The sequence below is a fragment of the Pseudomonas sp. QTF5 genome (assembly GCF_000512695.2).
Lineage (GTDB): Bacteria > Pseudomonadota > Gammaproteobacteria > Pseudomonadales > Pseudomonadaceae > Aquipseudomonas.
Window position 1 is genome coordinate 1 of sequence record NZ_AZRW02000036.1, and the last position, 57,671, is coordinate 57,671.

Annotated in this window: 49 protein-coding genes and 4 pseudogenes; 21 read left to right on the forward strand and 32 right to left on the reverse strand. The window is 56.4% G+C overall.

Annotated elements, in window-relative coordinates:
- Positions 1-267: 267 nt before the first annotated feature.
- Positions 268-561, reverse strand: coding sequence for a hypothetical protein (locus IC37_RS31035; RefSeq protein ID WP_030128534.1), 294 nt, complete (start codon positions 559-561; stop codon positions 268-270).
- Between IC37_RS31035 and IC37_RS31040 the strand changes: the two genes are divergently transcribed.
- Complete coding sequence (locus IC37_RS31040) at positions 529-1,404, forward strand: RHS repeat-associated core domain-containing protein (protein ID WP_371916346.1); 876 nt, start codon at positions 529-531, stop codon at positions 1,402-1,404. The two genes, IC37_RS31035 and IC37_RS31040, sit on opposite strands and share 33 nt — an antisense overlap.
- Before the next feature lie 136 nt (positions 1,405-1,540).
- Here IC37_RS31040 and fdhA read toward each other — a convergent pair whose 3' ends face one another.
- The 8 genes from fdhA to IC37_RS22585 form a co-directional block, all read right to left on the reverse strand.
- Complete coding sequence (gene fdhA, locus IC37_RS22540) at positions 1,541-2,740, reverse strand: formaldehyde dehydrogenase, glutathione-independent (RefSeq protein ID WP_030128535.1); 1,200 nt, start codon at positions 2,738-2,740, stop codon at positions 1,541-1,543.
- Between the two features lie 242 nt (positions 2,741-2,982).
- Positions 2,983-3,840, reverse strand: a complete 858-nt coding sequence (gene purU, locus IC37_RS22545; RefSeq protein WP_030128536.1) for a formyltetrahydrofolate deformylase — start codon at positions 3,838-3,840, stop codon at positions 2,983-2,985.
- 180 nt (positions 3,841-4,020) lie between these two features.
- On the reverse strand, positions 4,021-4,653 hold the full coding sequence (locus IC37_RS22555) for a sarcosine oxidase subunit gamma (protein WP_030128537.1): 633 nt from the start codon (positions 4,651-4,653) through the stop codon (positions 4,021-4,023).
- 165 nt (positions 4,654-4,818) lie between these two features.
- A complete protein-coding gene (locus IC37_RS22560; protein ID WP_030128538.1) occupies positions 4,819-7,836 on the reverse strand; it encodes a sarcosine oxidase subunit alpha in 3,018 nt (1,005 codons plus the stop codon).
- Positions 7,833-8,162: a sarcosine oxidase subunit delta gene (locus IC37_RS22565; protein WP_007907563.1), complete on the reverse strand. Its 330-nt coding sequence runs from the start codon at positions 8,160-8,162 to the stop codon at positions 7,833-7,835. Before IC37_RS22565 ends, IC37_RS22560 begins: the two co-directional genes overlap by 4 nt.
- Before the next feature lie 14 nt (positions 8,163-8,176).
- Positions 8,177-9,427: a sarcosine oxidase subunit beta gene (locus IC37_RS22570; protein WP_007947735.1), complete on the reverse strand. Its 1,251-nt coding sequence runs from the start codon at positions 9,425-9,427 to the stop codon at positions 8,177-8,179.
- 23 nt (positions 9,428-9,450) lie between these two features.
- On the reverse strand, positions 9,451-10,704 hold the full coding sequence (glyA, locus tag IC37_RS22575) for a serine hydroxymethyltransferase (RefSeq protein ID WP_030128539.1): 1,254 nt from the start codon (positions 10,702-10,704) through the stop codon (positions 9,451-9,453).
- Positions 10,705-11,004: 300 nt separating this feature from the next.
- Positions 11,005-11,721 carry a TraX family protein gene (locus tag IC37_RS22585; RefSeq protein WP_030128540.1) on the reverse strand — a complete coding sequence of 239 codons (717 nt, stop codon included), beginning with the start codon at positions 11,719-11,721 and terminating at the stop codon, positions 11,005-11,007.
- A gap of 127 nt (positions 11,722-11,848) precedes the next feature.
- Here IC37_RS22585 and IC37_RS22590 point away from each other — a divergent pair, with 127 nt between their 5' ends.
- The 6 genes and pseudogenes from IC37_RS22590 to IC37_RS22615 all read left to right on the forward strand — a co-directional run bounded on the left by IC37_RS22590 (position 11,849) and on the right by IC37_RS22615 (position 16,289).
- On the forward strand, positions 11,849-12,889 hold the full coding sequence (locus IC37_RS22590; protein ID WP_030128541.1) for a low specificity L-threonine aldolase: 1,041 nt from the start codon (positions 11,849-11,851) through the stop codon (positions 12,887-12,889).
- Positions 12,890-13,011: 122 nt separating this feature from the next.
- The gene (locus IC37_RS22595; RefSeq protein ID WP_030128542.1) at positions 13,012-13,836 is read left to right on the forward strand and encodes an NAD(P)-dependent oxidoreductase; all 825 of its coding nucleotides are present in this window, start codon (positions 13,012-13,014) and stop codon (positions 13,834-13,836) included.
- A 171-nt stretch (positions 13,837-14,007) separates the two neighbouring features.
- Positions 14,008-14,202: pseudogene (gene tssD / locus IC37_RS22600) on the forward strand (type VI secretion system tube protein TssD); the annotation flags it as partial.
- Positions 14,203-14,209: 7 nt separating this feature from the next.
- Positions 14,210-15,433 (forward strand): hypothetical protein, encoded by a 1,224-nt coding sequence (locus IC37_RS22605; RefSeq protein WP_051414792.1) that lies wholly within the window; start codon positions 14,210-14,212, stop codon positions 15,431-15,433.
- The gene (locus IC37_RS22610; protein ID WP_051414793.1) at positions 15,430-15,816 is read left to right on the forward strand and encodes a hypothetical protein; all 387 of its coding nucleotides are present in this window, start codon (positions 15,430-15,432) and stop codon (positions 15,814-15,816) included. The genes IC37_RS22605 and IC37_RS22610 overlap by 4 nt, the downstream gene beginning before the upstream one ends.
- Before the next feature lie 86 nt (positions 15,817-15,902).
- Positions 15,903-16,289 carry a hypothetical protein gene (locus IC37_RS22615; RefSeq protein ID WP_051414794.1) on the forward strand — a complete coding sequence of 129 codons (387 nt, stop codon included), beginning with the start codon at positions 15,903-15,905 and terminating at the stop codon, positions 16,287-16,289.
- Positions 16,290-16,355: 66 nt separating this feature from the next.
- Here IC37_RS22615 and gbcB read toward each other — a convergent pair whose 3' ends face one another.
- Positions 16,356-17,456: a glycine-betaine demethylase subunit GbcB gene (gbcB, locus tag IC37_RS22620; RefSeq protein WP_030128546.1), complete on the reverse strand. Its 1,101-nt coding sequence runs from the start codon at positions 17,454-17,456 to the stop codon at positions 16,356-16,358.
- A 282-nt stretch (positions 17,457-17,738) separates the two neighbouring features.
- Between gbcB and gbcA the strand changes: the two genes are divergently transcribed.
- Positions 17,739-19,034, forward strand: coding sequence for a glycine-betaine demethylase subunit GbcA (gene gbcA, locus IC37_RS22630; RefSeq protein ID WP_030128547.1), 1,296 nt, complete (start codon positions 17,739-17,741; stop codon positions 19,032-19,034).
- A gap of 127 nt (positions 19,035-19,161) precedes the next feature.
- Here gbcA and IC37_RS22635 read toward each other — a convergent pair whose 3' ends face one another.
- The 10 genes from IC37_RS22635 to IC37_RS22680 all read right to left on the reverse strand — a co-directional run bounded on the left by IC37_RS22635 (position 19,162) and on the right by IC37_RS22680 (position 35,460).
- On the reverse strand, positions 19,162-20,406 hold the full coding sequence (locus tag IC37_RS22635) for a metallophosphoesterase (RefSeq protein WP_030128548.1): 1,245 nt from the start codon (positions 20,404-20,406) through the stop codon (positions 19,162-19,164).
- Between the two features lie 26 nt (positions 20,407-20,432).
- Positions 20,433-22,301, reverse strand: coding sequence for a hypothetical protein (locus tag IC37_RS22640; RefSeq protein WP_030128549.1), 1,869 nt, complete (start codon positions 22,299-22,301; stop codon positions 20,433-20,435).
- 192 nt (positions 22,302-22,493) lie between these two features.
- The gene (locus IC37_RS22645; RefSeq protein ID WP_030128550.1) at positions 22,494-25,946 is read right to left on the reverse strand and encodes an alpha/beta fold hydrolase; all 3,453 of its coding nucleotides are present in this window, start codon (positions 25,944-25,946) and stop codon (positions 22,494-22,496) included.
- Positions 25,947-27,092: 1,146 nt separating this feature from the next.
- Positions 27,093-27,659, reverse strand: coding sequence for a GNAT family N-acetyltransferase (locus tag IC37_RS22650; protein ID WP_030128551.1), 567 nt, complete (start codon positions 27,657-27,659; stop codon positions 27,093-27,095).
- 21 nt (positions 27,660-27,680) lie between these two features.
- Positions 27,681-28,451 (reverse strand): electron transfer flavoprotein subunit beta, encoded by a 771-nt coding sequence (locus IC37_RS22655; RefSeq protein WP_030128552.1) that lies wholly within the window; start codon positions 28,449-28,451, stop codon positions 27,681-27,683.
- Between the two features lie 15 nt (positions 28,452-28,466).
- Positions 28,467-29,687 carry an electron transfer flavoprotein subunit alpha/FixB family protein gene (locus IC37_RS22660; RefSeq protein WP_030128553.1) on the reverse strand — a complete coding sequence of 407 codons (1,221 nt, stop codon included), beginning with the start codon at positions 29,685-29,687 and terminating at the stop codon, positions 28,467-28,469.
- Positions 29,687-31,636, reverse strand: coding sequence for a dimethylglycine demethylation protein DgcB (gene dgcB / locus IC37_RS22665; protein ID WP_030128554.1), 1,950 nt, complete (start codon positions 31,634-31,636; stop codon positions 29,687-29,689). The genes IC37_RS22660 and dgcB overlap by 1 nt, the downstream gene beginning before the upstream one ends.
- Before the next feature lie 161 nt (positions 31,637-31,797).
- Complete coding sequence (gene dgcA / locus IC37_RS22670; protein WP_007907545.1) at positions 31,798-33,858, reverse strand: dimethylglycine demethylation protein DgcA; 2,061 nt, start codon at positions 33,856-33,858, stop codon at positions 31,798-31,800.
- Between the two features lie 15 nt (positions 33,859-33,873).
- Positions 33,874-34,404: a DUF5943 domain-containing protein gene (locus IC37_RS22675; RefSeq protein ID WP_007907543.1), complete on the reverse strand. Its 531-nt coding sequence runs from the start codon at positions 34,402-34,404 to the stop codon at positions 33,874-33,876.
- Positions 34,405-34,482: 78 nt separating this feature from the next.
- Complete coding sequence (locus IC37_RS22680) at positions 34,483-35,460, reverse strand: dipeptidase (protein WP_007907542.1); 978 nt, start codon at positions 35,458-35,460, stop codon at positions 34,483-34,485.
- Between the two features lie 234 nt (positions 35,461-35,694).
- On the opposite strand from IC37_RS22680, the gene IC37_RS22690 reads away from it, so the two are divergent.
- From IC37_RS22690 to IC37_RS22705, 4 genes are all read left to right on the forward strand, one after another.
- A complete protein-coding gene (locus tag IC37_RS22690) occupies positions 35,695-36,102 on the forward strand; it encodes a lysozyme inhibitor LprI family protein (RefSeq protein WP_030128555.1) in 408 nt (135 codons plus the stop codon).
- Positions 36,103-36,313: 211 nt separating this feature from the next.
- On the forward strand, positions 36,314-36,568 hold the full coding sequence (locus IC37_RS22695; protein ID WP_030128556.1) for a type II toxin-antitoxin system RelE/ParE family toxin: 255 nt from the start codon (positions 36,314-36,316) through the stop codon (positions 36,566-36,568).
- Positions 36,552-36,875 (forward strand): helix-turn-helix domain-containing protein, encoded by a 324-nt coding sequence (locus IC37_RS22700; protein WP_030128557.1) that lies wholly within the window; start codon positions 36,552-36,554, stop codon positions 36,873-36,875. The genes IC37_RS22695 and IC37_RS22700 overlap by 17 nt, the downstream gene beginning before the upstream one ends.
- A gap of 32 nt (positions 36,876-36,907) precedes the next feature.
- Positions 36,908-37,324: a DUF3010 family protein gene (locus IC37_RS22705; protein ID WP_030128558.1), complete on the forward strand. Its 417-nt coding sequence runs from the start codon at positions 36,908-36,910 to the stop codon at positions 37,322-37,324.
- 190 nt (positions 37,325-37,514) lie between these two features.
- On the opposite strand, the pseudogene IC37_RS30135 reads toward IC37_RS22705, so the two are convergent.
- A pseudogene (locus IC37_RS30135) lies at positions 37,515-37,697 on the reverse strand (helix-turn-helix domain-containing protein); the annotation flags it as partial.
- A gap of 320 nt (positions 37,698-38,017) precedes the next feature.
- Between IC37_RS30135 and IC37_RS30690 the strand changes: the two are divergent.
- Positions 38,018-38,149 (forward strand): annotated as a pseudogene (locus IC37_RS30690) (deoxyribonuclease); the annotation flags it as partial.
- On the opposite strand, the gene IC37_RS22720 reads toward IC37_RS30690, so the two are convergent.
- From IC37_RS22720 to IC37_RS22760, 9 genes are all read right to left on the reverse strand, one after another.
- Positions 38,142-39,491, reverse strand: a complete 1,350-nt coding sequence (locus tag IC37_RS22720) for a KamA family radical SAM protein (RefSeq protein ID WP_030128559.1) — start codon at positions 39,489-39,491, stop codon at positions 38,142-38,144. The pseudogene IC37_RS30690 and the gene IC37_RS22720 overlap by 8 nt on opposite strands.
- Before the next feature lie 162 nt (positions 39,492-39,653).
- Positions 39,654-40,292 (reverse strand): pyridoxal phosphate-dependent aminotransferase, encoded by a 639-nt coding sequence (locus IC37_RS22725; RefSeq protein ID WP_218244353.1) that lies wholly within the window; start codon positions 40,290-40,292, stop codon positions 39,654-39,656.
- A 20-nt stretch (positions 40,293-40,312) separates the two neighbouring features.
- Positions 40,313-40,780, reverse strand: coding sequence for an aminotransferase class I/II-fold pyridoxal phosphate-dependent enzyme (locus IC37_RS22730; RefSeq protein WP_030128561.1), 468 nt, complete (start codon positions 40,778-40,780; stop codon positions 40,313-40,315).
- 18 nt (positions 40,781-40,798) lie between these two features.
- Complete coding sequence (locus tag IC37_RS30010) at positions 40,799-41,584, reverse strand: aspartyl/asparaginyl beta-hydroxylase domain-containing protein (protein WP_158225669.1); 786 nt, start codon at positions 41,582-41,584, stop codon at positions 40,799-40,801.
- A gap of 431 nt (positions 41,585-42,015) precedes the next feature.
- On the reverse strand, positions 42,016-43,356 hold the full coding sequence (locus tag IC37_RS22740; protein ID WP_081729269.1) for an MATE family efflux transporter: 1,341 nt from the start codon (positions 43,354-43,356) through the stop codon (positions 42,016-42,018).
- Positions 43,357-43,393: 37 nt separating this feature from the next.
- Entirely contained in the window at positions 43,394-44,233 is an 840-nt protein-coding gene (locus IC37_RS29675) for a hypothetical protein (protein ID WP_143519237.1), read from the reverse strand.
- Between the two features lie 75 nt (positions 44,234-44,308).
- A complete protein-coding gene (gene blsG / locus IC37_RS22750; protein WP_051414796.1) occupies positions 44,309-45,421 on the reverse strand; it encodes an arginine 2,3-aminomutase in 1,113 nt (370 codons plus the stop codon).
- A gap of 5 nt (positions 45,422-45,426) precedes the next feature.
- Entirely contained in the window at positions 45,427-46,989 is a 1,563-nt protein-coding gene (locus IC37_RS22755) for an asparagine synthetase B (RefSeq protein ID WP_051414797.1), read from the reverse strand.
- Positions 46,990-48,393, reverse strand: a complete 1,404-nt coding sequence (locus tag IC37_RS22760; RefSeq protein ID WP_030128567.1) for an acetyl-CoA carboxylase biotin carboxylase subunit family protein — start codon at positions 48,391-48,393, stop codon at positions 46,990-46,992.
- A 588-nt stretch (positions 48,394-48,981) separates the two neighbouring features.
- Here IC37_RS22760 and IC37_RS22765 point away from each other — a divergent pair.
- Both IC37_RS22765 and IC37_RS22770 read left to right on the forward strand, forming a co-directional pair.
- Positions 48,982-49,143 (forward strand): annotated as a pseudogene (locus IC37_RS22765) (helix-turn-helix domain-containing protein); the annotation flags it as partial.
- Between the two features lie 18 nt (positions 49,144-49,161).
- Entirely contained in the window at positions 49,162-49,578 is a 417-nt protein-coding gene (locus IC37_RS22770; RefSeq protein ID WP_030128568.1) for a DUF3010 family protein, read from the forward strand.
- A 100-nt stretch (positions 49,579-49,678) separates the two neighbouring features.
- Here the strand turns inward: IC37_RS22770 and IC37_RS22775 are convergent, their stop codons facing one another.
- The gene (locus IC37_RS22775; protein ID WP_030128569.1) at positions 49,679-50,623 is read right to left on the reverse strand and encodes a GlxA family transcriptional regulator; all 945 of its coding nucleotides are present in this window, start codon (positions 50,621-50,623) and stop codon (positions 49,679-49,681) included.
- A 208-nt stretch (positions 50,624-50,831) separates the two neighbouring features.
- Here IC37_RS22775 and IC37_RS22780 point away from each other — a divergent pair, with 208 nt between their 5' ends.
- From IC37_RS22780 to IC37_RS22805, 6 genes are all read left to right on the forward strand, one after another.
- Complete coding sequence (locus IC37_RS22780; protein ID WP_030128570.1) at positions 50,832-51,776, forward strand: choline ABC transporter substrate-binding protein; 945 nt, start codon at positions 50,832-50,834, stop codon at positions 51,774-51,776.
- 112 nt (positions 51,777-51,888) lie between these two features.
- On the forward strand, positions 51,889-52,776 hold the full coding sequence (locus IC37_RS22785) for a 3-keto-5-aminohexanoate cleavage protein (protein ID WP_030128571.1): 888 nt from the start codon (positions 51,889-51,891) through the stop codon (positions 52,774-52,776).
- Positions 52,777-52,916: 140 nt separating this feature from the next.
- Positions 52,917-53,882 carry an L-carnitine dehydrogenase gene (locus tag IC37_RS22790; protein WP_030128572.1) on the forward strand — a complete coding sequence of 322 codons (966 nt, stop codon included), beginning with the start codon at positions 52,917-52,919 and terminating at the stop codon, positions 53,880-53,882.
- A gap of 65 nt (positions 53,883-53,947) precedes the next feature.
- Positions 53,948-54,424 (forward strand): thioesterase family protein, encoded by a 477-nt coding sequence (locus IC37_RS22795; protein ID WP_030128573.1) that lies wholly within the window; start codon positions 53,948-53,950, stop codon positions 54,422-54,424.
- Between the two features lie 13 nt (positions 54,425-54,437).
- Positions 54,438-55,601, forward strand: a complete 1,164-nt coding sequence (locus tag IC37_RS22800; RefSeq protein ID WP_030128574.1) for a gamma-butyrobetaine dioxygenase — start codon at positions 54,438-54,440, stop codon at positions 55,599-55,601.
- 373 nt (positions 55,602-55,974) lie between these two features.
- Positions 55,975-56,238: a hypothetical protein gene (locus tag IC37_RS22805; protein ID WP_030128575.1), complete on the forward strand. Its 264-nt coding sequence runs from the start codon at positions 55,975-55,977 to the stop codon at positions 56,236-56,238.
- 105 nt (positions 56,239-56,343) lie between these two features.
- Here IC37_RS22805 and IC37_RS22810 read toward each other — a convergent pair whose 3' ends face one another.
- Complete coding sequence (locus tag IC37_RS22810; RefSeq protein ID WP_030128576.1) at positions 56,344-57,447, reverse strand: GlxA family transcriptional regulator; 1,104 nt, start codon at positions 57,445-57,447, stop codon at positions 56,344-56,346.
- Positions 57,448-57,671: the final 224 nt, after the last annotated feature.

Here is a 57,671-nt window from a genome sequence, read left to right on the forward strand (position 1 = left end):
CAGGACGAGAAAAGAGCGGCATAGCTGGACGGTTGACGCGACAACTACCTTGAAAAACGCCGATCCGGTGAAAGTCGAGGTGATCGTGGTCCCAGAAACGGGACCACAGAAGAAAACTTATTTATAGCACTCACATCAAAACTTGATATACCCGTGCCGATCGTCAAGGCTGATGGTTTCGGCTCAGCGGCACCCGCCCCTAGCAGTTCTGCCAGTACCCAACCCAGGTCAATTGCGCCACAGTTAAACCCTGAAACGTCCACCCTTTCAGGGAGCCCGCCCATGCAGCCCAACCGCGAAACCCTGCTTTGCCGCTACCACTACGATCCATTGGATCGACTGGCCGCGAGCACGCCCGCAACGCAAGGAAATTCCCAGCGCTTCTACCAGAAAGAACGACTGGCCACTGAAATTCAGGGTGTGGTGCAGCGTTCGATCATGCAGTACGAAGATCAATTGCTGGCGCAGCAACAGCGCCAGACCGGCACCGTGGAAGCCCGTCTGCTTGCCACTGAGCAGCAGCGTTCGGTGTTGAACCTGCTCGACGCGACTCAACCTCATGCCCTCGCCTACACGCCATATGGCCACCGCCCTCCGGAGAGCGGCTTGCTCAGTCTGCTCGGCTTCAACGGCGAACGGCCGGACCCGGTGACCGGACATTATTTGTTAGGGAATGGGTATCGGGCGTTTAATCCGGTGTTAATGCGGTTTAACAGTCCGGACAGTTGGAGTCCGTTTGGGGTGGGGGGGTTGAATGCGTATGCCTACTGCGAGGGGGATCCGATTAATCGACGCGACCCAACAGGTCACATTTCTTTCGGTGCGATAGCTAGAGTCATGCAGGCAGTATCGAGATTCAAGTCCCTGAGACTTTCCACAGGTGCAGCTTCGACGAACCTGCCAGCATCGAGTAGCACGCACAGCATACTTAGTAGGACACCTGCGATTTCCGGCCCAAGAGTAACCGTAAATCAAAATATGCCGTTCAGTTCTGTCGCCAGCCAACCAAGCCTTCCCCCGACGCAGGCACGCTCAAGCGTGACCACACCGCGACAAATCAACCGTACACATGACTCAGGCAGGATAGGGGCTGCGCAACGAACCAATCAAAGCCTTACGCCGGCTCAATCGCTCCCTTGGACTTTCTCAAAATCTGGTGCGCACTTTGCGAGACGCGGCCTATCTGATGCCGCACAAGGCAAATTTGATATCTTTCAGAATTCTATTAAAAACTCAGGCCAATCCCCTTTTGATGCTGCCATGCTAGCAGGAGATACAAACCTTAAAAAAATCAGAAGCGCTGGTCCAGACACATTTCAAATCCGTCTAAGCCAAAGTGAGCGCGCTATATTTACAATAGAGGAACGCAGAGTAGCAATGCAGCAAGTCGGAGGACATACATGATTGTTGGCGGTTTACGTCATCACTAGCAGCCGGCCGTTACGGTGCTGGGGTACCAGAACAAGCCGAAAGTTGAATGGGTAGATCAATATAAAAAACAGAGGGACGACTTTGTCGCCCCTCTTGCACTGTGACCAGCTTACGCCGCACTAAACAACTTATGCGGATCAATCACAAACTTCTTCGGCACACCCGCATCGAACTCGCCATAACCACGTGGCGCGTCATCCAGGCTGATCACCTCAACCCCGACGATGTCAGCAATCTTGATGCGGTCCCACATGATCGCCTGCATCAGTTGACGGTTGTACTTCATCACTGGCGTCTGGCCCGTGTGGAAGCTGTGGGATTTGGCCCAGCCCAGGCCGAAGCGGATGCTCAGGCTGCCCATTTTCGCAGCTGCGTCCACGGCACCCGGGTCCTCGGTCACATACAGGCCGGGGATGCCGATTTTGCCGGCCACACGAACCACGCCCATCAGGGAGTTGAGCACGGTCGCCGGGGCTTCGTGTTTCACGCCAGCATGGCCGTGGCCGCGGGCTTCGAAACCTACGGCGTCGACGGCGCAATCCACTTCCGGCTCGCCCAACAGCGCAGCGATTTGCTCGTGCAGCGGGGTGTCTGTCGACAGGTCGGCGATTTCGAAACCCTGAGCCTTGGCGTGAGCCAGGCGGATCGGGTTGACGTCGCCGATGATCACCACCGCAGCGCCCAGCAGGCGAGCAGAAGCGGCAGCGGCCAGACCGACCGGACCGGCACCGGCGATGTATACGGTGCTGCCCGGGCCAACGCCGGCAGTCACGGCGCCGTGGTAACCGGTCGGCAGAATGTCGGAGAGGCAGGTCAGGTCGCGGATTTTTTCCATCGCGCGATCGCGATCCGGGAGTTTCAGCAGGTTGAAGTCGGCGTACGGCACCATCGCGTATTCAGCCTGGCCACCGGTCCAGTCACCCATGTCGACATAACCATAGGCACCGCCCGGGCGCGCCGGGTTGACGCTCAGGCAGACACCGGTGTGCATTTCTTTGCAGGAACGGCAGCGCCCGCAAGCTACGTTGAATGGGACAGAGACCAGATCACCGATCTGCAGGTTCTCGACACCGCTGCCCTTCTCGATCACTTCACCGGTGATCTCGTGACCCAGCACCAGACCGGTCTGGGCGGTGGTACGACCACGCACCATGTGCTGATCGGAACCACAGATGTTGGTGGACACTACGCGCAGGATGACGCCGTGCTCGATCTTCCTGCCGCGCGGGTCCTGCATTTTGGGATAGTCGATTTTCTGTACTTCGACTTTGCCATTGCCGAGATACACGACACCACGATTACCAGACATGCTTTCACCTCGCTGTTGTTTTTATGTAGCGGTCGCGTCGCCATGGATCGGCGGCGCGTTGATTGCTCGGGTTATTGCCTGTGTGTCTTGTGTTGTTTGAGAGGACCTCTTCGCGAGCAAGCCCGCTCCCACATTGGATTTAGGGTGTGTCTGAGATCTGTGTCCCGACACAAATTCCTGTGGGAGCGGCGGTGCGACGATTCGACTTGCTCGCGAATGGGTCGCGAAGCGGCCCCAAAAATCTAAAGAACGACCGTTCTGTTCGCGTTCAAAAACACGCGTCGTTCAATGTGATAACCAACGGCCCGCGCCAACGTCAGCCCTTCGATATCCCGCCCTTTGGCGATCAAATCTTCGGGGTAATGACTGTGATCCACAGCCTCCACGCCCTGGGCGATGATCGGGCCTTCGTCCAGGTCGTTGTTGATGTAGTGCGCTGTGGCGCCGACCAGTTTCACGCCCTTGTTGTAGGCCTGGTGATACGGCTTGGCGCCTTTGAAACCCGGCAGCAGGGAGTGGTGGATATTGATCGCCTTGCCATCGAGTTTGCGGCACAGCTCTGGCGACAGGACTTGCATGTAACGGGCAAGAATCACCAGTTCGGCGCCGGACTCTTCGATCACCTGCCAGACCTGGCGCTCCTGCGCCGGCTTGTCGTTCGGGTCCAGCGGGAAATGGTAGTACGGAATCTGATGCCAGTCGGCCAATGGCTTGAGGTCCGGGTGGTTGGAGACCACGGCGACCACGTCCATCGACAACTGGCCGATGCGCTGGCGGTAGAGCAAGTCGTTGAGGCAGTGATCAGCCTTGGAAACCATGATCACCACTTTTGGCCGGTGGTGCGGCGGGGTCAGCTCGAAGACCATTCCGAAGGCGTCACCACGTTCCGCCAACCCTGCGCGGAAAGCTTGCTCGTCGAAGCCATCGGGCTGACGGAATTCCACGCGAATGAAGAAACGGCCCGAGAGCCGGTCATCGAAGGAATGGTGCTCGGTGACGTAGCAGCCCTGCTCGAACAGAAAGCGGGTCACCGCATCCACGGTGCCGAGGACGCTAGGGCAATCGGCGGTCAGAATCCATGTGTCTGGGGCGCGGCTCATAGTGCGGTGACTCCTGTTCGAAAATACCTACGCGACTGCGAAGACCTGTGGCGAGGGAGCTTGCTCCCGCTGGGTTGCGAAGCAACCCCAAAATCAGCAACCGCGTTCCCTCAGAAGGAACGCGGATTCAGGTTTCACGACTGCTTCGCAGCCGAACGGGAGCAAGCTCCCTCGCCACAATTACGCCTGGACGCTTAACCCGTACTCAGCCGACGCATCCTGCAACCACAACCACCAGTAATCCGAGAAGCTGCGGCGGATCAGCAGTTCCCAGGTGTCTTCGGCGGTATGGCGGATCACCAGTTGCGATTTGGCGAACACCGTACCGACAGCCTTGCCCACCGGAAAGTTGTTGGGGTGCACGTCATAGCTGGTGGATTTCATCAGCACCTGACGCACGTTCGGGCCGCTGAGTTCGAGGATCTGCTGGCCGCCGCTGACATTGACGATCTGGATGTGCAGGTCGCCCAGTGCTTCGCGCAGTTTTTTCTCGGCGGCGAATTCTTCGCCAGTCGGCACGATCAGCAGCCATTCATCCGGCCCCATCCATTGCAGGCTGGTTTCACCTTTGATCACCACGGTCAGCGCGGCTGGCAGTTCCAGGCCGAGGGCCTTGTGCACGCCGGCGGCGAATGCCGGGTCGTGGCCATCGCCACGGATCGTCAGGTGACCGAGGAGTTTTTTCTCACGCACGATCACGCCGGCGTTCTTGCGACCCTTGCCCACCAGGCTGGCGAGGTCGGCGTGATGCAGCGACGACTCGGCCTTGGCCCCGGTGGTTGGGCGTTGTTGGTAAACATTGGCTGCGGTCATAAAGCACCTGTCTTGAATTCTGTTGGTTCCGGCCCTTGTGGTGGCTGCTCTGTCGCCTTCGCGAGCAAGCCCGCTCCCACATTCGACCGCGTTCCCCTGTGGGAGCGGGCTTGCTCGCGAATCAGACGACTCGGTGCAACTGCCCGCCCACAGGACCCGAGGCCATTACACGTTCTGGCGATCGCCTTTCGGATCGAAGAACACCGAAGAAACGATTTCCGCCTCGATCACGCTGCCGTCGGCCAGCGGTGCGAACACCCGCTCACCCATGCGCTTCAGGCCGCCCTTGACCACACCCATGGCAAACGAATAGCCGAGGGAGTTGTGCAGGTAGCTGGAAGTCACGTGACCGACCATGGTCATCGGGATGGTTTGCTTGGTGTTGAACACCAGTTGCGCACCTTCCGGCAGCCATTTGGTCGGATCGATCGGCTTCAGACCGACCAGCTGTTTGCGCTGATCACGCACGCAGTCTTCGCGGTTCATGCCACGCCAGCCGATCCACGAGAACGGTTTGGTGCGACCGACACACCAGCCCATGTTCAGGTCGTCCGGGGTCATCGAGCTGTCAGTGTCCTGGCCAACGATGATGAAGCCCTTCTCGGCCCGCAGTACGTGCATGGTTTCAGTGCCATATGGCGTCAGGTTGTACTGCTTGCCGGCCTCGACGATTTTCTCGAGCACGCCCATGGCGTAGTCGGCCTGCACGTTGACTTCGTACGACAGCTCACCGGTAAACGAAATCCGGAACACCCGCGCCGGTACGCCGCCGACCAGAGCTTCTTTCCAGGTCATGAACGGGAAGGCTTCGTTGCTCAGGTCGATGTCGGTGACTTCGCTGAGCAGCTTGCGACTGTTCGGCCCAGACAGGGTCATGGTTGCCCAGTGATCCGTCACGGAAGTGAAGTACACCTTCAGGTCTGGCCATTCGGTCTGATGGTAGATTTCCAGCCATTGCAGCACGCGTGCAGCGCCGCCGGTGGTGGTGGTCATCACGAAATGGTTGTCAGCCAGGCATGCGGTCACGCCGTCGTCGAACACCATGCCGTCTTCTTTACACATCAGACCGTAGCGGGCCTTGCCCACGTCGAGCTTGGTCCAGGCGTTGGTGTAGATGCGGTTCAGGAACTCGCGCGTGTCCGGGCCCTGGATGTCGATCTTGCCCAGGGTCGAAGCGTCCAGCAGGCCGACGCTGTCGCGCACAGCTTTGCATTCACGCTTCACAGCGGCGTGCAGGTCTTCACCGTTTTTCGGGAAGTACCATGGACGTTTCCACTGACCGACGTCTTCGAACTCGGCGCCGTTCTTCACGTGCCAGTGATGCAACGCGGTGAAACGAACCGGCTCGAAGATGTGCCCACAGTGACGACCGGCTATAGCGCCGAAGGTCACCGGCGTGTAGTTCGGGCGGAACATGGTGGTACCCATCTGCGGGATGGTCACGTTCAGCGAACGGGCGGCAATGGCCAGACCGTTGACGTTACCAAGCTTGCCCTGATCGGTGCCGAAGCCCAGTGCGGTGTAGCGTTTGACGTGCTCGACCGACTCGAAGCCTTCGCGGGTCGCCAGTTCGATGGCGGCAGCGGTGACGTCGTTTTGCAGGTCGACGAATTGCTTCGGCGCCCGTGCGGTGGCTTTTTCGTGAGGCACCTGGAACAGCGCCAGCGTCGGCTCTTCCAGACGGCTCAGGGCTTTCGGCAAGGTCGCTTCAACCCCGCTGAAACCAGCTTCGCTGGCGGCGCGAGCGCCCCCTTCAAAACCGTCGGCCAGCGAATCGCCGAGACCATAGACGCCGTTGATGCCACCAACGCACACGCGTTTCTGCGGTGCTTCGCCCGGTACGAAACCGAGGATGTCTTCACGCCAGATCGGCTTGCCGCCCAAGTGCGACGCCAAGTGAACCACCGGGCTGTAACCGCCGGAACTGGCGACCAGGTCGCAATCGAGCCACTCGCCCGGGCTGGTCACGGTGTGCGCTTTTACGTCAATGGCTGCAACGCGAACGGCGGTGACGTGCTTGCTGCCACGGGCTTCGATCACGGCGCTGCCGGTCAGGATGCGAATGCCTTTGGCGCGGGCCTCTTCCACCAACGCACCGCGAGGGTTGCTGCGGGCATCGGCGATCGCCACCACTTGCAGACTGGCATCGAGCCAATCCAGCGCTACGCGGTAAGCGTGATCGTTGTTGGTCGACAGCACCAGTTTCTTACCGGGTGCCACGCCGTAACGACGCACGTAAGTCGACACAGCGCCGGCGAGCATGTTGCCCGGCACGTCGTTGTTGCCGTAAACCAGTGGACGTTCGCAAGCGCCTGTGGCCAGCACCACACGCTTGGCGCGAACCCGGTGGACGCGCTGACGCACCTGGCCAATCGGTGCGCGGTCGCCGAGGTGATCGGTGAGGCGCTCGTGAATGGTCAGGAAGTTATGGTCGTGGTAACCGTTGACCGTGGCGCGCGGCAACAGCAGCACGTCCGGGGTGTTTTTCAGCTCAGCGATAACGCTGGCGACCCATTCCACGGCTGGCTTGCCGTCAAGGCTTTCGCGGGAGTCGAGCAAGCTGCCGCCGAACTCTTCCTGCTCATCGGCCAGGATCACACGCGCACCGCTACGGGCAGCCGCCAGTGCAGCCGCCAGACCCGCAGGGCCAGCGCCGACGATCAGCACGTCGCAATGCTGGTTCATGTAGTCGTAAGTGTCCGGATCGTTCTCGGTCGGCGAACGGCCAAGGCCAGCGGCCTTACGAATGTACTTCTCGTAAGTCATCCAGAACGATTGCGGGTACATGAAAGTTTTGTAGTAGAAGCCCGGCGGCATCAGCTTGCCGCCGACCTTGCCGAGAATCCCCATCATGTCGTTGTTCACGCTCGGCCAACCGTTGGTGCTGGTGGCGACTAGGCCTTGATACAGCGCTTGTTGCGTGGCGCGCACGTTCGGGATCTGCGTGGCTTCGGTCGCACCGATCTGCAGCACAGCGTTCGGCTCTTCGGCACCGGCGGCGAAGATGCCGCGCGGGCGCGAGTACTTGAAGCTGCGGCCGATGATGTCGACACCGTTGGCCAGCAAGGCTGCGGCCAGCGAGTCACCTTCAAAGCCTTTGTAGACCTGGCCGTTGAAGGTGAAGCTCAACACTTTGTTGCGGTCGATCCGTCCACCGTTGGACAGGCGATTGATCTGGCTCATACCTTCTCTCCCAGAGCCGTGGCGGCCGCTTTCGGGCTATCGGTCTTGTCGGTGAACTGCGGCTTGGTGCCGATCTTGTAGGTTTCGAGAATCTCGTAGGTCACGGTGTCACGGGTGACGTTGAAATACTGACGGCAACCGGCGACGTGATCCCACAGTTCGTGGTGCAGACCGCGAGGGTTGTCGCGGAAGAACATGTAGTCGCCCCACTCCTCGTCGGTGCAGCTGTTCGGATCCAGTGGACGCGGGATGTGCGCCTGGCCGGATGCGTGGAATTCCTCTTCGGAGCGCAACTCGCCGCAGTGAGGACAGAAGATATGCAACATGGGGATTTCTCCTGTTAGTGGGCAACCGCAGCAGCGCCGTGTTCGTCGATCAACGCACCGTTGTGGAAACGGTCGATGGAGAAAGGTGCGGCCAATGGGTGCATTTCACCCTTGGCCAGGCTTGCGGCAAATACGTTGCCCGAGCCAGGTGTTGCCTTGAAGCCGCCGGTGCCCCAACCGCAGTTGAAGAACATGTTCGGTACCGGCGTTTTCGAAATGATCGGGCACGCATCCGGCGTGGTGTCGACGATGCCGCCCCACTGACGGTTCATGCGTACGCGCGACAGCACCGGGAACATCTCGACGATGGCCTGAATGGTGTGCTCGATCACCGGGTACGAACCACGCTGGCCGTAGCCGTTGTAGCCGTCGATACCGGCGCCGATCACCAGGTCGCCCTTGTCGGACTGGCTGATGTAACCGTGTACGGCGTTGGACATGATCACGCTGTCGATAATCGGCTTGATCGGCTCGGACACCAGCGCTTGCAGCGGGTGCGATTCGATCGGCAGGCGGAAACCGGCGAGTTTGGCCATGTGCCCGGAGTTACCGGCGGTGACCACACCGACGCGCTTGGCGCCGATGAAACCCTTGTTGGTTTCAACACCGATGCACACGCCGTTTTCCTTGCGGAAACCGATCACTTCGGTCTGTTGAATCAGGTCCACGCCCAAGGCATCGGCGGCACGGGCAAAGCCCCACGCCACGGCATCGTGACGGGCCACGCCGCCGCGACGCTGGACGGTTGCGCCCATCACCGGGTAGCGAGTGTTTTTCGAGCAGTCGAGGTACGGAATCTCGTCGGCAACCTGTTTGGCATCGAGCAGTTCGCCGTCCACGCCGTTGAGGCGATTGGCGCTGACCCGACGCTCGGAATCACGAATGTCTTGAAGCGTGTGGCACAAGTTGTAAACGCCACGCTGGGAGAACATCACGTTGTAGTTCAGGTCCTGAGACAGGCCTTCCCACAGCTTCATCGCGTGTTCGTACAGGTGCGCCGACTCGTCCCACAGGTAGTTGGAGCGAACGATGGTGGTGTTGCGCGCGGTGTTACCGCCGCCCAGCCAGCCTTTCTCGACCACGGCCACGTTAGTGATGCCGTGTTCCTTGGCCAGGTAGTAAGCGGTCGCCAGACCATGCCCGCCACCGCCGACGATGACCACGTCATAGACCTTTTTAGGAGTCGGCGTGCGCCACATCTTCTGCCAGTTTTCGTGATGGCTGAGGGAGTGTTTGAAGAGGCCGAAGCCCGAATAGCGTTGCATAGTCATTTACTCCAAAACCGCGCTCAGCGATAAACCGGGAAGTCCGCGCACAGGGCCGCCACTTGCTGCGCGACATTGGCCTCGACATCGGCGTCGCCGAGGTTGTCGAGGATGTCGCAGATCCAGCCGGCCAGCGTGACGCACTGGGTAACCTTGAAGCCGCGAGTGGTCACCGCCGGGGTGCCAATACGCAGGCCGGAAGTCACGAACGGCGACTGTGGATCATTCGGGACAGCGTTCTTGTTCACGGTGATGTGGGCGCGACCGAGTGCTGCGTCCGCCTCTTTACCGGTGAGGCCCTGACGGATCAGGCTGACCAGGAACAGGTGGTTATCGGTGCCGCCGGACACTACATCGTAGCCGCGTTTGATAAATACGCCGGCCATGGCCTGGGCGTTTTCGATCACTTGTTGCTGGTAAACCTTGAAGCCAGGCTCCAACGCTTCCTTGAAGCACACCGCCTTACCGGCGATCACGTGCATCAGCGGGCCGCCCTGGGCACCCGGGAACACTGCTGCGTTGAGCTTCTTCTCGATTTCTTCGTTGGACTTGCACAGGATCAGGCCGCCACGAGGACCGCGCAGGGTCTTGTGGGTGGTGGTGGTGACCACGTCGGCGTAAGGCAGCGGGTTCGGGTACAGGCCGGCAGCGACCAGACCGGCAACGTGGGCCATGTCGACGAACAGCAGCGCACCGACCTTGTCGGCGATCTGGCGGAAGCGCGGGAAGTCGAGGGTCTTGGAGTAGGCCGAGAAGCCGGCAACGATCATTTTTGGCTTGCATTCGACGGCCAGGCGCTCGACTTCGTCGTAATCGATCAGCCCGGTCTTGGTGTCGATGCCGTACTGCACGGCGTTGTACAGCTTGCCCGAGGACGACACTTTGGCGCCGTGGGTCAAGTGGCCACCATGGGCCAGGCTCATGCCGAGGATGGTGTCGCCGGCTTGCAGCAGGGCCAGGTACACGGCGCTGTTGGCCGAGGAACCGGAGTGCGGCTGGACGTTGGCGTAATCGGCGCCGAACAGTTGCTTGGCGCGCTCGATGGCCAGGGCTTCGACCTTGTCGACGTGCTCGCAGCCACCGTAGTAACGCTTGCCCGGATAACCTTCGGCATATTTGTTGGTCAGGCCGCTGCCTTGCGCTTCCATCACGCGCTTGCTGGTGTAGTTTTCCGACGCGATCAGCTCGATGTGATCTTCCTGACGTTGCTCCTCGGCATTCATCGCCGCCAGCAGTGCATCGTCGTAACCCTGGATCTGGTCTTGCTTGCTGAACATCGCGTCTCTCCCAGCGGCATCTATGCGCCATTCGTCTCGGTAAGGCACTCGCGTTACGGCAGTGCCCTTTGGATGCGATGGTATGACCGGCGCAGACAGGTCAAATGCCTATGGACGCCACGCAAAGGTGCGTTTACGACATGGGCCGAAAAGCCTGACGGAACACTGTCCTTGAAGTAGCCAGGATCCCCTGTGGGAGCGGCGGTGCGACGATTCGACTTGCTCGCGAATGCGGTGTGTCATCCACCACTGATGCTGACTGACCTGACGCATTCGCGAGCAAGCCCGCTCCCACAGGGGTTAGGCGATTGTCTGTCGCACTGCGAGCAACAACAGAAAATGCAGCGGATACAACGCATACGCCCAACGGCGCATCGGCGGCGGCTTGAGACGCCAGGCATGTCGCAACAAGGCCAGCCCCAGCAATGGCGCGATCAGACAAGTAGCTATGCCGAAAGTGGCGACACTGTTGCCGAACCGGGCGGAGGCATACAGCACTTGCCACTGATTGGCCGCCAGGCAGACCAGCCCCGGCAGCAGGCTGAAATACCAGGGACGCCTGATCACCAGCAACATCGCCAACGGCAACAGGACGCCGAAGAAACCGAACATCAATCGCTCAGGGAACAGTGCTGCCAGTAACAAGGCACCGGCCGCCAATAGTCGCGATTGAAGCATCTGGCTCTGCCAGCCAAGGGCGACCAACAGCCCCAAAACCAACGTGGGCAGCACGTTTAAGGTGTTGGGATCAGGAATGTACATCCGATAAGGAATTTCGCTCAGAGCGCTAAACAGCAACAACCAACCGAGGTAGCGCCACTGGCCGTCGGTCGTTACTGCACGGGCTCGCGACAGGTTCGCCGCCATCGCCAAACAGAACCACGGGAATGCCAATCTACCCGGTACATACAGAAAATCGATGAAGTAACCGACATATCGCAGGTGATCGAGCACCATGCAGAGCAGCGCCAGCCACTTGAGCAGATCCAGTGAACCGTCCCTCTGAGTCATGTGCATAATTGCCCAAGGCGTTTGTATTTTTCTGACAGACTCACCCCGTGTGCTCCCCGGACGATCTTCGGTAAAGTGCGCACCATCATTGACCAACGAAGCGCCACAAGCGCCTCGATCACGGAAGCAGGCCATGACCGACAAGAGCCAACAATTCGCCAGCGACAACTATTCCGGTATCTGCCCTGAAGCCTGGGCTGCCATGGAACAGGCCAACCACGGCCACCAGCGCGCTTACGGCGACGATGAGTGGACCGCACGCGCCTCGGATCAATTCCGCAAACTGTTCGAAACCGACTGCGAAGTGTTTTTCGCCTTCAACGGCACCGCGGCCAACTCATTGGCCCTATCGTCACTGTGCCAGAGTTACCACAGCGTGATCTGCTCGGAAACCGCCCACGTCGAAACCGACGAATGCGGCGCACCGGAATTCTTCTCCAACGGTTCCAAGCTGCTCATCGCCCGTACTGAAAACGGCAAGCTGACCCCGGAATCGATCCGCGAAATCGCCCTCAAGCGCCAGGACATCCACTACCCCAAACCTCGCGTCGTGACCCTGACCCAGGCCACCGAAGTCGGCAGCGTGTACACCCCGGAAGAAATCCGCGCCATCAGCGTCACCTGTAAAGAACTGGGCCTGAACCTGCACATGGACGGCGCACGCTTCTCCAACGCTTGCGCATTTCTTGGCTGCTCGCCAGCGGACCTGACCTGGAAGGCCGGCGTTGACGTGTTGTGCTTCGGCGGCACGAAAAACGGCATGGCGGTGGGCGAAGCGATTCTGTTCTTCAACCACAAACTGGCTGAAGACTTCGACTACCGCTGCAAGCAGGCCGGGCAACTGGCCTCGAAAATGCGCTTCCTCTCGGCTCCCTGGGTCGGGATTCTGGAAAACGACGCCTGGCTCAAATACGCCCGCCACGCCAACAGCTGCGCGCAATTGCTGGCTGAACTGGTCAGCGATATTCCTGGCGTGGAATTGATGTTCCCGGTGCAAGCCAACGGCGTGTTCCTGCAACTCTCGGAACCGGCGATTGCTGCTCTGACGGCCAAGGGCTGGCGCTTCTACACCTTCATCGGCAACGGCGGCGCACGGTTCATGTGCTCGTGGGACACCGAAGAAGAACGCGTGCGGGAATTGGCGGCGGATATTCGCGAAGTCATGGCAGCCTGACGCCCCCACCAAGCTGATTGTTCCCACGCTCTGCGTGGGAACAATCAGTTTCGGGGAGTTGGTCTACATTGACTGACGAGCCGTTTCGATCCGCTCAGATAATAACAATCAGGAGCGTACGCATGTCATTACAAGGCAAAACCCTGTTCATCACCGGCGCCAGCCGTGGCATTGGGCGTGAGATTGCGCTACGGGCAGCAAAGGATGGGGCCAACATCGTGATTGCCGCCAAAAGCGCTGCCCCTCACCCCAAACTGCCTGGCACGATTTTCAGCGTGGCGGCGGAAGTCGAAGCTGCGGGCGGCAAGGCGCTGGCCTTGCAGGTGGATGTGCGTGATGAAATTGCCGTGCGTCAGGCCATGGACGACGCCTCTGAGCATTTCGGCGGCATTGATGCACTGATCAACAATGCCGGGGCGATCAAGCTGACCGGCGTGCAACACATCGAACTCAAGCGCTTCGACCTGATGCATCAGATCAACACCCGTGCCGTGCTGCTGTGCAGCCAGGCAGCCCTGCCCTATCTGAAGAAGTCCGGCGGACACATCCTCAACCTGTCCCCGCCGCTGAACCTGGCCACCAAGTGGTTCGCCCAGTACAGCCCTTACACAGTGACCAAGTACGGGATGAGCATGCTCACCCTGGGTATGAGCGAGGAATTCGCCTCCTACAACATCAGCGTCAATTCCCTGTGGCCGCAGACCATGATCGCCACTGCCGCCATCGAGTTTCAGCTGGGGTCACGCGAGTCGTTCAAGCATGCGCGTTCGCCGGCGATTATGGCGGATGCTGCTTACGCGATTCTGAGCAGCAGTGATCGCAACATTACCGGGCGCTTACTGATAGATGAAGAGGTCTTGAGAGAACACGGGGTAACGGAATTTGAGCACTATCGGTTCGCTCCTGATTCAACCGAGACGCTGATGCCGGATCTGTTTATCGACTGACGCTGTCCCCCGCGAAAACGCCGATCCTGTCCTACGGGTGGGATCGGCGCAGATGTTCTCAAATTGTTTCAATCGCTGCTTTTCAGAAACGGACTACTCCAGGGACTACATAAACCCGGGAAGTCCTCGCCCTAGACTGCCGAATCCTATTTCAAACAAGGAAGGGCAGCGATGGCGAATCCCGGCTACATGACGATCACTGGCAAGACTCAAGGCCTGATTTCAGCGGGGTGCTCGACCCCAGAGTCGGTTGGCAACAAGTATCAGGCGGCGCACACCGATGAAATCATGGTGCTCGCCTACAGCCACAACCTAACCAACGATGGCAACCTCGGCAAGCCCACCCACTTTCCGGAACCAGTCACGACTCTTGATGTTGAAGAAGCACGGCGCGATCCCCGAATCGGTCAAACGGACGCCGCTGTCGATGCTCACGCAAGTGGCGCCACAACCCGACCCGGAGCGCCTGTTGCGGGCCGTGCATGCGCAGAATCTCAAAGCCCTGAACACGAGTGTCAAAAACACCACTCACGCCCCTCGTCCAGCGTCCCGCGTTCCCGGTTTTTTCCCTCAGGAACGCTGGCCGGTGGAGGTTCCAGCACCAGAGGAGCCGGGGTTTTACATCGTTCCCAAAAGCATTTCAGCCGAGAAACTAGAGGCCCAACTGTTCCCGTCTCCCAACCCCAGCGTCCTCACCAAATTCAGAACTTTGAATCCGAACCTGGATCTGGTTAAAGCCGGATCGATGATTGTCCTGAGTGCCCCGAACAATCAGCAATGTACTTATGAAGAATCGCTGCTGATGCAAACCGCTCAAATCGTCAGCGCGGTGCTGGAGCCATTGACGGTGGAGGAAGCGGATTTTATGGCGCAGCACTATGGCGTTATTCAGACCGCGCTCTCGGATGAATCGAAAGTGATTGGCGTCACCACAGCCATAGCGGCCAATCATCTGGATGGCGTAAAAACCATTCTGAAAGACATTGAGAACCTGCATACCAATACCCTCGAGGCAAATGGCAGCCTGAATTCAAAGAAATTCAAAAAACAGCGTGCCCGCCTGCTCAAAAATCTGGACGGCCAACTCACCAAGTTAACCAAAAAAACCATCGGCCTCCCTGATTATCCAAACCTTAAAACCGCCCTTGGCATTGATCACCCTCACCTTGTGCACCGCTGGAGAAAAGCCGGCGGCATCGGCCAGATTCCCGGTTATGCCACTCATATTCAGGCCGTTACCAAAGCATCGCAATACGTCAAATATGGCGGTTGGATTGGCACAGCTGTGGGAGGTAGCGCATCAGCCATGAAGGTTGAGGATGTTTGCAGAAATGGAAGTACCGAGGCGTGTCAAAAAGTGAAGTTCACTGAGACCGGAAGCTTTCTGGGCGGAGTGGGTGGGGGAGCTTTAACCGGTGCAATCTTGACTGCGCCAATGGTGGCGACAATTTGCGTGGGAATAGGCGTGCCGACAGGGGGGCTTGGCACCGTGATTTGCGGTGCAATAGTGGCGGGAACTGGATCTTACGCAGGAGGCATTATTGGCGAAAAGGGTGGTGAAGAATTCGCAGAGATAATTTATGAGGTTGTTAAATGACCCTTCGCACGTCAGAAATTATATTTTTATTGGTTGGTATTGTAGATTTCGCAGGTGTCTTCATCCTGCTTGGAGTTATGTTATACGTCGCCAAAACAAAAACCGAAACAATATTAAACCACCTGAGAAACAGTTCAATTTCCAGCCGAATTATAATGCTGTGGCACGGAGGACCATGGGGGCGAATCTACATGATGAGCGAAGTTTTCGGCATCATGAGAAATCCCGAATATTACATTAAAGCCGGAACGCTCAGCGCAGAAGACATGAAAACATTCCCGCGCAAACTCAGACAAAACTTAATCACCCTACATAAACTCTCCCTTATATTCTGGGCTGTAATGATGTGCCTGGGTTTAGTCGCTTGGTTAGACCTTGTTTAATACCGCGACTGATGAGTCATGGCGGATGGATATATCGGCGAAAAAAGTGGCGAGCACGCCGCAGAGTGGATCTACGAGAGAATCAAATGAGCCTTAGCATTGCAAAAGATATATTGATGATTACTGTCACCATTAGCTTCGCGGGACTCATAATAGTTAATGCAGTTTCGCTATACATCGCAAAAACAAAAATAGAAATTATATTAAACAGCCTTCAAAACAGCTCCATCGCCTCATCCCTGCTAATGCTATGGCACGGAGGTTTTTGGGGGCGAATATATATGATGGGAGAAGTTTTCGGCATTCTCAAAAGTCCCGCAATCTACATTTACCAAGGAAAGTTAAGTGCAAAAGATATCAAGAATTTCCCTCCCAACCTAAAACGCACACTACTTACACTACATAAATATCAGAAGATTTTCGGCTTTATATTCATGGACTTTGGCTTACTCGTCACATTTGAACTAATTTAAAAAGCAACTATTAACCCCCATTCGATCTCCCACGTGGGGAGATCGGCCCATGCCCGCAAACTGTACTCAGAATTCGATCCGCACATCCCCCTTCGGCACGCTGCAGCACGACAGGATGTAACCCTCGGCTTCGTCTTCTTCGGTAATCCCGCCGTTGTGTTCCATGTCGACTTCACCACCGAGTTTCATCACCTTGCAGGTCCCGCAGATCCCCATCCCACAGGCTTTCGGAATCAGCAAGCCAAGCTTGGCCGCCGCCGCATGCACAGTCTCGCCCGGGGCCACGCGAATGCTCTTGCCGGATGCGGTGAATTCCACCTGATGCAGGTCCGCCACGTCGATGTCCGGTGCGTCTGCTGCGATTTCGGCTTGCTCCACCGCATCGGCACGGGCTTCCGCTGGTGTCGCACCGAAGGATTCTTCGTGATAACGCGTCATGTCGAAGCCAGCCGCCTCGAGCATGCGCTTGACCGCGTTCATGTACGGGGTCGGGCCGCAGCAGAAGACTTCACGCTCAAGGAAGTCCGGCGCCATCAGTTCGAGCATCTTGTGGTTCAGGTACCCGCGATAACCGGCCCACGGCTCACCCAGACCATGTTTCTCACAGATCAGGTGCAAGCTGAAGTTGTCGATCCGCGACGCCATGTGTTCCAGCTCGCGGTGATAAATGATGTCTTTGGGCGAACGGGCGCTGTGGATAAACACCATGTCGACGTTGCCGTTAGTGTCGTAGAACCAGCGGGCCATGGACATGACCGGGGTGATGCCGACACCGCCGCTGAGGTAGAGCACTCTCGGCGCGGTGAAGTCCATGGCGTTGAACAGCCCGACCGGCCCGTGCACCGCCAGCTCCTGGCCTTCATGTAGAGTGTCGTGCAGCCAGTTGGACACCTTGCCACCGGGCACACGTTTGATGGTCACCGAAAAGCTGTACGGCACCGACGGTGAGCTGGAAATGGTGTAGGAGCGCATGATCGGCACGCCGTCGATCTCCAGCTCCAGGGTGACGAATTGCCCGGGTTTGAAAAAGAACAGAATCGGCTGGTCGGCCATGAAGCAGAAGGTACGCACATCCCAGGTTTCCTGGATGACTTTGACGCAACGGACAATATGTCGACCATTGGCCCAGGTCTGGGTGGTTACCGGGTTCAGGAAGCTGTTGGACATGCTGATCTCCACGGCCGACTGTCGGCCTTCATGTTGGCGATTCTGCGTATAGCGCAGCCCCTCCATTTACCTATCTGCGACATTCACATACTTATCGCGACCAGCCCCCAATTACCGGGGGTTGCGCGTCGGGAACAGATTGGGCCATGTCGCCCATGGATAAGGTTCCGGGCAACGGCGGCCCCACACTCGCCTCAACAGATAACTGCTGTTTTTTGTCTTGCGTCGCACAACCGTAGCCACTATTCGCCGGCCACACAGAATGGCCTTGAGGATTAAATGATGGACGTCACCACTACCCTGAGCCTGGGCGATCCGCTGGAACCCGCACGCAAGGCCACCGCGCAGATGCTGCAAGAGCGCGAGCGTACTTTTTCGCTGCCGCAGCCGTTTTACTCTGACGAGCGGCTGTTTGATATCGACATGCAGGAAATCTTTCAGAAAGAGTGGTTGATCGCCGGCATGACCTGCGAAATCCCGACAAAGGGCAACTACCTGACCCTGCAGGTCGGCAAAAACCCGATCATCGTGATCCGCGGCGCAGACGGCGTGGTCCATGCGTTCCACAACGTCTGCCGCCACCGTGGTTCACGGCTGTGCACCAGTGAAAAAGGCAAAGTCGCCAAACTGGTCTGCCACTACCACCAGTGGACGTATGAGCTGGACGGTCGCCTGCTGTTCGCCGGCACCGAAATGGGCGCCGACTTCGACATGAAGCAGTACGGCCTCAAACCGGTGAATGTGAAAACCGCTGGCGGTTACATCTTCATCAGCCTGTCGGAGAACCCGCCAGCCATTGATGACTTCCTGTCGACGCTGAACCATTACATGGAACCGTACGACATGGAGAACACCAAGGTGGCGATCCAGACCACCTTGTTCGAAAAAGCCAACTGGAAACTGGTGCTGGAAAACAACCGCGAGTGCTACCACTGCAACGCGTCGCACCCGGAACTGTTGAAAACCCTGCTGGAATGGGACGACGTCACCGACCCGCGTGCCGACCAGGCCTTCAAGGACCACGTCGCTGCTTCGGCCGCGGCCTGGGAAGCCGAGAAGATCCCTTACGCCCATGCCAGTTTCGGCCTGCGTAACCGCATCGTGCGCATGCCGCTGCTCAAGGGCACCGTGTCGATGACGATCGACGGCAAGCAAGGCTGCAAAAAACTCATGGGCCGGATCCAGAACCCGGACCTGGGTTCGATGCGCATCCTGCACCTGCCGCACTCGTGGAACCACTGCATGGGCGACCACATCATCGTGTTCACCGTGTGGCCGATCAGCGCTCAGGAAACCATGGTCACCACCAAGTGGATCGTCCACAAGGACGCGGTCGAAGGCGTGGACTACGACGTGGAGCGCATGCGCCAGGTCTGGGATGCGACCAACGATCAGGACCGTCGCCTGGCCGAAGAAAACCAGCGCGGGATCAACTCCACCGCGTACCAGCCAGGGCCTTACTCCAAGACCTATGAGTTCGGCGTGGTGAACTTTGTGGATTGGTACAGCGAGCGGTTGCTGAACAACCTTGGGGCCGAGCCTGCGCCGTATCTCAAAGGGGTGCCGGTACAAGGCTAAGATCAAGAGCTTCGCGAGCAAGCCCGCTCCCACATTGGTTCGGTGGCGTACACAAAATTTGTGAACGACTCGATCAACTAGATGTGGGAGCGGGCTTGCTCGCGAAAGCGGTCGCACATTCACCCAATCAACTCGAAGACCACCGCACCGACCCATCCTCCCCAATAAACTCCTCGACGATGTTCTCCCCCACCAGCCGCACCTTCACATAACCATTCAGCACCCGTAACGGGTACGCCTCATCCCGCGCATTTTTGGTTTCCGACCACAACACCCGCGCATGCCCGTCCAACTCGCTGGCATTGCCATAGGGAATCGCCCCGTGCCCGGCGCAACGCGCATGCAACCCGCCTTGAGCGGCGTAGCAGATACCGTTGTGCAAATGCCCCCAATACCAGTAATCCGGCTCGCGGCCCAAGGCATCGCAGACGGGTTGATACAGCGCGGTCTTGTTGTGCCCGGAAATGTCGAAGCCCTGGTGATGACTGAGCACCATGATCTTCTTGCGTTGGGGCAGGCTTTTCATCCAGTCGATCTGCGGTTGGTTCAGGGTGCCATCCATGTACAGGTTCATGGCGTCCGAGGCATACGCCGTGTCGAGGCCGATCACCAGCCAATCGTCGTTGTACAGCGCGAAGTAACTGGTGCCCTGCTGCGCCGGAAAACGCTTGGCCAGTTCCTTGAAATAGCCGTGGGCGCCGCTGTACATCTCGTGGTTGGAATTGAGAGTGAAAGAGCCTTGCGTGCCCATCGGCCAGCCGGCCATGTCCACGTCTTCCTGGGAATGGGTGCCGGCGTAATACACATCCCCCAGGTGAATGGTGAAATTGGCCCGGGCCAGTTGCATCTGATTCGCCACCGCCACCGCCGGGGCATGGCTGTCGAACGGTCCGGTGCCCCAGTCGCCGGCGATCGCCAGGGTCACGTTGCGATCCATTTTCACTAATGCCGGGTCAGTGGCGAACGGCGCGTGATGCCGCAGGTTTTCGATCCACTTGAGCAGCGCCTCGCTCCACAACAGATCCAGCAGCTCCCATTTGCGACAACCGAGCAGACTGCCGTCCTTCAGCACCCGGGTTTGTAGCTCGTCCACCGATTGCGGCAACGGGCTGGCATTGCCGATACGCAGGATCGACAAGCCATGGGCCAACTCCCACGGCACGCCCGGCTGATCGTCCGGCAAATCGCCGTGTTTGAGCACGTACTGCGCCTGATCGTGGCCGCGTTTGAGCAGCGCAATGATGGCTTCGAACTCCTGAGGTTCGAGCTCGCTGACGAGCTTCATCCAGGCCATTTCCACGCGCGTGAGCAAACCATGCAGCCGCACTTTGACCTTGTCGTACTCGTGTTCCCAATGACTGACCAATGACATGTCGTGTTCCTCCATCCGTAGTGGAATTACAGGGTTTTCATGAACTCGATGAGCGCCCGCTTATCGAGTTCCGACAGTTGGGTGCCGTACAGATGGCCGCCGTTGTGGTTGCCCTCCAGGCGAGTGTCGTATTTGAAGTCCGCCGAGGCCTTCATCTGCTGGCCACTGGTGACGAAGCCGACCTTGTCCTGGTCGTACACATCGGAGCCGGTAAAGAACACCAGCGGCCTCTTTTCCGGTGGCTGCAACAAATCCCACAGAGTCGGCACCGAACCGTTGTGCAAGTACGGCGCGCGCAACCAGACGCCGTCGGTGGGCGTGTTGCTGTAGCTCTGGGTCTTGCGATAGGCGCCAAAGTCGAACGGCGATTTCTTGAAGCCATGGAAAGCCGTCACCAAACCTGTGGTGAACGAGTTCAGCCGATGGGGATCGGTGCCCAGTTCATCAATGCTGGTGGTGACCTGACCGGTGTCGGTGCGGCCAAAATCGTGGCAACTGGCGCAGTTGTTTTCCCAGACCGGTTTACCCCGTGCGACTTTGGCCTGATCCAGCGCGAACGGCCATGCCGGCGCCTTGTGGCCCAGCAGCCAGTTGGTCACCCGGTTGAAGCTGGCCGGCAGCACCGACTCCGGTGTCGCGCCCACGGCCATGGCCGCCGCGTAGTTGCGCTCGTGGATGTCGTTGTTGTTGCCGTCCCAGTGCAGGTAAAGCGACTCCCGAGGTTTCTGGTTCCAGACTTGCGGCAAATCTACGGTGCCGATGGTCGAGTCATCCGGGAAGCCGAACACCACCATTTTCGTCGGGTTGAAGGTGTCGGTGCGTCCCGGCCCTTGCGGTGCGCGCAGGCGTTGCCAGGCATAGGCCTGCTTCTGCTTGACCAGCGCGCTCGTGGCCATCGGAATGATCACGTAGCGGTTGTACAAGCGCTCGAAAAACCCGAGCTGGAACTTACTGTTGATCGCCGTCATCACCGCGCCAGGGGTGAATGTCGGATCGCTGGCGCAATTGTAGGCGAACCACTGGAAGGCCTGCAGTTGCAGGGTATTGGCCGGCGCGGTGGCCACCGGGATGGCGACGTCGCTGGTATTGGCCCGGTAGGAACCGGTGTGACACAGGGCACAGTTGGGCTCCACGGTCGGGTAGCCGATCTGCCGCTTGGCCATGCCGATCGGCAGGTCCTTGCCGTTCTCGTAAAGAAAACCAAAGACTTCGTAGCCGCCGGGTTTCGGCAGTTTATCCGGGCACATCTGCGGCAATACGGCGAACAGGTAATAGGGAATCCGCGCCTCGATGCCCAGGCCGATGGCGCCGTATTTGTAGTGGTCCTCATCGGAGGCGTATTGCTCTGCCGGAACCACCCGCAGCATCTGGTACCAGGTTTCGTAGCCGATAAACCCCAACGCCAGTACCACGACCAGCGTGGCGACTTTGAAACTGTGCTGCTGCCAGCGTCGCGCCCACGCTGCGCGCCACTCATGCCAGCCGTCGCGAAGCAACGCCAAGGGCCGACTGGCCGGCGCGCTGCCCAGGTACAGCAGAATCCCGAGGATCAGGAACATGCTCAGATCGCCCAGCAGCATCGGCACGAATACCTGGGCCTGGTTGCTGGTGTTGATCAGGTAGATCCAGAACGCCACGGCGACCAATCGCGACAACACGCACAGCCACGAATGCACCACGTATTTGGGTGCGTTGAAGCCTGACGGCATGTAGAAGAGACTGATCCCCACCAGCAACATGCCGGCGTTTTCCAGCCACGGATCGGAGAGTTGCGGCGGCATCCCGAGCATCGAGGTCAGCAATGCCGGCGCAAACAGCGCCGGGATCGCGAAGACCATGTTCATCACAATGCCTAGCCAGATGAAGCGTTGAAACCAGCGGATGTAACTGTCCATGGCATCCCTTTCCTTGTAGTCACCAATCTCAAGTCAGCACACGGCTTTTGTGGCGAGGGAGCTTGCTCCCGCTCGGCTGCGAAGCAGTCGTAAAACCAGAAAGCGCGATGTATCTGATAGATCGCATCCTCAGGTTTTGGGGCTGCTATGCAGCCCAGCGGGAGCAAGCTCCCTCGCCACAGGTAAGCAGTACTAGCCGAGGGCCGTTTTCTCCAGGTGTTGCAGGATGATCGGGTACACATCGAGCACCGCATTCTTGCCGAACATGCAGTCGATATGTCCGTAACCCGGTACCACATGCCGGCTATAGCGCTCCGGTCCATGGACTTTGCACACGCGCTCATAGGTCTTGAGCGTGCTTTCGGGCAGGTAGCATTGGTTGTCTTCGCCGCTGATGAAGCAGATCGGCATGGTCAGCCGGTCGAAGTGCGGCATGTAGACGTCCTGGCCCTTGAAGTCCACCAGATGGCCTTTGCGCAGAATCAACGCCAAGTGCTCGAAGGTCTGCATGTTCGACTCGCCGAACAGCTCGTGCAGGTTGTCGTGCAGGGTTTCGTTGAGGGTGTCGTGGCGGTACAGCGACGCATACATGAAGGTGATGCGATGGCAAACCGGGTTGGTGCAGTAGCCCTGAGCCTCGATGCGGGCGTAGCCGTTGAGGGCCTTGTCGTAGAGTTTGTTGAACCAGCTCTCTTTGTTATCGGCATAGGCTGTGAGGGATTTGATACCGATGGCGTCGAGCATCCCTGGCAAATGCAGGCCGGCCTTGAGCCCGGTTGCCGTGGCGACCACCGTATCCGCCGCGATCTGCGAACACACCACCGAACGCACGCCCTGCAACCCGGCCAACAACGACATGAAGAAAGTCGTCGCGCCGTAGCAATGCACCACGCATTGCACGTCCGCGGCCTTGGTTGCTTGCTGGATCTGCGCGATGGCAGCCTTGAAGTCGTACTGCGCAATCTGATCGCCGTTCCATTCCTTCTTGCTCGCGGGCAACAGAATGCTCACCCGCAAATCCAGGAGCCAGACGTCGTACTCGTGCTTGCACAAGTACTCCAGCAGGTTGGTCTGGATGGTGTCGGTGGAGAAAATATTCGAGCCCACTCCCAAGCCATGCACCAGCATCACCGGCCCTTTGCTGCCGCCCTGATAGCGGGTCAGGCGTAGCTGGACGCTGTCTTCGGTCTGGAAGAACTGCACGCTCGGAATCGGCGCATCCAATGGGCGTTTCTGCCGCGGCGGTGCATCAGGGTTGAAGTAGATATCGCCGGCGAACACGCCGCCGTAGCTCTCCCACAAGATGCCAGCGAAGAACTTGCCGAACCGCGCCAGCCCTTCGACGCGCTCACGTTCGTTGCGTGCGTTGAGCACCTTCATGGTGGTCATCTGCTTGGCGAAATCGGCTGGATGGATGTGCATCACCCCCGAGCCGATCACCTCGCCGGTCTTGTCCGACCCACGATACAGCGTCACGTAAAGAGTGCTGGTGTCGTGCCAGACGTTCAGCACGCCGTTGTCTTCGGGCACGGTCTTGAACGCGCTGAAGTAATAATCGCTGCCGTCCTCGGCGGTCAGTTTCATGTCGTACTTCATGTGCCGCACGCCGACCTGTTCCTGATACTCCTCGAACAGGTTGAACACGCCATTGCTGGCGGTCAGCGGTTCCGGCGACAGGCCGGGCGCATCGAGTGTGCCGACCAGCGTCGCGGCGTGTTGCGGCTCCTTGATCATGCGGTTGAGGTCGTTGGCGGTGATGGTCAGGGTGAACTCGATCGGCGAGTTCTCCGACTCGCCGCGTTTAGCCGCCGCCTCGTAGAGTTTGAGATCGGTGCCCTGAGGCTGGGTGAAGTCTTTGGAGAAATAGCCCTTCATGGTTTCGGTGAACTGCACGCCGAGGGTGGGCGGCGCCACTGCTTTGCGCGGCGCCGAGGGCAGCGTGTAATCGATGTGCCAACCGCGATCGGCGGCCAGCAGGCCCATGTTGCGCTCGCTCACGGCGGAGATGGTCAGCAGCGGATTGACCGCCAGAGAGGTCGGAATCACCGCGCCGTCGGTCACGTACAGTCCGGCATAAACATCGGTGCCACTGGCGCTGCTGAATACCTGACCCTTGTGGTTGACCACGCCTTGCACCGCGTCCTCGCCCATCACGCAACCGCCCAACGGGTGAACGGACACGATGCTGTGTTTGAGCAACTCGGTCCAGATCGGGTTCTCGACCCAGATCCCGCCCAATGCCTTGGTGCTCTGGTGTAGTCGCTCGTTACCGAGTTTGACGTTTTCCTGCTCGCCAACACCCGGCCAGTCAATGCGCAGCTGATCCTTGCTGTCGAGCACCATGCGCCCCTTGCCGTCGTCGTGGCTCATGATCAGGTAGGTCTGCATGTTATGCAGGGCACCGTGATACGGGCCGCGCAGGAAGCTTTCGGATTCGCGCGCCGCGTACTTGAGCTTGCCGCTGAAACTGTCATCGGTGGGCTTGCCGATCAACCCGGCGAATGCGGCCATACTCGGCACCATGGGCCGGCCGAGAGCACCGGGAATCGAGCCTTCTTCGATGACCATGCGGCTGCGCCAGTCGCCTTCGGTGCGCATGTCGATGATCGAGGTGATGCACGGGCCGACCGGTTTCATTTCATTGGCCGGATGCGCGCCGAAACCGATGCCGTTGATCGCTTGGTCGCAGTTGTGGCCGAAACCGAGAATGTCACCGTTGCCGCTCATGTTTTCGCCGAGCTGATTGGACGTCGACAGGCCTTTGTCCCGGGAGCGCAGGAGTATTTCCGTGGAGCCCAGGGTGCCAGCCGACACCACGACAATGTCAGCCTTGACGAACAGCGTCGGTGCCGAGAATTTCTCGCGGCCGCTGTCCAGATACTGAAAGTGCACGATCCAGCCATCGCCGTCGCGCTCCAGATGCCGCACCTCGGCCTGGCAGAAAATCTCAGCGCCGTGGTTCCAGGCATCCGGCAGGTAATTCATCAGCGTGGTGTTCTTGGCCTTGTTGTTACAGCCCGACACGCAGTCGCCGCAGTGGTTGCACGGTAACTGCTCGACACCGACGTGGTTGAGGTTGTTCGGCAGTTTGTCGAAGGTCACGTTGATCGGCGGCTTGTAGAAATGCGCGCCCTGCTTCAGGTAATCAGCGGATTTTTTGTTGGCGTCGAGTTTGGGCAGGTTCGGTGCGGTGCTCGGGTACGGATTGGGCTTGAGCATCTCCCGAGCCCGGGCGTAACCCTCCTTGAGCAGCGTGTCGCGGTGTTCACGCACCGCCAGCGGCCAGCGCGGATCGTCGAACACGCCGGGTTCCGGTTCCAGCGCAACGTTGGCGTTGATCAGCGACGTGCCGCCCAGACCGCAACCGACCACGACGTTCTGCTGGGCATTGACGTGCAGGTCGAACAGCCCGGTGCGCGAACCGATGTGCCCGTCGGGGTCATGGACTTGCAGTTCTTCAGTGGCCGCCAGCATCGTATTCGGGTATTCGCCGGGCTGGATTTCCCGGCCTCGCTCCAGCAGGCATACGCGCTTGCCGGCCCGGGCCAGACGCGACGCCGCGATCCCGCCGCCGTAGCCAGAGCCGATGACGATCACGTCGTAATGTTCCTTGATGTCGCTGATGGGCGTGGCGATCCGTGTCATGGGTCATTTCCTCTCAGGCAGATGGGCAACTCTGTGGTTGCCTGCAATCGATAGACGAACAAACGCCTGGTCACCGGGCACGGTCGGGCCTCAATGGCAGCTGCGTCAGGGTATGGGGAAAGGCTTCAGGCGCTATAGGCGAGCGCGCTGATTGGTGGCGCGACGGTGAATCCGTTTACGCAGCGAGGTGGCGGGTGTCGGTACACAGGTCGCGCAGGGGCTGAGGGGCAAATGTGGCTGCGAGCGATGTGGCTGGCTATCCATCACGCGTTCTCCCTGAACCAGATGTGGATAAGTGACGGCTGTCCTTGTGACCTGAGAGTGAAGACAGGCGACAGATCGAAGTCAAGGAAGTGCCTTAGAACTGTATGAAATCTGATCTATCGCGTTCCAGCCTATACGGAACGTGGCTTGCAGGGTTCAACGAACAAGTTATCCACATCTTCACCCACAGCTAATGGGGACAACTGTGGATGACGGACCAAATTTATTTAACAAAAAGCGAAGAAAAACCGTGACTTATCGGGAAGCAGGGTTTTATGCAGGCATTGATCGTTTTTTGATCAAGCCTCTACAGGGCACGGTTTATATGACGTGTAGAGGATGGCGAACACCTTATCCACAGAAGCGCCAACAGACTTTGGGGGCAACTTTGCAGGCTCTGTGGAAAACCGCTGAAAGCCGCGAAAATTCAGGGTTTGCAGAAGGATCAGGTTAGAAAAGGGTCAATTGAACATTATTTGATCAACTCACTGAAAGCCACGGTTTATATAGCCTGTAGCGGACAGCGAACATCTTATCCACAGAAGCGCCAACAGAGATTGGGGGCAAGTATCGGCTGGCGAGCAGAGTTGTTCTGTGGAAAAAGCTTGAAAAAACCGTGGCTTAGGCTGGTTGTTTTTTGTACGGAGGGCTGGAAGGCTTGATGGGTATGGGGTGTAGCGAGGCGCGAACATGTTATCCACAGAAGCGCTAACAGGGATTGTGGGTAACCCCGATGGATTGTTGGTGTGCTCAATCTGTGATCGACATTGAACCCGTGTGGGAGCGCGCTTGCTCGCGAAGGCTGACTGACATTCAACATCGATGTCGACTGACCCGCCCCTTTCGCGAGCAAGCCCGCTCCCACACGAACAGGGCTCAGCCTTAAGGCCGATACATCAAATAGGCTTCCCCCGTGACCCGAATCATTGGGTGGGGCGTGATCTGGCAGGTATCGACGATCCGGAAGCCATGGCGCTCATAAAACCGCCGGGCGCCGGTGTTCACCGCGTAGTCGATCAGGCTCAAGCCGTTGAGCCCCAACCGGTTGGCACGGTCGTAGGCATAGGCGAGGAATTGTTTGCCCAAACCCTGATTGCGCCAGCCCTCATGCAGGGCCAGGCTCGAAATATAAAGGGTGTCGGGGATTTCCATCGTGGCATACGGCGCCAGGACCGGATCGGTCACGGGAGCGGCCTGAGGATCGTGGCGCATCGCGTAGCTGTGCAGCATGCCGATGACCTTTCCCTCGGCCTGCGCGATCAGGCAGTTCTGATAGGAGAAATCGACGTCTTCACGAGCGTAACGACTGGCCCCCACCTCCAGCAGGTCCTGGCCGGGCTGCGCCAGTTGGCTCCAGATGTAATCCGCCGCACCTTCTGATGAAATCTGAAACAAGCGAGCAATCTCCCGCGCATCCGCGCGCAGGGCCGAACGAAACTCAACTGCCATTTACCGGGCTCCACAGGACCGTTAGCGAACCACACCTTCTTCGATCAGCAACTTGAGAATGGCTTCGGCGCCCGCCTGCGCGGTGACGCCCTTGAGCACTTGCCCGCCTCCGCCACTGGCCTTGGCTGTCGCGGCCTTCATGCGGTCTGCACCGCTCTTGGCCTTGATCACTTTCAAGCGCTTTGGCCGTGGCTTGGCCGGTTGCAGTGTGGCCACCGCCAGCAGTTCATCGTCGATCACTTCGACTTCATCCGCCTGCAACACCCCGCGTCGTGCCGGACCGTAGGCGCTCTGTCGAGGCTTGGGCGCTGCGTTATCCACCGTCGCCAGAAACGGCAGGCGCACTTTCAAGCGCCGACGCTGCCCACGAGGCAAGGCCTGCAGCACCAGCGCCGAACCACCGTCGATGGATTCGACCTGCGCCAAACCCACCACCAGCGGCCAGCCAAGGCTTTCCGCCAACAGGAACGGCAACATGCCCGAGCCTTCACCGGTTTCCGCCTGGCTGCCGGTCAGCACTACCTGCGCCCCGGCATCGCGCAAATACGCAGTCAACGCTGGCAATGCATCGGCGCCTTCCGGTTGCTCCAGCACATGCAGCTGCTCCAGGCCCATGCCCAGATAAGCGCGCAGTGCCGGTTCCGCGACGTCGCCGGCATGCAGCACTTGCAGGTTATCCCCAGCCAGTTGCAAACCCAGTTCAACCGCCCGCGCATCCTGCTCGGCGCGGCGTGGCCGGCCGGAGGTCGGGTGGGCGCCGATGGACACCAGGCTGATGATTTTCGTGCTCATAACCCTTTCCTTTCCTTAAGCCGCATCGCGCTTGGCTTCATTGCGGTAAGCCTCTACCGCATCGATCAAGGCTTGAAGAATCTCGGCGCTCTCACCGATCACCGACAGGTCGGCCCGTTTGATCATGTCGCAACCCGGATCGAGGTTGATCGCCACCACCTTGTCGCAGGCACCGATGCCTTGCAGGTGCTGGATCGCCCCGGAAATGCCCACTGCCACGTAAACCCGTGCCGTGACCCACGTGCCGGACGCACCGACCTGACGGTCGCGGGCCATGAAGCCGTCGTCCACCGCCACTCGCGATGCACCTTCGGTCGCGCCCAATGCCTCGGCCGTCCTGTGGAAAAGTCCCCAGTCCTTGACCCCGTTGCCGCCGGAGAAGATGAACTCCGCTTCGGCCATCGGAATCGCCGCCGGGTCCACCGCCACGGCGCCCAGATCTTCGATCCGCGACAGGCTGCGTGCGACCGCTGTGGATAACTCTACCGGCAAGGCCTCATGACGGGTTTCGCTGACCGGTTCGGCGCATTCGGCAGCAGCCAGAATCAAGCGGGCGACCGGACGTGCAAGGTCCTGCAAACCAGCACCGGCGCGGCCGATGCACTCCTGATCCTTGACCTGCCAGACCCGCGTGGCCGGGCGCTCGCCCAGTGCGGCGGCAAAGCGCCGACCGAGTTCGCCACCACCGCTGCGACTGTCCGGCAGCAACCAGTGACGCGGGCTGTACTGGTTATCCACAGCCCGCAGGCCCTGGACGCGTTGTTCCGGTGCATAACCGCTGAATTCGTCGCCCTCAAGCACCAGCAAGCGATCCACGCCAGCCGTAGCGAAAGCGTTTTCCTTGTGCTCACCGAAGACCACGGCCAATACCGCGCCGTCTTTGCCGGCCAACTGATGAGCCAAGCCGAGCAAGTCGCGGTCGTGGCTGCTCAAGCGGCCGCCGACCATGTCCGGCACCACGCTGATGTAGAACGCAGGTGCAGCCACTTGATGCAGCGGCAATTGCGCTTCAACCGCGGCCGAGCGTTTAGTCGCCCCGCCCTGCTGAGCGCCGCTGCGGTCAATCCGTTTGATGCCGTTGGGGCCGATAAAACCGATCCCGTGAGGATTCTTGCGGATGAGACCGTTAGGCCCCATCCAGCTGTGTTGCGCCGGTTGCATGGCCGCGTGCAGCGGGTGCAGACGGTTGCGGGCGATCCATTCGGCGCGTGGGTCGCGGCGGATAATGTCGCTCATTAATGCACCTCCGCAGGTTCACGTTTGGCCGGTGCCGATGGCTTTCCCGGCGTTGCGTCTTCGAGCAACGCATCGGCTACCAGTTCGGCGATGTCCTTGATCATCGGACGCGGTTCGACCACGCCTTCGAGCATCGCAGTGCACTGTGGACAACCCACGGCCACCAGCTCGGCGCCAGTTTCGCGGATGTCTTCCATGCGCATGTCGGGGATCCGCTGCTTGCCCGGAATGTCGGTGATCGGTGCACCGCCACCGCCGCCGCAGCAGCGCGAGCGGAAGCCGGAGCGTTGCATTTCCTTGATCTCGATGCCCAGGGCGCGCAGCACTTCACGCGGCGCCTCGTATTCGCCGTTGTAGCGGCCGAGGTAGCACGGGTCGTGATAAGTCACGCTGCTGCCTTTGTGCTGGCCGAGGTTCAGGGCGCCTTCGCCAATGATCTCCGCCATGTAGGTGCTGTGGTGCTGAACGAGGTAGTTGCCGTCGAAGGCGCCGTACTCGTTTTTCAGCACGTGGAAACTGTGCGGGTCGCAGGTGACGATGCGGTTGAAGCTGTACTTGGCCAGGGTCTGGATGTTGCGTTTGGCCAACAGCTGGAAGGTCGCTTCGTCGCCCAAGCGTCGTGCCACGTCACCGCTGTCACGCTCTTCAAGCCCCAGCACCGCGAAGTCGACCTTGGCCGCTTTCAGTACTTTGACGAAGGCACGCAGGGTGCGCTGGTTGCGCATGTCGAAGGCACCGTCGCCGACCCAGAACAGCACGTCGGTGGATTTCTTCTCGCTGAGCAGGTTCAGGTTCAAATCCGCCGCCCAGTTCATCCGCCCGCCCGGCGCGAAGCCGCCAGGGTTATCGGTGGCGATCAGGTTTTCCAGGACTTCGGCACCCTTGTTCGGGGTCGCGCCTTTTTCCAGAGTCAGATGGCGACGCATGTCGACGATGGCGTCGACGTGCTCGATCATCATCGGGCATTCCTCGACGCAGGCACGGCAAGTGGTGCAGGACCACAGGGTTTCAGCGTCCACCAGACCGTTGACGATCGGTTGATGCGGATTGCCGGCGTGTTCGCCGATGGCTTTGCCTGGATACGGGCTGCCAGCGAACTTGGCGTCAGTACCGCCAGCCAGGCCAACGACCATGTCTTGAATCAGTTTCTTCGGGTTCAGCGGCTGGCCGGCGGCGAATGCCGGGCACGCGGCTTCGCATTTACCGCACTGCACGCAGGCGTCGAAACCGAGCAGTTGGTTCCAGGTGAAATCCTTGGGTTTTTCCACGCCCAGCGGCGCGTTCGGGTCATTCAGATCCAACGGCTTCAAACCGGTGGAACGACCGCCCCCAAAACGTTCGGCGCGACGGTGCCAGGCCAGGTGCAAGGCACCGGCGAAGGCGTGCTTCATCGGTCCGCCCCAGGTCATGCCGAAGAACAGTTCGCTAACGCCCCACAGCACACCGACGCCGAGGATCGCAGCCACCACCCAGCCACCGAAGTTTTCCGGAAGGATGCCGGCGACCGGCAAGGTCAGCAGGAAGAACGACGCCGAGAACGCCAACAGGCTTTTCGGCAGGCGCATCCACGGGCCTTTGGACAAGCGGGCCGGTGGGTTGCGACGGCGCAGGAACATAAAGATCGCGCCGACAAACATCACCGCCGACATCAGCAGCAGTGCATAACCGAGGATGCGGTTATGCAGGCCAAAGCCATGCACCAGAATCGCCAGCAGAATCGACGCCACTGCACCACCGGCCGTGGCGACGTGGGTGTTGGCGATGTATTTGTCCCGCGCGACGACGTGGTGCAAATCGACCATGTAGCGTTTGGGCATGGCGAACAGGCCGCCGATCAGGTCGACTTTCGAAGCCCGGCCCTGACGCCACATAGCCACCCGCCGCAACGCGCCCAGGACAGCCAGGCCCAGGGCAGCGAACAACAGGATTGGAAGAAGGGTGTTCAACATGTGGAGCTCCCAAAGACCGCAGGGTCTTGCAGGTCGAGATGCCTTACTCGGTTCCTGTGGGAGCGGGCTTGCCCGCGATTGCATTTTGTCAGTCACATCTACATTGACTGACCCACCGCTATCGCGGGCAAGCCCGCTCCCACAGGGTCATGTGCAAGCCGTTAGAAGTCTTTGCACAACCGCAACGCGTCATAGATCGCCGCGTGGGTGTTGCGCTGGGCCACGCAGTCGCCGATGCGGAACAGCAAATAACCATCGCCCGCCTGGCTCAGCGAAGGTTGCGGCTTGATCGCGAACAAAGCTTCGATGTCCATCTGGCCTTTGTTGCGCGAGCCTTCCTTCATGGCGTAGTAGATTTCTTCGTCCGGACGCACGCCGTTTTCGACGACCACCTGGTCCACCACCCGCTCCTCTTTGGCGCCGGTGTATTCGTTTTCCAGCACCGCCACCAGCTTGTCGCCTTCGCGGTAGACCTTCTCCAGCATCATGTCGCCGGTCATGATCACTTCTTTCGGGTACATGCTGCGGTAGTACGTCGGGAACGATGTACCGCCGATGGCCACGCCCGGTTTGATGTCGTCGGTGACGATCTCGACCTGGCTGCCCTTGTCGGCGAGGAAGTCGGCCGTCGACATCCCGGTGAACTCGCAAATGGTGTCGTAGACCAGCACGTTCTTGCCCGGCGCAACCTTGCCGTCGAGGATGTCCCAGCTGCTGACCACCAGGCCTTCAGCCGCGCCCCAGTGTTCGTTCTGCTCCAGGAACGGATGACCGCCGACGGCGAGTACCACCACGTCCGGACGCAGGTCCAGAATGGTCGCTGCATCCGCCGCCACGCCCAGGCGCAGGTCGACTTTCAAGCGCGCCAGTTCCAGCTGGAACCAGCGAGTGATGCCGGCAATCTGGTCCCGTTGCGGCGCTTTCGACGCGGTAGTGATCTGCCCGCCGATGAATTCTTTCTTCTCGAACAGGGTCACGTCGTGGCCACGTTCGGCCGACACACGAGCCGCTTCCATCCCGGCAGGACCGGCACCGACCACCACGACTTTGCGCTTCACACCGGTCGATTTCTCGATGATGTGCGGCACGCCCATGTATTCACGGGAGGTCGCGGCGTTCTGGATGCACAAGACGTCCAGGCCCTGGTACTGACGGTCGATGCAGTAGTTGGCGCCGACGCATTGTTTGATCTGGTCGACCTGGCCCATTTTGATTTTGGCAATCAGGTGCGGGTCGGCGATGTGGGCGCGGGTCATGCCGACCATGTCGACGTAGCCGCCTTCCAGAATACGGGTCGCCTGGTTCGGGTCCTTGATGTTCTGCGCGTGCAGCACCGGGGCCTTGACCACTTCTTTGATACCGGCCGCCAAGTGCAGGAATGGCTCCGGTGGATAACTCATGTTCGGGATAACGTTGGCCAAGGTGTTGTGGGTGTCGCAACCCGAACCCACGACACCGATGAAGTCGATCATGCCGGTGTCGTCGTAGTACTTGGCGATCTGCTTCATGTCCTCGTGGGACAAGCCATCCGGGTGGAATTCATCACCGCACAAACGAATGCCGACGCAGAAGTCCGGACCGACTTCCTTGCGCACAGCCTTGATCACTTCCAGGCCGAAACGCATGCGGTTCTCGAAGCTGCCGCCCCATTCATCGGTACGCTTGTTGACTCGCGGGCTCCAGAACTGGTCGATCATGTGCTGGTGCACTGCGGACAGCTCGACGCCGTCCAGGCCACCGGCCTTGGCCCGTGCGGCTGCGCTGGCGTAGTTGCCGATCACCCGCCAGATTTCTTCCGGCTCGATGGTTTTGCAGGTCGCGCGGTGCACCGGTTCACGGATGCCCGACGGCGACAGCAGGGTTGGCCAATGCTCACCATCCCAGCGGGAACGACGACCCATGTGAGTAATCTGAATCATGATCTTGGCGCCATGCTTGTGCATGGCATCGGCCAGGTTCTGGAAGTGCGGAATGATCCGGTCGTCGGCCAGGTTGACCGACTTCCACCAGCCTTGCGGGCTGTCGATGGCCACGCTGGAGGAACCGCCGCAAATCGCCAGGCCGATCCCGCCCTTGGCTTTCTCTTCGTAATACTTGACGTACCGATCGGTGGTCATGCCGCCGTCGGTGGCGTAGACCTCGGCATGCGCGGTGCTGAGCACACGGTTGCGGATGGTCAATTTGCCGATTTGAATCGGTTGAAACATTGCTTCGAAAGCCATGGCGGGTTCCTCGACTTACAACGGCTTGACGGTGAACAAGCCGTCGTCGTGGCCTTCTTCGGAGCCACCGTAAACCTGTTCTGCAACAGTGCGGATCGAGCTGCCACGGGCCTGAAGAATCTGGTCCATGGCGCCGGCGAACCAGCCAGTGAACATGTAGTCGACCTTGCGCCCGACCTTGCCGTACACGTAGACAAATGCGGAGTGTTCGAGCTTGACGCTGGCGGTGCCTTTGTCGAGGTCGATGTCCTGAATCTTGAACAAGCCCCAGCCGCGTTGCGACAGACGCTTCATGTAGTGCTCGAACACTGCAACGCCTTCCAGGCCGTGGCATTCGGCTTCTTTTTCACACCAGTGCCAAGCGGACTTGTAGCCGGCCTTGTAGAGGATTTCGGCATAAGCGTCAGCGCCCAGCACTTCCTCGATTCCCATGTGGTTGTTGACGAAGAAATGGCGCGGCACATACAGCATCGGCAGGGCGTCGGAGGTCCAGACACCGGTTTCGCTGTCGACTTCGATTGGCAATTGCGGGGCGATCTTGGCCATGGAAACTTAACTCCAGAAAATTCGTTGTGTTGCCCCCGGCACGGACGGCCGGGGGAAAGGATTCAGAGGTGCGGTGGCTTATTCGCCCCAAACGTCTTTCAAGACGTTCACCCAGTTCTCGCCCATGATCTTGCGCACCACCCGCTCGGAATGGCCGCGTTTGAGCAGGGTCTCGGTCAGGTTCGGGAACTCGCCCACGGTGCGGATGCCCAGCGGGTTGATGATCTTGCCGAAGCTGGTCAGACGGCGGGCGTAGCCCTTGTCATGGGTCAGGTATTCGAAGAAGTCCTGGCCATGGCCCTGGGTGAAGTCGGTGCCGATGCCGATGGCGTCTTCGCCGACGATGTTCATGGTGTATTCGATGGCTTCGGCGTAGTCGTCGATGGTCGAATCGATGCCCTTGGCCAGGAACGGCGCGAACATGGTCACACCGACGAAACCGCCGTGATCGGCGATGAACTTCAGCTCTTCGTCGGATTTGTTGCGCGGGTGAACTTTCAGACCCGACGGCAGGCAGTGGGAGTAGCAGACCGGCTTCTTCGATTCGAGGATGACTTCTTCGGAAGTCTTCGAGCCGACGTGGGACAGGTCGCACATGACCCCGACACGGTTCATTTCGGCAACGATTTCACGACCGAAACCCGACAGGCCGCCATCGCGCTCGTAGCAACCGGTACCGACCAGATTCTGGGTGTTGTAGCACATCTGCACGATACCGACGCCCAGCTGTTTGAAGACCTCGACGTAGCCGATCTGGTCTTCAAACGCGTGAGCATTCTGGAAGCCAAAGAGGATGCCGGTCTTGCCCTGTTCCTTGGCCTTGCGGATATCGGCGGTGGTGCGCACCGGAATCACCAGGTCGCTGTTCTCGCGGATCAGCTTCTGGCTGGCAGCGATGTTGTTGACAGTGGCCTGGAAGCCCTCCCACACCGACACGGTGCAGTTGGCCGCAGTCAGACCGCCCTTGCGCATGTCTTCAAACAACTCGCGGTTCCACTTGGCAATAATCAGCCCGTCGATAACGATGCTGTCGGCGTGCAATTCGGCTGGGCTCACAGGCTGTCCCCTATTAGCGATTCATGCGCCGAATCGTGTGCCGGCGCTTTGGGGCCAGCATATGCCTCGGTGCCTTGGCAGCCGGGTGCAAAAACGACAGGGGAATTGCCGAAAGCGTCAATCCGCGACAAAGGGTCATCAACAGGCGTCATTGCCTACCTATCCAACGCCGCCCGCTTGGGCCAGAATTCGCGGCATCACTGGATGTTTCACTGGATTAAAGGGCGGCGGCGCATGAAATCGATCTTCCTGGCACTGGCACTGGCACTGATAGCGAGCGGCGTACACGCAACGGAAGAATCCGACGATAACCCCTGCGACAAAGTCGAAAACGAAATCCAGACCCTGGAATGCTCGGCCTACAGCAGAACCGCCGCCGAACAGCTGCTCAGCGACAACTACCAGAGCCTGACCGAGCGCATGCAAACGCTCTACGGCAACAACAAGGCGCAACTGACCGACATCACCGCCAAAATCAAGGTAGCCCAGCAGCAATGGCTGAAAACCCGGGACGCCGATTGCGCGGTGGAAGCGTTCCCGGCGACGAGCGGTAGCAAGGCGTTCACCATTGCGCAAAATGATTGCGTGGCGCGCATAAGTGATGAGCGATCGGAGTTTTTGGAGTCGATTGGGCAGGAGTGATCCTGAATCGTCCGTCGAAAGCTGGTAGCCCTACCAACTTTTACCTTCAATCAAGACCTTTCCCACAGGCCTCACCGAGCAAGCCTACAACTCCCGCCGGGTAAGGGTTAAAGCAGTTTTTTCGAGCAACATCCCGACAAATTTCGTTTGTTGGCCACCTGAAAAATATAAGCAAAGATTCGCAAATCTTATAAAAGACTTATATTCTTCCATGAACAGTGTTCACTGGACTCGAAAGGCCGTTAAGCAGCTCTTGAAATTGCATTCCGTTCATCAGATCCAGGTTCGTGATGCCATCACGGCGCTAGCTGGCATGCCTGATGTAGGCAACGTCAAAGCACTGGTTGGTCATGACTATGCCTATCGACTGCGAGTCGGTAGTTATCGGGTCATGTTCGACTGGGATGGCGCAATCAAAGTGGTCAGTATTCAAGAGGTCAAAAAACGCGATGAACGCACCTACTGACATTCAAATCATCAACGACGCGGAGGGAAAACCGGCATTCGTGGTCATTCCGTACGCGCAGTATGTGGCGCAGAAGATCGAGCCCGATCTGATTCCCCACGAAGTGGTCAGTCGCATCGTCGATGGCGCGACGCCCATTCGCGCCTGGCGCGAACACCTGAACCTTACGCAGGATGAAGTTGCCAAACGCATGGGCATCTCCCAACCGGCTTTCGCCCAGCAGGAGACGGTCGCCAAGCCCCGCAAGACAACCCGTGAAAAAATTGCCGCAGCTTTTGGCATCACCGCCAACCAACTAGAGTTGTAAGCTGAACGCCAGCATCAGGAAAAGGGATTGAAATGAAAATCTGCGGCATCGAAATCAAAGGCAGCGAAGCGATCATCGCCGTGGCCTCCCTCGACGGTCAGGTGTTAAGCCACGTAGCGCTGAACACCAAGAAAATCGCCCTCGACGAGGACGACGAAGCCGCAAATGTCAAAGTCTTTGCCGCTCAGGTGGCGTCGTTTGTTCGTGAGAACTCCATCGACCGGATCGCGATCAAGAAACGCAGCAAGAAAGGCGAGTTCGCCGGTGGGCCGACTACGTTCAAGATCGAGGGGATTTTCCAGCTGCTGGGAAATTGTGAGGTGACGCTGCTGTCGCCGCAGACCATCAATGCGCAGAACAAGAAGTTCGATTTTTCACTGCCGGATACGCTGAACAAGTATCAGCATGACGCTTACAAGGCCGCGTGTTCGGCGTTGATGAAGAAGTAAAAATGACACATCTCCTGTAGGAGCGAGGATGTGTGGCGAGGGGGCTTGCCCCCGTTCGCCTGCGAAGCAGTCGTAAAACATTGCCTGCGGTGCGGCTGACACACCGCGGCTGCAGGTTTTGGGGCCGCTTCGCGACCCAACGGGGGCAAGCCCCCTCGCCACACAAGCCTCGCTCCTACAGGGGTCGGTTTCAGGCCTTCTGGCTTTGCCGGCGGTCTTCACGCGGGCACCGCTCAAATCTCGCCCGATAACTACGGGTGAAATACGACGGCGATTCAAACCCGCACGCGATGCTGACCTCCAGCACACTCATGTCCGTCTGTCGCAGCAACTGCCGCGCTTTTTCCAGCCGCAAGCGCAGATAGATATTGGCTAAAAGCGGTGAAATAGGCGCACTTGTGGTGTGCCCTGCTTCGAGGAGTTCGCTTTCCGTTTTCAAGAGCAACTGTACGCAGCCATCGGACTATAAACGCTAACACCCGTCGATCCGCGATTCGGTGTTGCAGAAAGCACATCATCCACTCGTGATCGATGGTGTCAAAGAACGCGCGAATAGTTGAGCGGGCTGCTCACATTGAAGTCGGTGGGGTGTGGAGCGCTTACTCAAAACCCAAGGCAGGAGCCGTATGCGGTAATTCCGCACGTACGGATCTGTGCGGGGGTGGCAGGTAGCTGCCATTCCTACCGCGACCAGTTGATCTCGCGTCCTGCGGTTATGAAACGCGGATCCATGAAAACCGCGCACAGAGTATTGAGTGGGAGCACATTGTCCCAGCCTGGCAGTTTGATCATCAGCGGCAACGCTGGCAAAAACGGGTTAAGAAACTTCCCTCTCGAAAAAGAACGCAGTCTCCCCAAAAGCCGGTTTTAGTTGATCGAACCACGTAGCATCGGGATCAAATCGTGCGAAGAATGGCCTCTGCACCCAATCCGGGTTTCGTGCTTGGATAAAACGTAAAACAAACACCTTTTCTCCTCGAATTTCAGCTACACCGCAGACCTCAACTTTCCCCGGATCTGCGCTCATCGAAGGTCCTCGGGCAGTCCTGGCAATACCTGAAACTTGTTTGACCGCGTCCCGGTAAATTTCCCACGCACATACAAGAGGGACTTCAAAATATCGGCGGGCCCCGGTATCACGCTCGATAAACATATAGTAAGGAATAATGCCTAGTTGAATTTGCGTCTGCCAGAGTCGCGCCCAGACGTCAGCAGAGTCATTGATATGAGCCAGCAACGGGCCCTGGCTACGTATTTGAGCGCCTGTTTGTCGAACACGAAGAATAGCCTCTCGAGCAATGGCAGGCTCAAGTTCCGCCCAATGATTATAATGAGCCATTAACGCTAAGTGTTTACCGCTGTTGATGATCTTCCTAAATAGATCAAGAAGTTCACCTGCGTCGCTGTCAGTCACAAACCGCTGAGGCCAGAAAGAAAGCGCCTTTGTACCAATTCGGATAGTGTGGATGTGCTCGAATTCAGGCGTCAAAAGAGGTTCTAGGTAAGCACGTAGATTGCTTGTCTTCATAACTAGCGGATCTCCGCCAGTAATTAAAACATCAGTCACTTTAGGGTTGGCCCGAAGGTAATCCAATAGCTGGGCGTTTTCCTTAGCAGCAATCTTGAGCGATTGGTCACCCGTGAATTGGGCCCAACGGAAACAAAAAGTACAGTAGCTATGGCAAATCTGACCAGCGCTTGGAAAAAACAGCACAGTCTCACGATATTTGTGCTGGACACCCGTTACTGTCACGCCAGACAGTGAAGGAATATTACGCTCCAGCTGTCCTGCTGGATGGGGATTGAGTCTAGCTCTAACCGCTTTTATCGCGACCTCAAAGGATGAGCGGTCGGATTTCCTTAAAAATAAAGATGCTATTAGATCAAAAGACTCGTTATCCAGCATATCTTTCTGGGGAAAGGTAAGCTGGTATAAAGGATCGTTGGGAATATTGCTCCAGTCGATCAATTCTTTGATAACATATTCATTGACTCGAAATGGAAGAACGCTTGCCACCACCTTCATCGCCCAAATAGTCCGGCTGTCTAATTTAGCAAGCTGAGGAATCTGGTCAATTTGATTCAAGGTATAAACCTTGAAACGTTCAACCTCGAATTTTTCTGTGAGGTTTTCAACACTTACCGCTATATTTTCAATAGTATGCATAATTAGTGACCAATAAAATTTTAGGGCAGAACATTGCTGGCTATAAAATATGGAGCTGTCTTGACCTAAAATAAATGTCGGGACCAACAATAATATCTGATGAAACCATGGAGCCTCCAAGCGACAACGGTTTCCACACTAGTAACACCTGTCGTATGAAAATCAGCGATGGTGGACAAGATCAATAATTCTCCCGCATGCTTCTTTAATTTCAGCTTCATTTACGGAAGCAATAGAGATTCGGATATGGTCCTTCATACCGTAAGAAGACCCTGGCGTGGTCGAAACGGATTTTACATTGAGGAGATCGTCTACAAATTGGGTATCCGAATTCCAAGTAGCACCCAATACTCGGGAAATGTCAGGAAATAGAAAGAAACCACCCTGCGGCCGTACAATGTCAAACGTAGTGCTTAATAATTGATGGCAGTAATAGGCTCGGTATTGCAACTCATCAACACGTTTTTTAAGAATGCTCTTAGGCAACGCTATAGCTGCCAAGGCACCGTGCTGCGCAAATGTACACGCATTGTCCGTCATGACGCCCTGAAGCGTGGAGCATAGGTCGATGATTTTTCTATCCGCGAACATATAGCCTATTCTAAAACCAGACATAGAGAACAGTTTTGAGAACGTACGTGTAACCACCAGCAGGCTAGAGTCCACCATAAGATCCAGAGGGCTAACATATTCACCGCTACCGAAAATGATGCCTTCGTAGGCTTCATCGGAAATGAGTAGAAAGCCATACTCTTGAGATAACGCCACCAATACTAGAATATCTTGTCGACTGAGAATCACCAGTGGGGTTGTGAGGTGAGTTAATAATCAACGCCTTGGTTTTGGAGAGTCACCAACTTGCGAATTTCAACTATGTCGAGACCCATATGTCCCATTTCGTAATCGACGGCAATACCCCCGTTAAGTTCTATGTAAGATCTATAGGCGGGCCAGCATGGATTCGGAATCAGAACCTCGTCCGCGTTGGATAATATGCATTTCATCAACATGAACAAAGCTTGGCTTGAACCATTAGAAACTAAAATTTCGGCCGGGTCGCACAACTTACCATGTTGTTGAAAGCATCTCTCGATCAACGCGTTTTTTAAAACATCTATGCCAGTAAGATTACAATAGCCAGTGTGCCCATTTATTAAGGCGTCAATCGTCGCGCGAGAAACTTCCTGCGGGACTTCAAGGTTGAGCTCACCGTCGTGCATCTGAATTAAGTCACGTATTTTAGGACCTTCACTCAAGACCTTAGATAACTGCTGGCTCGGGTTTGACATGATTTTCACCAACTGTAATTATTTTAAGTGTCGCAGCATCTGCCGCGAGTAAACTTCAGTGAAAAAAGCTTTCGCCGACGGGCTCAGGTCCCCGGGCCAGAAATCAAACATCAGATTTACACGAGTACATTCACTATGGTTCCAAGACTCATGCTGAAAAGTCGTGTCAATAATTGCTATTTCACCCGTTCTCCAACTAACGATCTCTTCCCCGATTCTCAGTCCAGACAATCCATCGTCAGCGCAAAGGATAGGAAGATGTAATGTCAGCATAGGATAAACATAATCCAAATGCGGCTCGATGTGACCGCCCGGTTCTAGACTTGAAAGCACAACCTCTCTGATAGTAGCGCCAGGCACAACATCCTCGACAAAGCGAATCGTATTTGGAACAAGGTCAGCGTATACAGCAACTTTTTGACCTCCTTTATAAAGTGGAACTGATTTCCACAAAGGATCGCCATGAAAGGGATATTGTTCCTGGGTGTTCTTGTGTTTTTCATAGAGCTGGACTAGTTCCTGCGTCATCTCGGCAAGAAGCGTATCAATGCCTGAGAGGAAGCAGAAATCGTCTTTAGACCAAAGAGGCTTTCTGAGTCCGAATGACGACTTAAATCCGTTGATATTTATATTCGTAGCATAAGGTATAGGCATGACAGGCTTAAGCAAACCATTGGATAGGCGGCTAGAGCGTGATAACTTTCTTCCATGAAACTCCGACTCAATTAGATCGAGGATACACTCGCGAGTTTTATCATCAATATCGCCAAGCTCATCTAATGCCTCGTACCATAATGTGAGCACAGGTTCCCGCCACTTTAGAGCAGACCTGCAGGTAATCACAACCGTCGCATATAACCAGATTAGGAGGCAAAGTAGTAATAACTGGCTTGATAGTAAAAGTCCAAATCCGACTAATTCAGTTCTGCTGTAGAGTCCCGCCACCAACGTAAAAATGGAGAGCGGAACGAGCCAACAGGTGTAGCTACTAAGACGTCGCACGGTGGAATAAGGTACGACGATATTGAGCATATCAAATTGGGAGCGAATAATCGGCCAAGCGCTGATGGAATAGAGAAGAAAAAATAACAAGCAGTAGTAAGACACTGAATATATCGACAAAATACCCTTCGGCACCGCCAGAATAAGCAATATAGATAGTAATACTAAGTAAGCTATCACGAATATACTGTGTTTCAGTATGTAATTTATACCTCGAATGCCGTATAGATTTCTCATGCCGCAACCTGCGCCGGAGCCTTGTATCGGATCCATCTAAATAGAAGTAGAGAGAACAGCGCTATAAGTCCAAGCCCTACGCCACACCATACACCCGCCGCTCCTAGGTCAGTATAAAATGCCAAGAAGAGAGCGAGCGGTAGTCCCACTAGCCAAAAACAAATAATCGAAAGCAACATCGGAAAGACGGTCTGTTTCAAGCCCCTAAATATACCGAGCAGTACCATTTGACTTCCATCAAAGAAATGGAAGATTCCTAAAATGCAGACAAAAAGGCTAGATAGCTTGATAAGCTCGTCATCTCCACCTTCACCGCGAGCAACAAATAGCTGAACAATATCATGGGAAAAAATAATCAGGATAGAAGATATTACAGTGAGTACTATCCAGCCGAGCCATAAAGCACTCCATCCGGCGTCACTCGTCCGCCGCGAATACACACCCAAAGGAGAGCAGAGGCTTATTCTCGTAGTAGAAGCTTGAGAAATGCCATTAGGTATTGTAAATACGACTTGAAGAACTTGCATTGCGATACCATGAGCAGCCAACGCAACGATTCCAAACTTACCCACTATGATTGTGAGGATGAAGAAAAATAGAGTGTCATTTGCCTGCGTTAAAGAGACCGGAATACCGTTTCTTAAAATAGGCAGCATCAACCACCCTCTCACTACTGTCAATTTTATACAGTGCTGCCGCTCCCCGAACTGCGGATTCATTAAGCCTAATATGACCAGCAATATACAAAGCAAAATGTTTGTTAGCGTCGTGGCGATACCTGCACCGAACAAACCCAAGGGGGGGATCCACAAAAAGCCAAATATTAGAATCAGGTTAGCAACGAAGTTAAAGATCGCTGCTATAATAATTGCGATAACTGTATATCGCGCTGATCCCATTATTGATAAAACATTTCTGAGGTGTACAAATAAAATCGCTGGGCCGATGCTCCACATCAGGCTATTCATGTATCTCTGAGCTTCGAGAGACAAAAGCGGATCCTGGCCAAAAAAAACTAATATTTCTTTCGTAAAATAGAGCATTGCCAAGCATATTAAAAACGCAGCTAGTATGAGCTGAATGCAGCTGGTCGATACAGATGCATATTGTTCTTCTTTTGCCTTAGATCCCAATGCATCAGTAATAAACGGGATGGTAGAGATGAGTAGCCCGGAAAATATTAAAAACAGAAGATAGTAGAGGCCCTGTGCCAAAGTCGACGCAGCTAACGCCTCGGTACTAATCCATCCAGCCATTATTACGTCCGTAGTCGCAATAATCACATGCGCGATATTGCCAGATACAAAGGCTAGCGAGAGCCGGGAACTCTCGCGCATCTCGGATGTATATCTACGGGAAAGCCTCGCGGCACGGTCATATATCAGTGATGATGTCAAGACTGTACTCCCGGTCTAGGTGCTTAGACACATCCTTGGAAATCTGTACTCTTTTCAGCCATCGATCCGTTCCATCGTACTTTGGCGTAAATTGTGGCCTGCCATGAGCGCACTTATAGTTGTTGATAAACAAAACCTGTGCTTCGTTCATTGATAAGTCAAAGGTTGCTGACTCAACCAGCTTGATAAAATCCTTAAAATCTAGTTCTTCGTAGTGAGACATTTTGCTGTAGTCAACGTAGACAGGATCATAAATGAAGCTGTAGCCCTCGGTAGGTGATTCTTGCAACACCGCCGTCTCTAGAGCTGTTGGCTTATATTCGATCGTAGAAGGTCGGTCGGAAAGAATGGTATAACGGCTCTCAGTTAACCTGTGCTTGAGTGTTGCATCAACAGCTGAAAAATCTGGGCAAGACAGCAAGTTGGGGACTTTATCGTCGTTTCTTACGCATAAAAAACCTAGTACATCTGCCCTATAAGGTAAAGCGGGGTCTTCAGTATGCAGTTCTAAATGCACAGAACCACTTCCCAACTGCTTATTTCTATCTTGGAAGATTGGGAATATTTCTTGAACAAGCTTACCGTTCTGCAGGTCGCTATAACCGAAGACATCACCAACATGCCGTGAAAGCTGAAGAAATAAATCATCGTAGTTTGAATGGCAGTCGTCTCTCCAATGTTTCGGCGTCGGTCGCTGTTGATTGGCTTTAGGAAGGTCTAATATTGTGACGTCAGATGAAAAACTAAAGTCCTCTTTAAATTGAGCGACAATAGATTCCGGGCTTAATATTGAGTAGTCTAATTTAGTAAATATCATATCTGTACCGAAGAAATGGTAAATTATTTAGTTTCAAAGCCACCAGGTAGTGACCCACTCGCGAGTCAGTTGACCTCAAGGGATTTCAAGCGTTTTATGATCATAGCCAAGCACAAAATTCTTAGAGCCAAGTTTATAGAAGTACTGGTTATTCAAAGGAATCTTTCCAAGTTTAGTGGTGTAAACATACTGTGGGACGCTGAAACCAGTTTCATAACCGTGCAGTTGCTCCATAATCTCAAGGCCCTTTTCTATCGACGTCCTAAAGTGCGACACGCCTTGAACATTGTCCGCGTGGTATAGGTAATAAGGCCTTACCCTGCCTTTCACCAGCATCCGGTTCAACGTTCTAAGTGTTTCGACGTCGTCGTTCACACCACGCAACAGCACTGTCTGGTTTTGCACCGGTATACCGTGGGAAAGAAGTTTATCTATCGCGCTTAAGGCCTCAGGAGTAACTTCCACGGGATGATTGAAATGGGTGCTAAACCAGATTGATTTGAATTCGGACAACATCTTACAAAAATCATCTGTTATCCGCTGCGGAAGAAAAACCGGGTACCGTGAGCCAATGCGTACAAAATCTACGTGGGGGATCGCATTGAGCCTAGAGATAATGCTATGCAAAAGCTTATCGGAAAGAATTAGCGGGTCGCCTCCAGTAAGTAATACGTCGCTGATGTTTTTGTTGTTTGCGATGTACTCTATGTCTTGATCATATGAGTCGGGAAGCTCTTTGTTGTAATAACTGCCTGACTTATCAGTTGTGTGAAACTTTCTAGTGCAGTGTCTGCAATAAACTGGGCAAGTATCCGACACTAGGAATATGACTCGGTTTGGATACTTATGTACGACGCGTCTGGTTTTCATATAAACCATATCACCCACCGGATCTACATCCTCCTGCTGATTACTCTCATCAACTTCTTTTGGATGGGGTATGCTTTGCAGCCGAATCGGACAATTCTCATTGGTCTCGTCCATCAGTGATGCATAATATGGAGTAATCATCCACTTATACTGGCTCTCTGTTTGCTCAATGCCCTTCAATTCTGTATCACTGAGAGTTACCCAGGCTTCCAGCTGAGCCTTGGTGCGAATGGCATTCTTCATTTGAAATTTGTGGTCGCCCCATTGGTCGGAAGACAGTAAATCCTGTTTACTCAAAGTGTCCTTTGCAATAATCATTTTTATTATCCTTCGCTGGTAGGGGAACTGACGAGGTTTTTATCAATGTCTTTAGTTTTCGAGGTCGTCCATCCGCCGCTATGATAGTCGAGACCTTGTACCTTATATCGATTGTCTGGAAGCTCAAAGCCGAATTCTTGGAATATCAAAGCAGCATTATTAATTGCATTATCTTCTAATGGAAAAGGCTTGCTATCCAGGCTCTCATTTATTGATTGAAGTACGTCAAAGATCAGTCCGCCTATACCTGACCCTTCAGACATCCTCATTTTTGGTCGCCAAGTGATATAATCTGGTAATTCGAGGGAAAAAGCGTCCCTCAGTAGAACTTTTGTAAAATCATCTCTTACATGGAACTCCATCGGTGCCGATATTATAAAATCGAAAAGATCGTTGTCGAGAAACGGTACACGGCATTCCACTGTATTGAACATGCTCATTCTATCCACACGCTGTAGATCAGTTCGATACAAGTTCTTAACTTTATGTAGCTGAAGCGCACGACGGTCACTTGCCCCTTGAAAAAAGTCGTAACCAGCGAATAGCTCATCACTTCCATCTCCAGATAGAGCTATACGAATCCCGTCTTCTTTCATTCGAGAGAAAGCAAAATGTATAGTTAATGCATCAGTTATATCTACGGGTTCAAATTGTTCAGATACATATATGCTGGTTCTAATAGACTGCATCAGATCTACACGATCAACATCAGAAATAACTATCTTAATGCCAAGTTCTTTGCATAATCTCTGCGCGAATACTACATCAGCTGAGCCAGTCACTCCGACCGTGTAGGCGGTGACGTTCTTATGGTATAGGTTAGCAAGATAAAGAATTATTGCGCTATCTAGCCCGCCAGAGAAAACTACGCCTATCGGAAGATCAGTATTGACTTGACGCTTTACCGAGAGGTGCAGTAGCTCATTGCATTTATTTACCGTAGACTTGTAATCTAGTCGCGGCCATATGCTTTCGCTAATTAAATAATATGCGTTCTGTCGACCGTCCACCCAATAATGTCCAGGGAGGATTTCTTGCGTCTTGTTGGTCAACCCAATTAGTGCTTTCAGTTCCGATGCGAAATAGAGGACAGTTCCTTCTTGAGTCAGGTATAGAGGCTTTACGCCCAGCCGATCCCTCGCAGCGAAAACAGTATTGTCTCCCGGTGAGTAGATAATAAACGCGAATATACCATTGAGTCGGGTCAGACAAGATTCCCCCCAGTGAGCATATGCCCTAAGAACTAGCTCGGTATCTGAACAGCCTAAAAACTTTACTCCGTGTGATAATAAAATTAATCGCAACTCATTCAAGTTGTAAATTTCACCATTAAATATAATTGCGCGACCAGAAATGTTATCTATGAACGGCTGGTTGTTGTCCTCTCTCTCCACGATAGGCAAGCGATTGGTACCAATAGCAGCATGAGAAAATATAAAACGCTCTCCAAAGCTTTCAGCAGCGCCTCTATGGGAGATTCTCCCCAACATTTTTAGTAAAGTAGCCTCAAAGTCGCGCTTTTCATTAGAGCGGGTAGAAGTCTCAAATATTGCAGCTATCCCGCACATCTAGCACTGCTCCAGTATTTTGTCTTCGGGATATTCAGATGTTTCGACTTTAATGTTTCTCTCATACTCTTTATGGACGTGAAGTATCTCGTCTATAGTCGTTGCCCTCACCCACATTTTTGCGATATAAGCTTCTTCGTTCTCTACATCGAAGAATCCATCTTTGTGGCCGTTAGTAGTAGGCAGTACCTGCGATAAAATCTCACACGCAGAATCAATTTCTGGAAGCTTTATAGCTTTGATGTAGCCTGAGCGAGTTGGATAGAATAGAAGCATCGCGTAGACGGCGTCCTCCGGCAATATCGGAAGGTCTTCCGCCAAATGGCGCCCTATGGTTACTGGCTTATTTGTTATGAAATTGACGTTTAAGGCATACGCATCACATGAGCACAGATCCTTAAGTGCTTCGTCCACGAAGAACCCGCCCAGCCTCGGGTTTACCTCAATCACTTGGGGGCCGTTTTTGGATAATTTGAACTCAACGTGTAAAAATCCGTTCTTTACCTTCAGTGCTTTTATAGAATTGCTAATAGTTGATACGATCACCGATATCTGGTCGTTAGAAAAGCTTTGCGGTGGTGTAACTATGACCTTTTCTAAAACCGTACTGGAGGTGTTGCTTGTTATCATCTTTTCAAATATCAACATCGGGTGAATGCTCCCGTCGATAACCAAGCATTCTAAAGAACCTTCAGGCCCCTCAATGAATTCTTCAATTAACACGGAAACGCCCGGCGTATATAGCACAGGGCCTGCTTCTGGAGAACTAAGCCATTTTTCAGCTCCCGAGAAAGAATAGGCTCCAGGCACGTCAGGAAATCTTTGTATGAAGTGATTATATGCTTTTTCAAAACTCTTTCGGTCATCACATATCGAGACAAACGCCGAGCCGCCCCCGTATACCGGCTTCATCACTACGGGAAATATAAGATCATTTATAGTTTCGAAATCTCCATTGAAGAGCCTGAAATTTACCGACCTAACACCCTTTATATTGCGAAGTTGCGAACGTATTAAGTACTTATTGTTACAATTCTCTAGCGGCTCGGCGCTGTAATATTCAAGCCCGCATTGCCTAGCGATATCTTCAACTACATGGTTAGCGTCCCCACGCGGTGTGACATGCGCTGGGTAGCAAAACAGTCCTTTCACACTATATGTTCGGCTTAAACGTTCTACTGCGCAGAGTACTTCGCCAGTTTCAATACTATCTACCAAGACAACTTCATCACTTTCATCGCTAGCCTCCCTAATATTTTTGCTATCTTTTGCGATTATTGTTAAGCATCTGATACCTTCTTTTGCTGCGGCTTGAAAGTGCAATTTTCTATACAAATATAGTGAGGTTGATAGATAGTCGTTATCTATGAAAATTAATATTTCTGGCTTCATATATAGGTCCATGATCATTTTCGTTGTTGTAAAATGAGATAGCGAGCATTGTATGCACTGTTTGTCACACACGCATGATCAGTGGAGATCTTTTGGGAATGGCATAACTTTCTGCGCACCACGTAATTGTTAGCCGTTATCCTATGTAAACTCCCACGACGAAGTTGCACGCTGAATCCTCCTGCCATTACGAGGCTGGCTGCCCGCAGTTGCCACACGGTAGATAGCTGTGGGCGGATGAGCGTTGGCGTAAGCCTGTTGTTGCTCAATAATCCTCAAGACGTCTTTGTTCGCACCTTCAAGTTACTGCGAGAAAAGGTAATCTTCTTGGCTGCGAAGAAAATCAGGGGAGGCTTCATTGGTGTACAAAGGGGAGAGGGGAGCATTCATTTACAGACTCCTAAACTGTGAAGGGGTGTCCATGAATGATGCGGTACAAACTAAGTAATTCGTACCGCCGAATTCACAGTCACAGGAAGGAAAAGGAAACTTCGTAGTAATGGACACTAAAAATCCTACAGAAATTTCTGCTCGATAAGGCGCAAGACAATTTCAATCAAGCTTTCACAGTCCGTTGATCTTCCCTCGGACAGCGCTCCATGGCGCAAGCACTTGAACCTTACACAGGATGAAGTGGCCAAACGGATGGGTGTCTCTCAGCCGGAATTTGCCCAGCAAGAGACCGTCTCAAAGCCTCGGAAGGCCACTCGCGAAAAAATAGCAGCGGCGTTTGGTATTACCGCTAATCAACTTGAGCTTTAGGCTGTGAAAGGGATCGACATGAAAATCTGCGGCATCGAAATCAAAGGCAGCGAAGCGATCATCGCCGTGGCCTCGCTCGACGGTCAGGCCCTGAGCCACGTCGCCCTCGCCACCAAGAAGATCGCCCTCGACGATGACGACGAAGCCGCCAATGTCAAAGTCTTTGCCGCTCAGGTGGCGTCGTTTGTTCGTGAGAATTCCATCGATCGCATCGCGATCAAGAAGCGCAGCAAGAAAGGCGAATTCGCCGGCGGGCCGACTACGTTCAAGATCGAGGGGATTTTCCAGCTGCTGGGAAATTGTGAGGTGACGCTGCTGTCGCCGCAGACCATCAATGCGCAGAACAAGAAGTTCGATTTTGCACTGCCGGATACGCTGAACAAGTATCAGCATGAGGCTTACAAGGCCGCGTGTTCGGCGTTGATGAAGAAGTAACATTCCTCCACTGATCGAAGCGGACGCTCTGCGTGGGATCACATCTCGAAGCGGACGCAGAGCGTCCATGGCGGCATTCCCACGCAGAGCGTGGGAACGATCATGCCTGGGCGGGGCGGCGGTCTTCACGCGGGCACCGCTCGAATCTCGCCCGATAACTTCGGGTGAAATACGACGGCGATTCAAACCCGCACGCGATGCTCACCTCCAACACACTCATGTTCGTCTGACGCAGCAACTGCCGCGCCTTCTCCAGCCTTAACCGTAGATAGAAATTGCTCGGTGTGTCGTTCAGGTGCAGGCGAAACAGGCGTTCCAGCTGACGCCGAGTCACTTTGATCGATTCCGCCAGCGCCAGGGTACTCAGCGGCGGTTCGCTGTGCTGTTCCATCTCTCCGATCACCTGCACCAGTTTCTTGTTGCTGATGCCATAGCGCGTGGCGACTTCCATGCGCTGGTGGTCTTTGCGCGGGCGGATGCGCCCGAGTACGAATTGTTCGCTGACCTGGATCGCCAGTTCCGGGCCGTGGGCCTGACCGATGAGGTCGAGCATCAGGTCGATAGAAGCCGTGCCGCCGGCAGAGGTGATGCGCCGACGGTCGATCTCGAACAGTTCCTGAGTGACGCTGAGCTGCGGATAAGACTCCTTGAAGGCGTCGATGGCTTCCCAGTGCAGGGTCAGGCGATGGCCGTCGAGCAGGCCGGCTTCGGCGAGGATAAAACTGCCGGTGTCGATGGCGCCGAGGGTCACGCCTTCGTTATCCAACCGACGCAACCAGTGCTCCAGTGCCGGAGTGGTGAACTTCAGCGGTTCGAAACCGGCGACCACCAGCAAGGTCGCGCCTTTCTTCAGGGGTTCCAGCGCTGCATCGGCATTGACCGACATGCCGTTGCTGGCCAACACCGCCCCGCCATCAGCGCTCAACACATGCCAGCGGTACAGCTCACCGCGAAAGCGATTGGCGACCCGCAGCGGCTCGATCGCCGAGATAAAACCGATCGCCGAAAAACCCGGCATCAACAAGAAGTAGAAATCCTGGGACATGGAGCGCACTCGATGGCAGGTAGCGAGAGGGCGGGAAGCGTGTGGACGTTGATACGCCACTTGCCGGCGGCATTCAAGCGCGCAGGTCGCTGCAGTGCAAGAGCTGGTCGCCGCAGTGCGTTTTCATCGGTGCTTTGCTGCGTAACTTGGCATCACCGGCACACAAAGATGCCGGGCCCCACAATAACGACCTGCCGAGGAACCCGAGATGAAACGACTGATCAGCAGCTGTGTTCTTGCACTCAGCGGTACCGCTTTCTTGAGCGCCAGCGTCATGGCGGCCGAACCCGCGTCGTGCCAGAACGTGCGCATGGGCGTAGTGAACTGGACCGACGTGATCGCCACCAGCGCCATGACCCAGGTCTTGCTCGACGGCCTCGGCTACAGCACCAAACAAACCAGCGCGTCCCAGCAAATCGTCTTCGCCGGGATCCGCGACCAGCGCCTGGACTTGTTCCTCGGTTACTGGAACCCGCTGATGACGCAGACCATCACGCCGTTTGTCGATGCCAAGCAGGTCAAAGTGCTTGAAGCGCCAAGCCTGAAGGATGCTCGCGCCACCCTCGCCGTGCCGACTTACCTCGCCGACAAAGGCCTGAAAACTTTCGCTGACATCGCCAAATTCGAAAAAGAACTGGGCGGCAAAATTTACGGCATCGAGCCTGGCTCGGGCGCCAACACTCAGATCAAGGCGATGATCGCCAAGAACCAGTTTGGCCTGGGCAAGTTCCAGCTGGTCGAGTCCAGCGAAGCTGGCATGCTTGCGGCGGTGGATCGCGCCGTGCGGCGCAAGGAAGCCGTGGTGTTCTTCGGCTGGGCGCCGCACCCGATGAACGTCAACGTGCAAATGACCTACCTCACCGGCAGCGAAGACGCCCTCGGCCCGAACGAAGGCATGGCCACCGTCTGGACCGTCACCGCGCCGAAATACGCCGAGCAGTGCCCGAACATCGGCCGCTTGCTGAGCAACCTGACGTTCACCGCCGAAGACGAGAGCCGGATGATGCAGCCACTGCTGGATCACAAGGACGCCTTCGAGTCGGCCAGGCAATGGCTCAAGGATCACCCGCAAGACAAGCAGCGCTGGCTCGAAGGCGTGACCACCTTCGACGGCAAACCGGCGGCTGAAAACCTGAAACTGACCAGTAAATAAACCTGAAATGAACCACCGATTCGCAGCCCGATGCGGGCTGCGAACGGAACCGTCACGCCCTGAGCCACACCTAAGCCACACCTAAAATTCTCGCCTGCAAGGAACCCGCCTCATGAACCACGACGTCATCATCACCTGCGCACTCACCGGTGCTGGCGACACGACCGCCAGAAGCCCACACGTGCCGGTCACCCCGAAACAAATCGCCGCGGCCGCCGTGGAAGCCGCCAAGGCTGGCGCTACCGTGGTCCACTGTCACGTTCGCGACCCGCAAACCGGCAAGTTCAGCCGTGACGTGGCGCTGTACCGCGAAGTGATGGAGCGCATCCGCGAGGCCGACGTCGACATCATCGTCAACCTCACCGCCGGCATGGGCGGCGACCTGGAAATCGGCGCGGGCGAGAACCCCATGGAGTTCGGCCCGAACACCGACCTGATCGGCCCGCTGACCCGTCTGGCCCACGTCGAAGAACTGCTACCGGAAATCTGCACGCTGGATTGCGGCACCCTGAACTTCGGTGACGGCGACACCATTTACGTGTCCACCCCGGCGCAACTGCGCGCTGGCGCCAAACGCATTCAAGAGCTGGGCGTTAAGGCCGAGCTGGAAATCTTCGACACCGGTCACCTGTGGTTCGCCAAGCAGATGATCAAGGAAGGCTTGCTGGACAACCCGCTGTTTCAGCTGTGCCTGGGCATCCCGTGGGGCGCGCCGGCCGACACCACCACCATGAAAGCCATGGTCGACAACCTGCCGACCGACGCGGTCTGGGCCGGGTTTGGCATCGGTCGCATGCAAATGCCAATGGCGGCGCAAGCGGTGCTGCTGGGCGGCAACGTGCGGGTCGGTCTGGAAGACAACCTATGGCTGGACAAGGGTGTTTTGGCGACCAACGGCCAACTGGTCGAACGCGCCTCGGAAATCCTCAGCCGCCTCGGCGCCCGCGTTCTGACTCCTGCTGAAGGCCGGGCAAAAATGGGCCTGACCAAGCGCGGTTAACCCGAACCTACACCTCACCTGTGGGAGCGGGCTTGCTCGCGAAGAGGCCGTCACATCCGACATTTCTGTCGACTGACACTCCGCTTTCGCGAGCAAGCCCGCTCCCACAAGGGTTCACCAAATTCTTTTAGGACGTCGCCATGAGCTTTATCACCGAAATCAAAACCTTCGCTGCGCTGGGCAGCGGTGTCATCGGCAGCGGCTGGGTGTCGCGCGCCCTCGCCCACGGCCTCGACGTGGTGGCCTGGGACCCGGCGCCCGGTGCCGAAGCGGCACTGCGCAAACGCGTCGCCAATGCCTGGGGCGCGCTGGAGAAACAAGGCCTGGCGCCCGGCGCGTCGCAGGATCGTCTGCGCTTTGTCGCTACGATCGAAGAATGCGTTCGTGATGCGGATTTCATTCAGGAAAGCGCCCCCGAGCGTCTGGAACTGAAACTGGAATTGCACAGCAAAATCAGCGCGGCGGCCAAGCCCAATGCCTTGATCGGTTCGAGTACTTCGGGGCTGTTACCAAGCGAGTTTTACGAGAGCTCGACCCACCCGGAACGCTGCGTGGTCGGGCACCCGTTCAACCCGGTTTACCTGCTGCCATTAGTGGAAGTGGTCGGGGGCAAGAACACGGCGCCAGAAGCGGTGCAGGCGGCGATGAAAGTCTATGAATCCCTAGGCATGCGCCCACTGCATGTGCGCAAGGAAGTGCCGGGGTTCATCGCCGACCGTTTGCTTGAAGCGTTGTGGCGTGAGGCGTTGCATCTGGTCAACGACGGCGTGGCGACCACCGGTGAAATCGACGATGCGATTCGCTTTGGCGCGGGTCTGCGCTGGTCGTTCATGGGTACTTTCCTGACTTACACCCTGGCGGGTGGCGATGCGGGTATGCGGCACTTCATGGCGCAGTTCGGGCCGGCGTTGCAGTTGCCCTGGACCTATCTGCCGGCACCGGAGCTGACCGACAAATTGATCGATGATGTGGTGGATGGTACTAGCGAGCAATTGGGCAAGCACAGCATCTCGGCACTGGAGCGCTATCGTGATGATTGCTTGCTGGCGGTGCTGGAGGCGGTGAAGACCACCAAGGCTAAACATGGCATGGCGTTTAGCGAGTAACCCGTAACACTGATCGTTCCCACGCTCTGCGTGGGAACGATCATCCACCTGCTGGAGCACCAATCATGCCCACCCTCACCACCTACCAAACCAAAATCATCCCCGACTGGGTCGACTACAACGGCCACCTGCGCGATGCCTTCTATCTGCTGATTTTCAGCTACGCCACCGACGCGCTGATGGATCGTCTGGGTATGGACAGCAATAACCGCGAAGCCAGCGGCAACACGCTGTTCACCCTCGAACTGCACCTCAACTACCTGCACGAAGTGAAGCTCGATGCCGAGGTCGAAGTGCACACCCAGATCATCGGCCATGACCGCAAGCGTCTGCACCTCTACCACAGCCTGCATCTGGTGGGCGGTGACAAGGAGCTGGCGGGCAATGAACAAATGCTGCTGCACGTCGACCTGGCCGGGCCGCGATCCGCACCGTTCAGCGAAGAAACCTTGAGCAAGCTGCAGGCCGTTGTCGCCGAGCAAGCCGACCTGCCCGCACCCGCCTTCATCGGCCGAGTGATCGCTTTACCGCCCACAAAATAACAAGGAGCTCGCCATGAACACCGCCGCCGCTTTTGCCGATTTCCGCACCTACCCGTTGATCAGCGCATTGACCGCCGTGCATACCCTGGCGGACCGAATTCAAGTGCAGTGGGCAGACGATCGGGTCAGCCCTTTTCATCATCAATGGCTACGGGACAACTGCCCGTGCCCGCAGTGCGTCTACACGGTGACCCGCGAGCAAGTACTGGAAATCGTCGATGTCGCAGAAAATCTGATCCCCGACAGCGCTCGAATCGATGCCGAAGGTTGTCTGTGTATCGATTGGCAGGACGGCCACCTCAGCCGCTTCGATCCAGGCTGGCTGCGAGCCCACGCCTATGACGATGAGTCCCGCGCCGAACGCCGGGCTGCCAAACCGAAAAGTAAGCTGTGGGACAGCCACCTGAAGCTTCCAGTGTTCGATTATCAGGCATTGATGGACGACAACGATGCCTTGCTGCAATGGCTGCTGGCCGTGCGCGACATCGGCCTGACCCAGGTTCGCGGTGTACCGACGGAGCCGGGCTCGCTGAAGCTGATCGCCCAGCGGATTTCCTTCATCCGTGAGAGCAATTTCGGCGTGCTGTTCAACGTGCAATCCAAGGCCGACGCCGACAGCAATGCCTACACCGCCTTCAACCTGCCGCTGCACAGCGACCTGCCCACGCGGGAGTTGCAACCGGGGCTGCAATTTCTGCATTGCCTGGTCAATGACGCCGACGGTGGCGAAAGCATTTTCGTCGACGGTTTTGCCATCGCTGAAGCCTTGCGCGAGGAAGATCCCGAGGCGTTTCAGGCCTTGTGTGAAATACCCGTGGAGTTCCGCAACAAGGACCGCCACAGCGACTACCGCTGTCTGGCACCGATCATCGCCCTGGATGCTTTCGGGCAAGTGTCGGAAATCCGCATGGCGAATTTTTTGCGTGGGCCGTTCGATGCTTCAGTCGAACAGATGCCCAGGCTGTATCGCGCTTATCGACGCTTCATTGCGATGACCCGCGAGGCGCGCTTTCGGGTGATGACGCGGCTCAACCCCGGTGAGCTGTGGTGCTTTGATAACCGTCGCACCCTCCATGCCCGCAATGCGTTCGACCCCGCTACCGGCGCCCGGCATTTCCAGGGGTGTTATGTCGACCGGGATGAGTTGTTGTCGCGGATCCTTGTGTTGCAGCGCTAGACCCCGTCATCGTTCATCGCGGGCAAGCCACGCTCCCACAGGTTATTCGCAAGTCCTGTGGGAGCGTGGCTTGCCCGCGATGGCGTCCGCACAGGCAACACAAAACTCTCTGATTCACACGCAAAAAAAAACCCCGATCAAGCCGTGACAGGATCGGGGCAGAGGTGGGTACTGTTGAGGAGCTGTTGCGCGAGGGTGACCAAACCTTCGTGAAGCCAGCTGAGTTCAGTGTGCCTATTCCCGTACGCAGCAAGTTAGCCGAAAACGACATGTTCATAGCCAATGCTGCCATTGCGACAAATCGCCCTTGCCGCCACTCCATCCCCCCACCAGAATCGAACCACGACACCGTTCCCTGAAGAAGGATTGCGTCATGATGCACGCCGATTTGATTGACCAGGAAGACCTGTTGGGCCAGCTGAAATCGTTGGGTTTTCAAGTACCGAGTGGCTCTACAGCCGAGCAGGCTTGCGAGTGTGCGGTGCGAGGCTTGAACGATGAGCGGGCGATGACGCTGCGGACCATGGTCAAGCAGATGTACACCAGCAGCGCGACCATCCTGCCGGCCGTGCGCCAGGCGATCGACAGGCAGCTGCTGCCCGCGTTGGCTGAGTATCAGCAAAGCCGTAGCGCCTGATAAATCGCCTTCGCGAGCAAGCCCGCTCCCACATTCGACCGCGTTCCCCTGAGAGAGCTCGGTCGAATGTGGGAGCGGGCTTGCTCGCGAATGGAGCGCCTCGGTTTAGAGCCTTACGCTAGCAAACGTCGACTCATTGCGCGCCTGACTCAACGCCGACAGCGGCCCGGACAACGGCGACAGCACCAGCGCTTGCGGCAGCGGCATCATCGCCACTTGTTGCGTGGTGTTGGAACCCACGCGCTCGTCACGCGGCGGAATGCCGAAGTATTCGCGGTAGCACTTGGAGAAGTGCGGCGTGGACACGAAACCGCACACCGACGCCACTTCGATGATCGACATCGGCGTTTGCTTGAGCAACTGCCGGGCGCGGATCAGGCGCAGTTTCAGGTAGTAACGCGATGGCGAGCAGTGCAGGTACTTCTGGAACAGCCGCTCCAGCTGACGACGCGAAACGGCGACATACACCGCCAGTTCGTCGAGATCGATTGGCTCTTCGAGGTTGGCTTCCATCAGCGCTACGATTTCCTGCAACTTCGGCTGGTTGGTGCCAAGCATGTGCTTGAGCGGCACGCGCTGGTGATCCTGCTCGTTGCGGATGCGCTCGTAGACAAACATTTCCGAGATCGCAGCGGACAGTTCACGACCATGATCGCGGCTGATCAGGTGCAACATCATGTCCAGCGGCGCGGTGCCGCCGGAACTGGTGAAGCGGTTGCGGTCCAGGGTGAACAACCGGGTGCTCATGGCCACCCGCGGGAAAGCTTCCTGCATCGCCGCCAGGCATTCCCAGTGCACGCTGCAGTCGAAACCGTCCAGCAGGCCAGCGCAGGCCAGCGCCCAGCTGCCGGTGCAGACCGCGCCGAGACGACGAGACTGACGCGCCTGGCTTTGCAGCCACGACACGTGCTCGCGGGTTACGGTGCGCTGGATGCCGATACCGCCGCAGACAATGACGGTGTCCAGGGGCGGCGCTTTGTGCATGGAGGCGTCGGGAGTGATCTGCAGACCGTCACTGGCCCAGACCTGACCGCCATCGACGGTGAGTGTGCTCCAGCGATACAGCTCGCGGCCGGACAATTGGTTGGCCATGCGCAGAGGTTCTACTGCGGAGGCCAGAGAAATAAGCGTGAAATTGTCCAGCAGCAAAAAGCCGATGGATTGAGGCGCACGGTTCTGGGGTTGGGCCCCGGAGTTGAACGTCGTCATCGCGGTATCTCCTCACACAAAGCGGGTGATGGCCTCAGGCGGAGGCTCTTTTTATTGCCATCGTTCTCGCGTGGGAGACGGGCTTTGTAATGACAGAGCAAATGCCATGCCTAAAATTGAATGCGTGTTCAATAACTCCTGAAAACGACGTCGCGATGCGTCTAGATATGGCGCGCAGAGATAAGAGGTCATAAGTGCCATTAGAGGCCGCAAACCCGCTACCC

Bases quoted from the DNA above. Each gene is read 5' to 3' on its own strand.
- IC37_RS22790 (WP_030128572.1), top strand. From the start codon at position 52,917: ATGAGCTTTATCACCGAAATCAAAACCTTCGCTGCGCTGGGCAGCGGT.
- glyA (WP_030128539.1), bottom strand. From the start codon at position 10,704: ATGTTCAGCAAGCAAGACCAGATCCAGGGTTACGACGATGCACTGCTG.
- IC37_RS22770 (WP_030128568.1), top strand. From the start codon at position 49,162: ATGAAAATCTGCGGCATCGAAATCAAAGGCAGCGAAGCGATCATCGCC.
- IC37_RS22800 (WP_030128574.1), top strand. From the start codon at position 54,438: ATGAACACCGCCGCCGCTTTTGCCGATTTCCGCACCTACCCGTTGATC.
- IC37_RS22780 (WP_030128570.1), top strand. From the start codon at position 50,832: ATGAAACGACTGATCAGCAGCTGTGTTCTTGCACTCAGCGGTACCGCT.
- IC37_RS22610 (WP_051414793.1), top strand. From the start codon at position 15,430: ATGACCCTTCGCACGTCAGAAATTATATTTTTATTGGTTGGTATTGTA.
- IC37_RS22740 (WP_081729269.1), bottom strand. From the start codon at position 43,356: ATGCGCGAGAGTTCCCGGCTCTCGCTAGCCTTTGTATCTGGCAATATC.
- IC37_RS22705 (WP_030128558.1), top strand. From the start codon at position 36,908: ATGAAAATCTGCGGCATCGAAATCAAAGGCAGCGAAGCGATCATCGCC.
- IC37_RS22565 (WP_007907563.1), bottom strand. From the start codon at position 8,162: ATGTTGCATATCTTCTGTCCTCACTGCGGCGAGTTGCGCTCCGAAGAG.
- IC37_RS22560 (WP_030128538.1), bottom strand. From the start codon at position 7,836: ATGAGCCAGATCAATCGCCTGTCCAACGGTGGACGGATCGACCGCAAC.
- gbcB (WP_030128546.1), bottom strand. From the start codon at position 17,456: ATGTCCAACAGCTTCCTGAACCCGGTAACCACCCAGACCTGGGCCAAT.
- IC37_RS31035 (WP_030128534.1), bottom strand. From the start codon at position 561: ATGAGGTTGAGTCGCGTCGAGCAGGTTCAACACCGAACGCTGCTGCTC.
- IC37_RS22605 (WP_051414792.1), top strand. From the start codon at position 14,210: ATGTTGAAGAAGCACGGCGCGATCCCCGAATCGGTCAAACGGACGCCG.
- IC37_RS22720 (WP_030128559.1), bottom strand. From the start codon at position 39,491: ATGCATACTATTGAAAATATAGCGGTAAGTGTTGAAAACCTCACAGAA.
- IC37_RS22805 (WP_030128575.1), top strand. From the start codon at position 55,975: ATGATGCACGCCGATTTGATTGACCAGGAAGACCTGTTGGGCCAGCTG.
- dgcA (WP_007907545.1), bottom strand. From the start codon at position 33,858: ATGGCTTTCGAAGCAATGTTTCAACCGATTCAAATCGGCAAATTGACC.
- IC37_RS22655 (WP_030128552.1), bottom strand. From the start codon at position 28,451: ATGAGCACGAAAATCATCAGCCTGGTGTCCATCGGCGCCCACCCGACC.
- purU (WP_030128536.1), bottom strand. From the start codon at position 3,840: ATGAGCCGCGCCCCAGACACATGGATTCTGACCGCCGATTGCCCTAGC.
- IC37_RS22595 (WP_030128542.1), top strand. From the start codon at position 13,012: ATGTCATTACAAGGCAAAACCCTGTTCATCACCGGCGCCAGCCGTGGC.
- IC37_RS22615 (WP_051414794.1), top strand. From the start codon at position 15,903: ATGAGCCTTAGCATTGCAAAAGATATATTGATGATTACTGTCACCATT.
- IC37_RS22775 (WP_030128569.1), bottom strand. From the start codon at position 50,623: ATGTCCCAGGATTTCTACTTCTTGTTGATGCCGGGTTTTTCGGCGATC.
- IC37_RS22635 (WP_030128548.1), bottom strand. From the start codon at position 20,406: ATGTCATTGGTCAGTCATTGGGAACACGAGTACGACAAGGTCAAAGTG.
- gbcA (WP_030128547.1), top strand. From the start codon at position 17,739: ATGGACGTCACCACTACCCTGAGCCTGGGCGATCCGCTGGAACCCGCA.
- blsG (WP_051414796.1), bottom strand. From the start codon at position 45,421: ATGATTATTGCAAAGGACACTTTGAGTAAACAGGATTTACTGTCTTCC.
- IC37_RS22760 (WP_030128567.1), bottom strand. From the start codon at position 48,393: ATGGACCTATATATGAAGCCAGAAATATTAATTTTCATAGATAACGAC.
- IC37_RS22730 (WP_030128561.1), bottom strand. From the start codon at position 40,780: ATGTCAAACCCGAGCCAGCAGTTATCTAAGGTCTTGAGTGAAGGTCCT.
- fdhA (WP_030128535.1), bottom strand. From the start codon at position 2,740: ATGTCTGGTAATCGTGGTGTCGTGTATCTCGGCAATGGCAAAGTCGAA.
- IC37_RS22555 (WP_030128537.1), bottom strand. From the start codon at position 4,653: ATGACCGCAGCCAATGTTTACCAACAACGCCCAACCACCGGGGCCAAG.
- IC37_RS22695 (WP_030128556.1), top strand. From the start codon at position 36,314: ATGAACAGTGTTCACTGGACTCGAAAGGCCGTTAAGCAGCTCTTGAAA.
- IC37_RS22640 (WP_030128549.1), bottom strand. From the start codon at position 22,301: ATGGACAGTTACATCCGCTGGTTTCAACGCTTCATCTGGCTAGGCATT.
- IC37_RS22700 (WP_030128557.1), top strand. From the start codon at position 36,552: ATGAACGCACCTACTGACATTCAAATCATCAACGACGCGGAGGGAAAA.
- IC37_RS22570 (WP_007947735.1), bottom strand. From the start codon at position 9,427: ATGCAACGCTATTCGGGCTTCGGCCTCTTCAAACACTCCCTCAGCCAT.
- IC37_RS22690 (WP_030128555.1), top strand. From the start codon at position 35,695: ATGAAATCGATCTTCCTGGCACTGGCACTGGCACTGATAGCGAGCGGC.
- IC37_RS22810 (WP_030128576.1), bottom strand. From the start codon at position 57,447: ATGACGACGTTCAACTCCGGGGCCCAACCCCAGAACCGTGCGCCTCAA.
- IC37_RS22650 (WP_030128551.1), bottom strand. From the start codon at position 27,659: ATGGCAGTTGAGTTTCGTTCGGCCCTGCGCGCGGATGCGCGGGAGATT.
- IC37_RS29675 (WP_143519237.1), bottom strand. From the start codon at position 44,233: ATGATATTTACTAAATTAGACTACTCAATATTAAGCCCGGAATCTATT.
- IC37_RS22675 (WP_007907543.1), bottom strand. From the start codon at position 34,404: ATGGCCAAGATCGCCCCGCAATTGCCAATCGAAGTCGACAGCGAAACC.
- dgcB (WP_030128554.1), bottom strand. From the start codon at position 31,636: ATGTTGAACACCCTTCTTCCAATCCTGTTGTTCGCTGCCCTGGGCCTG.
- IC37_RS22585 (WP_030128540.1), bottom strand. From the start codon at position 11,721: ATGCACATGACTCAGAGGGACGGTTCACTGGATCTGCTCAAGTGGCTG.
- IC37_RS22660 (WP_030128553.1), bottom strand. From the start codon at position 29,687: ATGAGCGACATTATCCGCCGCGACCCACGCGCCGAATGGATCGCCCGC.
- IC37_RS22755 (WP_051414797.1), bottom strand. From the start codon at position 46,989: ATGTGCGGGATAGCTGCAATATTTGAGACTTCTACCCGCTCTAATGAA.
- IC37_RS22590 (WP_030128541.1), top strand. From the start codon at position 11,849: ATGACCGACAAGAGCCAACAATTCGCCAGCGACAACTATTCCGGTATC.
- IC37_RS22785 (WP_030128571.1), top strand. From the start codon at position 51,889: ATGAACCACGACGTCATCATCACCTGCGCACTCACCGGTGCTGGCGAC.
- IC37_RS22795 (WP_030128573.1), top strand. From the start codon at position 53,948: ATGCCCACCCTCACCACCTACCAAACCAAAATCATCCCCGACTGGGTC.
- IC37_RS22645 (WP_030128550.1), bottom strand. From the start codon at position 25,946: ATGACACGGATCGCCACGCCCATCAGCGACATCAAGGAACATTACGAC.